The 55,496-nt window shown below is 59.9% G+C and carries 56 protein-coding genes (2 of these 56 running past the window's edge); 25 read left to right on the forward strand and 31 right to left on the reverse strand.

What is annotated here, in order from left to right; translation table 11 throughout:
• Nucleotides 1-61 carry the start of a roadblock/LC7 domain-containing protein gene (locus tag ACJO3M_RS18235; protein WP_407002806.1) on the reverse strand. It extends 299 nt beyond the left edge of the window, so only the first 61 of its 360 coding nucleotides appear in the window; its start codon is at nt 59-61; the stop codon falls past the left edge of the window.
• Between the two features lie 317 nt (nt 62-378).
• Between ACJO3M_RS18235 and ACJO3M_RS18240 the strand changes: the two genes are divergently transcribed.
• Nucleotides 379-1,191: an inositol monophosphatase family protein gene (locus ACJO3M_RS18240; RefSeq protein WP_407002807.1), complete on the forward strand. Its 813-nt coding sequence runs from the start codon at nt 379-381 to the stop codon at nt 1,189-1,191.
• 428 nt (nt 1,192-1,619) lie between these two features.
• Here the strand turns inward: ACJO3M_RS18240 and slmA are convergent, their stop codons facing one another.
• The 9 genes from slmA to ACJO3M_RS18285 all read right to left on the reverse strand — a co-directional run bounded on the left by slmA (nt 1,620) and on the right by ACJO3M_RS18285 (nt 10,130).
• Complete coding sequence (gene slmA / locus ACJO3M_RS18245; protein WP_407002808.1) at nt 1,620-2,207, reverse strand: nucleoid occlusion factor SlmA; 588 nt, start codon at nt 2,205-2,207, stop codon at nt 1,620-1,622.
• A gap of 98 nt (nt 2,208-2,305) precedes the next feature.
• Nucleotides 2,306-3,115, reverse strand: coding sequence for a thiazole synthase (locus ACJO3M_RS18250; protein WP_407002809.1), 810 nt, complete (start codon nt 3,113-3,115; stop codon nt 2,306-2,308).
• A gap of 70 nt (nt 3,116-3,185) precedes the next feature.
• Nucleotides 3,186-3,386 carry a sulfur carrier protein ThiS gene (gene thiS / locus ACJO3M_RS18255; protein WP_407002810.1) on the reverse strand — a complete coding sequence of 67 codons (201 nt, stop codon included), beginning with the start codon at nt 3,384-3,386 and terminating at the stop codon, nt 3,186-3,188.
• A 19-nt stretch (nt 3,387-3,405) separates the two neighbouring features.
• A complete protein-coding gene (locus tag ACJO3M_RS18260) occupies nt 3,406-3,774 on the reverse strand; it encodes a DUF423 domain-containing protein (RefSeq protein ID WP_407002878.1) in 369 nt (122 codons plus the stop codon).
• A 13-nt stretch (nt 3,775-3,787) separates the two neighbouring features.
• Nucleotides 3,788-4,588, reverse strand: a complete 801-nt coding sequence (locus ACJO3M_RS18265) for a symmetrical bis(5'-nucleosyl)-tetraphosphatase (protein WP_407002811.1) — start codon at nt 4,586-4,588, stop codon at nt 3,788-3,790.
• Nucleotides 4,581-5,411 carry a 16S rRNA (adenine(1518)-N(6)/adenine(1519)-N(6))-dimethyltransferase RsmA gene (gene rsmA, locus ACJO3M_RS18270; protein WP_407002812.1) on the reverse strand — a complete coding sequence of 277 codons (831 nt, stop codon included), beginning with the start codon at nt 5,409-5,411 and terminating at the stop codon, nt 4,581-4,583. The genes ACJO3M_RS18265 and rsmA overlap by 8 nt, the downstream gene beginning before the upstream one ends.
• Before the next feature lies 1 nt (nt 5,412).
• A complete protein-coding gene (gene pdxA / locus ACJO3M_RS18275; RefSeq protein ID WP_407002813.1) occupies nt 5,413-6,414 on the reverse strand; it encodes a 4-hydroxythreonine-4-phosphate dehydrogenase PdxA in 1,002 nt (333 codons plus the stop codon).
• Nucleotides 6,411-7,745 (reverse strand): peptidylprolyl isomerase, encoded by a 1,335-nt coding sequence (locus ACJO3M_RS18280; RefSeq protein WP_407002814.1) that lies wholly within the window; start codon nt 7,743-7,745, stop codon nt 6,411-6,413. Before ACJO3M_RS18280 ends, pdxA begins: the two co-directional genes overlap by 4 nt.
• A gap of 54 nt (nt 7,746-7,799) precedes the next feature.
• Nucleotides 7,800-10,130, reverse strand: coding sequence for an LPS-assembly protein LptD (locus ACJO3M_RS18285; RefSeq protein ID WP_407002815.1), 2,331 nt, complete (start codon nt 10,128-10,130; stop codon nt 7,800-7,802).
• A gap of 337 nt (nt 10,131-10,467) precedes the next feature.
• Here ACJO3M_RS18285 and ACJO3M_RS18290 point away from each other — a divergent pair, with 337 nt between their 5' ends.
• The 3 genes from ACJO3M_RS18290 to ACJO3M_RS18300 are packed head-to-tail and all read left to right on the forward strand — an operon-like array spanning nt 10,468 to nt 12,953.
• The gene (locus ACJO3M_RS18290; RefSeq protein ID WP_407002816.1) at nt 10,468-11,517 is read left to right on the forward strand and encodes an aminoglycoside phosphotransferase family protein; all 1,050 of its coding nucleotides are present in this window, start codon (nt 10,468-10,470) and stop codon (nt 11,515-11,517) included.
• The gene (gene murU, locus ACJO3M_RS18295; RefSeq protein WP_407002817.1) at nt 11,514-12,194 is read left to right on the forward strand and encodes an N-acetylmuramate alpha-1-phosphate uridylyltransferase MurU; all 681 of its coding nucleotides are present in this window, start codon (nt 11,514-11,516) and stop codon (nt 12,192-12,194) included. Before ACJO3M_RS18290 ends, murU begins: the two co-directional genes overlap by 4 nt.
• Before the next feature lie 3 nt (nt 12,195-12,197).
• Nucleotides 12,198-12,953, forward strand: coding sequence for a co-chaperone DjlA (locus ACJO3M_RS18300; protein WP_407002818.1), 756 nt, complete (start codon nt 12,198-12,200; stop codon nt 12,951-12,953).
• Nucleotides 12,954-12,966: 13 nt separating this feature from the next.
• Here ACJO3M_RS18300 and ACJO3M_RS18305 read toward each other — a convergent pair whose 3' ends face one another.
• Nucleotides 12,967-13,896, reverse strand: coding sequence for a DUF3530 family protein (locus tag ACJO3M_RS18305; protein ID WP_407002819.1), 930 nt, complete (start codon nt 13,894-13,896; stop codon nt 12,967-12,969).
• Between the two features lie 118 nt (nt 13,897-14,014).
• On the opposite strand from ACJO3M_RS18305, the gene rpe reads away from it, so the two are divergent.
• The 6 genes from rpe to trpC all read left to right on the forward strand — a co-directional run bounded on the left by rpe (nt 14,015) and on the right by trpC (nt 19,752).
• A complete protein-coding gene (gene rpe, locus ACJO3M_RS18310) occupies nt 14,015-14,701 on the forward strand; it encodes a ribulose-phosphate 3-epimerase (protein WP_407002820.1) in 687 nt (228 codons plus the stop codon).
• A complete protein-coding gene (locus ACJO3M_RS18315) occupies nt 14,698-15,387 on the forward strand; it encodes a phosphoglycolate phosphatase (RefSeq protein WP_407002821.1) in 690 nt (229 codons plus the stop codon). Before rpe ends, ACJO3M_RS18315 begins: the two co-directional genes overlap by 4 nt.
• Before the next feature lie 251 nt (nt 15,388-15,638).
• Nucleotides 15,639-17,126, forward strand: a complete 1,488-nt coding sequence (trpE, locus tag ACJO3M_RS18320; protein WP_407002822.1) for an anthranilate synthase component I — start codon at nt 15,639-15,641, stop codon at nt 17,124-17,126.
• Between the two features lie 16 nt (nt 17,127-17,142).
• Nucleotides 17,143-17,724, forward strand: coding sequence for an aminodeoxychorismate/anthranilate synthase component II (locus ACJO3M_RS18325; protein ID WP_407002823.1), 582 nt, complete (start codon nt 17,143-17,145; stop codon nt 17,722-17,724).
• 14 nt (nt 17,725-17,738) lie between these two features.
• Nucleotides 17,739-18,767 carry an anthranilate phosphoribosyltransferase gene (trpD, locus tag ACJO3M_RS18330; protein WP_407002824.1) on the forward strand — a complete coding sequence of 343 codons (1,029 nt, stop codon included), beginning with the start codon at nt 17,739-17,741 and terminating at the stop codon, nt 18,765-18,767.
• Between the two features lie 163 nt (nt 18,768-18,930).
• Entirely contained in the window at nt 18,931-19,752 is an 822-nt protein-coding gene (gene trpC / locus ACJO3M_RS18335; protein ID WP_407002825.1) for an indole-3-glycerol phosphate synthase TrpC, read from the forward strand.
• Between the two features lie 133 nt (nt 19,753-19,885).
• Here the strand turns inward: trpC and ACJO3M_RS18340 are convergent, their stop codons facing one another.
• The 4 genes from ACJO3M_RS18340 to ACJO3M_RS18355 all read right to left on the reverse strand — a co-directional run bounded on the left by ACJO3M_RS18340 (nt 19,886) and on the right by ACJO3M_RS18355 (nt 23,077).
• Nucleotides 19,886-20,500: a DUF4202 domain-containing protein gene (locus ACJO3M_RS18340; RefSeq protein ID WP_407002826.1), complete on the reverse strand. Its 615-nt coding sequence runs from the start codon at nt 20,498-20,500 to the stop codon at nt 19,886-19,888.
• Nucleotides 20,501-20,535: 35 nt separating this feature from the next.
• Entirely contained in the window at nt 20,536-21,153 is a 618-nt protein-coding gene (locus ACJO3M_RS18345; RefSeq protein WP_407002827.1) for a glutathione S-transferase family protein, read from the reverse strand.
• Nucleotides 21,154-21,239: 86 nt separating this feature from the next.
• A complete protein-coding gene (locus ACJO3M_RS18350) occupies nt 21,240-21,974 on the reverse strand; it encodes an alpha/beta fold hydrolase (RefSeq protein ID WP_407002828.1) in 735 nt (244 codons plus the stop codon).
• Between the two features lie 2 nt (nt 21,975-21,976).
• On the reverse strand, nt 21,977-23,077 hold the full coding sequence (locus ACJO3M_RS18355; RefSeq protein WP_407002829.1) for a M14 family zinc carboxypeptidase: 1,101 nt from the start codon (nt 23,075-23,077) through the stop codon (nt 21,977-21,979).
• A gap of 148 nt (nt 23,078-23,225) precedes the next feature.
• On the opposite strand from ACJO3M_RS18355, the gene ACJO3M_RS18360 reads away from it, so the two are divergent.
• A complete protein-coding gene (locus ACJO3M_RS18360; RefSeq protein ID WP_407002830.1) occupies nt 23,226-24,059 on the forward strand; it encodes a substrate-binding periplasmic protein in 834 nt (277 codons plus the stop codon).
• Here ACJO3M_RS18360 and ACJO3M_RS18365 read toward each other — a convergent pair.
• Complete coding sequence (locus ACJO3M_RS18365) at nt 24,038-25,012, reverse strand: META domain-containing protein (protein ID WP_407002831.1); 975 nt, start codon at nt 25,010-25,012, stop codon at nt 24,038-24,040. The genes ACJO3M_RS18360 and ACJO3M_RS18365 overlap by 22 nt on opposite strands.
• Before the next feature lie 173 nt (nt 25,013-25,185).
• Here ACJO3M_RS18365 and ACJO3M_RS18370 point away from each other — a divergent pair, with 173 nt between their 5' ends.
• A complete protein-coding gene (locus tag ACJO3M_RS18370; protein WP_407002832.1) occupies nt 25,186-25,923 on the forward strand; it encodes a glutathione S-transferase family protein in 738 nt (245 codons plus the stop codon).
• On the opposite strand, the gene ACJO3M_RS18375 is transcribed toward ACJO3M_RS18370, so the two are convergent.
• On the reverse strand, nt 25,913-26,911 hold the full coding sequence (locus ACJO3M_RS18375) for a helix-turn-helix domain-containing protein (RefSeq protein WP_407002833.1): 999 nt from the start codon (nt 26,909-26,911) through the stop codon (nt 25,913-25,915). The two genes, ACJO3M_RS18370 and ACJO3M_RS18375, sit on opposite strands and share 11 nt — an antisense overlap.
• A 131-nt stretch (nt 26,912-27,042) precedes the next feature.
• On the opposite strand from ACJO3M_RS18375, the gene ACJO3M_RS18380 reads away from it, so the two are divergent.
• From ACJO3M_RS18380 to ACJO3M_RS18400, 5 genes are all read left to right on the forward strand, one after another.
• On the forward strand, nt 27,043-27,984 hold the full coding sequence (locus tag ACJO3M_RS18380; RefSeq protein WP_407002834.1) for a sterol desaturase family protein: 942 nt from the start codon (nt 27,043-27,045) through the stop codon (nt 27,982-27,984).
• 166 nt (nt 27,985-28,150) lie between these two features.
• Nucleotides 28,151-29,074, forward strand: a complete 924-nt coding sequence (locus ACJO3M_RS18385; protein ID WP_407002835.1) for a PEP-CTERM sorting domain-containing protein — start codon at nt 28,151-28,153, stop codon at nt 29,072-29,074.
• 159 nt (nt 29,075-29,233) lie between these two features.
• Nucleotides 29,234-29,911 (forward strand): molybdate ABC transporter permease subunit, encoded by a 678-nt coding sequence (modB, locus tag ACJO3M_RS18390; RefSeq protein ID WP_407002836.1) that lies wholly within the window; start codon nt 29,234-29,236, stop codon nt 29,909-29,911.
• On the forward strand, nt 29,908-30,990 hold the full coding sequence (modC, locus tag ACJO3M_RS18395; protein WP_407002837.1) for a molybdenum ABC transporter ATP-binding protein: 1,083 nt from the start codon (nt 29,908-29,910) through the stop codon (nt 30,988-30,990). The genes modB and modC overlap by 4 nt, the downstream gene beginning before the upstream one ends.
• Before the next feature lie 115 nt (nt 30,991-31,105).
• Entirely contained in the window at nt 31,106-31,990 is an 885-nt protein-coding gene (locus ACJO3M_RS18400) for an alpha/beta fold hydrolase (RefSeq protein WP_406989373.1), read from the forward strand.
• A gap of 17 nt (nt 31,991-32,007) precedes the next feature.
• On the opposite strand, the gene crp is transcribed toward ACJO3M_RS18400, so the two are convergent.
• Nucleotides 32,008-32,649 carry a cAMP-activated global transcriptional regulator CRP gene (gene crp, locus ACJO3M_RS18405; protein ID WP_007153756.1) on the reverse strand — a complete coding sequence of 214 codons (642 nt, stop codon included), beginning with the start codon at nt 32,647-32,649 and terminating at the stop codon, nt 32,008-32,010.
• Nucleotides 32,650-32,890: 241 nt separating this feature from the next.
• On the opposite strand from crp, the gene ACJO3M_RS18410 reads away from it, so the two are divergent.
• From ACJO3M_RS18410 to ACJO3M_RS18420, 3 genes are all read left to right on the forward strand, one after another.
• A complete protein-coding gene (locus ACJO3M_RS18410; RefSeq protein ID WP_406989374.1) occupies nt 32,891-33,313 on the forward strand; it encodes an OsmC family protein in 423 nt (140 codons plus the stop codon).
• 204 nt (nt 33,314-33,517) lie between these two features.
• Nucleotides 33,518-34,309: an adenosylmethionine decarboxylase gene (gene speD / locus ACJO3M_RS18415; protein ID WP_407002838.1), complete on the forward strand. Its 792-nt coding sequence runs from the start codon at nt 33,518-33,520 to the stop codon at nt 34,307-34,309.
• Between the two features lie 134 nt (nt 34,310-34,443).
• Nucleotides 34,444-35,301, forward strand: coding sequence for a pirin family protein (locus ACJO3M_RS18420; protein ID WP_407002839.1), 858 nt, complete (start codon nt 34,444-34,446; stop codon nt 35,299-35,301).
• A gap of 8 nt (nt 35,302-35,309) precedes the next feature.
• Here the strand turns inward: ACJO3M_RS18420 and ACJO3M_RS18425 are convergent, their stop codons facing one another.
• Together ACJO3M_RS18425 and ACJO3M_RS18430 are read right to left on the reverse strand one after the other, a co-directional pair.
• Nucleotides 35,310-36,176, reverse strand: a complete 867-nt coding sequence (locus tag ACJO3M_RS18425; RefSeq protein ID WP_407002840.1) for a phosphoribulokinase — start codon at nt 36,174-36,176, stop codon at nt 35,310-35,312.
• 19 nt (nt 36,177-36,195) lie between these two features.
• On the reverse strand, nt 36,196-39,957 hold the full coding sequence (locus ACJO3M_RS18430; RefSeq protein WP_407002841.1) for a DUF1631 family protein: 3,762 nt from the start codon (nt 39,955-39,957) through the stop codon (nt 36,196-36,198).
• A gap of 168 nt (nt 39,958-40,125) precedes the next feature.
• On the opposite strand from ACJO3M_RS18430, the gene ACJO3M_RS18435 reads away from it, so the two are divergent.
• Nucleotides 40,126-41,196, forward strand: a complete 1,071-nt coding sequence (locus ACJO3M_RS18435; protein WP_407002842.1) for an aminopeptidase — start codon at nt 40,126-40,128, stop codon at nt 41,194-41,196.
• Here the strand turns inward: ACJO3M_RS18435 and argA are convergent.
• From argA to coaBC, 7 genes are all read right to left on the reverse strand, one after another.
• Nucleotides 41,170-42,477 carry an amino-acid N-acetyltransferase gene (gene argA, locus ACJO3M_RS18440; protein ID WP_407002843.1) on the reverse strand — a complete coding sequence of 436 codons (1,308 nt, stop codon included), beginning with the start codon at nt 42,475-42,477 and terminating at the stop codon, nt 41,170-41,172. The genes ACJO3M_RS18435 and argA overlap by 27 nt on opposite strands.
• 40 nt (nt 42,478-42,517) lie before the next feature.
• Nucleotides 42,518-43,687 carry an acetylornithine deacetylase gene (gene argE / locus ACJO3M_RS18445; RefSeq protein WP_407002844.1) on the reverse strand — a complete coding sequence of 390 codons (1,170 nt, stop codon included), beginning with the start codon at nt 43,685-43,687 and terminating at the stop codon, nt 42,518-42,520.
• A 26-nt stretch (nt 43,688-43,713) separates the two neighbouring features.
• Nucleotides 43,714-44,955: an aq_1923 C-terminal domain gene (locus tag ACJO3M_RS18450; protein WP_407002845.1), complete on the reverse strand. Its 1,242-nt coding sequence runs from the start codon at nt 44,953-44,955 to the stop codon at nt 43,714-43,716.
• Nucleotides 44,956-45,028: 73 nt separating this feature from the next.
• Entirely contained in the window at nt 45,029-45,925 is an 897-nt protein-coding gene (gene argB, locus ACJO3M_RS18455; protein WP_407002846.1) for an acetylglutamate kinase, read from the reverse strand.
• A gap of 24 nt (nt 45,926-45,949) precedes the next feature.
• Nucleotides 45,950-48,577 carry a phosphomannomutase/phosphoglucomutase gene (locus tag ACJO3M_RS18460; protein WP_407002847.1) on the reverse strand — a complete coding sequence of 876 codons (2,628 nt, stop codon included), beginning with the start codon at nt 48,575-48,577 and terminating at the stop codon, nt 45,950-45,952.
• A 96-nt stretch (nt 48,578-48,673) separates the two neighbouring features.
• Nucleotides 48,674-49,135 carry a dUTP diphosphatase gene (dut, locus tag ACJO3M_RS18465; protein ID WP_407002848.1) on the reverse strand — a complete coding sequence of 154 codons (462 nt, stop codon included), beginning with the start codon at nt 49,133-49,135 and terminating at the stop codon, nt 48,674-48,676.
• 23 nt (nt 49,136-49,158) lie between these two features.
• The gene (coaBC, locus tag ACJO3M_RS18470; protein ID WP_407002849.1) at nt 49,159-50,346 is read right to left on the reverse strand and encodes a bifunctional phosphopantothenoylcysteine decarboxylase/phosphopantothenate--cysteine ligase CoaBC; all 1,188 of its coding nucleotides are present in this window, start codon (nt 50,344-50,346) and stop codon (nt 49,159-49,161) included.
• 165 nt (nt 50,347-50,511) lie between these two features.
• Here coaBC and radC point away from each other — a divergent pair, with 165 nt between their 5' ends.
• From radC to rpmG, 3 genes are all read left to right on the forward strand, one after another.
• Complete coding sequence (gene radC, locus ACJO3M_RS18475) at nt 50,512-51,186, forward strand: RadC family protein (RefSeq protein ID WP_407002850.1); 675 nt, start codon at nt 50,512-50,514, stop codon at nt 51,184-51,186.
• Between the two features lie 197 nt (nt 51,187-51,383).
• Nucleotides 51,384-51,620 (forward strand): 50S ribosomal protein L28, encoded by a 237-nt coding sequence (rpmB, locus tag ACJO3M_RS18480; RefSeq protein ID WP_114335425.1) that lies wholly within the window; start codon nt 51,384-51,386, stop codon nt 51,618-51,620.
• 11 nt (nt 51,621-51,631) lie between these two features.
• The gene (gene rpmG / locus ACJO3M_RS18485; protein WP_106764759.1) at nt 51,632-51,787 is read left to right on the forward strand and encodes a 50S ribosomal protein L33; all 156 of its coding nucleotides are present in this window, start codon (nt 51,632-51,634) and stop codon (nt 51,785-51,787) included.
• 63 nt (nt 51,788-51,850) lie between these two features.
• Here rpmG and ACJO3M_RS18490 read toward each other — a convergent pair whose 3' ends face one another.
• From ACJO3M_RS18490 to ACJO3M_RS18500, 3 genes are all read right to left on the reverse strand, one after another.
• On the reverse strand, nt 51,851-52,711 hold the full coding sequence (locus ACJO3M_RS18490) for an endonuclease/exonuclease/phosphatase family protein (protein WP_407002851.1): 861 nt from the start codon (nt 52,709-52,711) through the stop codon (nt 51,851-51,853).
• A gap of 56 nt (nt 52,712-52,767) precedes the next feature.
• Nucleotides 52,768-53,406 (reverse strand): thiol:disulfide interchange protein DsbA/DsbL, encoded by a 639-nt coding sequence (locus ACJO3M_RS18495; RefSeq protein ID WP_407002852.1) that lies wholly within the window; start codon nt 53,404-53,406, stop codon nt 52,768-52,770.
• Between the two features lie 142 nt (nt 53,407-53,548).
• Nucleotides 53,549-54,157, reverse strand: coding sequence for a c-type cytochrome (locus tag ACJO3M_RS18500; RefSeq protein WP_407002853.1), 609 nt, complete (start codon nt 54,155-54,157; stop codon nt 53,549-53,551).
• 175 nt (nt 54,158-54,332) lie between these two features.
• On the opposite strand from ACJO3M_RS18500, the gene yihA reads away from it, so the two are divergent.
• Nucleotides 54,333-54,986, forward strand: coding sequence for a ribosome biogenesis GTP-binding protein YihA/YsxC (yihA, locus tag ACJO3M_RS18505; protein WP_407002854.1), 654 nt, complete (start codon nt 54,333-54,335; stop codon nt 54,984-54,986).
• 11 nt (nt 54,987-54,997) lie between these two features.
• On the opposite strand, the gene ACJO3M_RS18510 is transcribed toward yihA, so the two are convergent.
• Nucleotides 54,998-55,496: the 3' end of a substrate-binding domain-containing protein gene (locus ACJO3M_RS18510; RefSeq protein WP_407002855.1), read on the reverse strand. It continues 500 nt past the right edge of the window; the window shows 499 of its 999 coding nt (coding positions 501-999); its start codon lies beyond the right edge, outside the window — the gene reads right to left on this strand; the stop codon is at nt 54,998-55,000.

The following is a 55,496-nucleotide window of genomic DNA, read 5'->3' on the forward strand; positions in this document are numbered from 1 at the left end:
TGTCCACCAGGCAAGCGCCGATGAAACCATCAATTTCCTTCAAGCCGGACATGTCTGTCATAGCTAACAATCTCCAAAGTTGTTCTCATTGTTGGTAAAGCTACAGGGCCACTCAAATCCATGAGCGCCATACACCGAGGCTAGGAGTCCACAGGGGCATTCACAAGGCGGGGCTTGTTTAGATGTGTTTCAAAGATATAAAGTCATTACATCTTGTAATGAAAGGTTTCCAGGAAGGACGTCTCCGCCACGCATATAGCGACTAAGCCGATGAAGTTGAAGAGTTAAATCGAACACAACTCATCCTGTGACGCACTTCACATATCGATAATATTCACGGGCGCATACAATCATGGATATGACGCACCAAAGAGGATCATGCTTTTGAGAGACTTAACGGACTTTGCCGAACGGATCGCACTTGAAGCTGGTGAACTGATTCGTCGCGAGCGCGAAAAAAAGACCCTGCGCACCGACTACAAGCAGCAGACCGAACTGGTAACCCACGCGGATCTCATGGCCGATGAGTTCATCACTGACGCCATTCGAAAACGCTTCCCGGACCACCGCATCCTCTCAGAGGAATCCATGCCGGACCTGAGCCAGGCGGAGGAACTGGAGACACCGCTGTGGATCGTCGACCCCATCGACGGCACCGTGAACTACGCCTACGGCCACCCCCAGGTCGCGGTATCCATTGCCTACGCCGAGAAAGGCCGCGTCCAGGCCGGCGTGGTTCATGCACCCTTCCCCAACGAAACCTTCCGCGCCACCAAGGGCGAAGGCGCAACCCTCAATGGCGAACCGATCGAACACAGCGGCGCCACGGTTCCCCGTGATTCCCTGTTCGCCACCGGTTTCCCCTACACCAAGGACAACCTGGAACCACTGGTGAAACGCCTCGATGCGATGATCCACAATTGCCGCGACCTGCGCCGCATCGGCTCAGCTGCCCTCGACATCTGCTGGGTCGCCTGCGGCCGCCTGGACATCTACTACGAAAACGTCAGCCCCTGGGACTTCGCCGCCGCCCGCCTCATCGCCCTGGAAGCCGGTGCAACGGCTGGCCATTTCGGCGACGTTCCCGCCGGCTATCCCGCCGACCTCTATGGCCGCGACATCCTGATCTCCGCTCCGGCGATCTGGGAGCCAGTTCGCCAGATCCTGCGTTCTGCTTCCGGGTATGACTGAGGCTCCGAGGTTTATCAAGTAGCCTGCTTGTTCGGGAGTGGGGTCGGCGGTGTGAGGGGCCCTTCCCGGAACCGCTACGAGCACATCCATGTGCGCTTCTCTCAGGCCATCCATGGCCTTCGAAATTCCGGGAAGGGCCCCTCACACCGCCAACCATCTAACTGTGCAGATATATCGCAGGTAATGATCGAGGTGATTTTGAGGTAACAGTGGCTGGTTTCCCACTTCTCTGTCTTGGAGAAACGAGATATCACCTAGAGTGGTATGGTTGAAGGCGGGTATGGCCTCCACAGAATCTTGGAGGCCATGGATGGCCGGAACGAAGCGCACATGGATGTGCTTGTAGCGGTTCTGTGGAGGCCATACCCGCCTTCGACCTCCCCCATTTCTGTCAGGCTACAGTCAGAAACAAACTCCCCGGTATCCGGTCAGCCCCAGACACCTTCAGAAACCAGTCCCCAACTCTCGTCGAAGTCGGTCGAGGGCAACCGCGAGAACGACGACCGGATAAACCGCTGAATGCGGCCTTCGACGAACACCAGCACAAAGTCCGCGCCGCGGTTGGCGCTGGTGCGGGGACGCAGGCCCTGGCGGATCTCGCCTTCCTTGAGGATCTGGCGTACCTGGGTTTCCAGGCGTTCGAAGAACTGGGATGCGCGCTTGCGCAGGGTCTCGTTTTCGCCCATCAGGGCATCGCCGGTCAGCACGCAGCACAGGCCGGGATTGCGCTCGGCGAATACCAGCACCAGGTTGGCCAGCTGTTGCAGGCGGGCGCGTGCGTCCTCCTGCTCCTGCAGGATCACCTGGCAACGGCTGAACACCGCTTCGTCGGCGAAGTCGATCAACGCCTCGAACATCTTGCGCTTACTGGGGAAATGGCGGTACAGCGCCGCCTCGGTGACGCCTACGGATTTGGCCAGGCCGGCGGTGGTAATGCGGGCTCCGGGATCGGTTTCCAGCAGCTCCACCAACGCATGCAGGATCGCCTCCCGACGACTGGGTTTTTGATCGGTCATGACAGGACTTCAGCGCTCTGTAACTGGGTTATTTTCGGGGCCGGTCATTGGCGCCGGCCCTCTGGGTTATTCAGTTTTGTACCGAATTGTTCACTAAATCAGAAGAACGTGCCATCGATGGGCGAGGACGCGCTGGCGTAGAGTTTCTTGGGCATGCGGCCCGCCAGATAGGCTTCGCGGCCTGCTTCAACACCGAGGCGCATGGCGTGGGCCATCTTGATCGGGTCCTGGGCCTGGGCGATGGCGGTGTTCATCAATACGCCGTCGCAACCCAGCTCCATAGCAAGCGTAGCGTCCGAGGCAGTGCCGACACCGGCATCCACCAGCACCGGGACATTGGCGTTTTCGACAATCAGGCGGATGTTGTACCGGTTCTGGATACCCAGGCCGGAACCAATCGGTGCGCCCAGCGGCATGATGGCAATACAGCCCATGTCTTCCAGGCGCTTGGCCAAAAGCGGATCGTCGGAGCAATAGACCATGACCTTGAAACCATCCTTGATCAGCTCTTCGGCAGCCACCAGGGTTTCGGTCATGTTCGGGTACAGGGTTTTCTCCTCGCCCAGCACTTCCAGCTTCACCAGATCGTGGCCGTCCAGCAGTTCGCGGGCCAGTTTGCAGGTGCGCACCGCATCCTTCGCGGTGTAGCAGCCGGCGGTGTTCGGCAGGATGGTGTAGTTGTCCGGGGAAATCACGTCGAGCAGGTTGGGCTCGTCGGGATTCTGCCCCAGGTTGGTCCGGCGTACCGCTACGGTAACGATTTCCGCACCGCTGGCTTCTATGGCATGGCCGGTTTCCATCAGGTCACGATATTTACCGGTCCCGACCAGCAGGCGTGAGTGATAGACCCGGCCTGCAAGTTCAAGGGGTTTGTCTTCTGGGAGCTGTATTGTTGGTTTTTCGCTCATAACCTTCCTGGGGCTGTAGGGATTATCGGGGATGTCATCGGCAGGATGAGCCGCGTCAATGCGGCATTACTCAACCGCCACCGATGGCATGGACGACTTCGATCCGGTCACCGTCGTTCAGGTGGAATTCCGGATGCTGGCTGCGGGGCACGATGTCTTCGTTGACTTCCACCGCCAGCCGTTTGCCCGTCAGGGCCATGTGTTCAATCAGATCCGCAATGGTTGCCTGGGGCGGGAGTTCAATACCATCGCCGTTTACCTGAACCTGCATGCTTACCTCTGTAAAGTCTCTAGCGCCGCAATCCGGCGATCAACAACAAAATCCAGCCCACCATGAAACAGACACCACCGATGGGCGTGATCGGCCCGACCCAGCGGATATCCGTCAGCACCAGTACATAGAGACTGCCGCTGAACAGCAGAATACCCGCCAGAAAAAATCCCGAGGCAACCGCCAACAGGCGGCGGTGAATTCCGATCCCGGTTAACACGGCCACGAGTATCAAGGTTAATGAATGGTATACCTGATAAGTGACGGCAGTCTGGAAAACTTCAAGGCCCCGGGCACTGACTATTGTCCTCAGGCCGTGGGCGCCAAAGGCGCCGGCCATGACCGCCAGCAGCGCCAGCAAGGCACCGAGTACCAGTGGCAGCCGCATGATGTCGGTTTTGCTAGCAGTCACAGTGAATTTTTTCCCCGCTATCGAGGTTCATGATGGTCAGGGCTCCACCCCAGACACACCCGGTGTCCAGGCCGATAAACTGTTCCTTGCCGGTTCTGCCTTCAAGGGCCGCCCAGTGGCCAAAGACCACTTTGACGCTGTCTTGGCGGGGGAACTCGAACCAGGGGGCAAACCCGTCCGGAGCGCTGTCCGCCGACTCCTTGGTGGTCAGTTCCAGGGTGCCGTCCGCCGCAATAAAGCGCATACGCGTAAAATAATTGGTAATCACCCGCCACCGGTCCATGCCGGTCAGGCTGTCGTCCCAGCGCTCAGGCTGGTTGCCGTACATATGGGTGAAGTACTCCTGCGCGCCGTCACCGGCAATCACCGCTTCCACTTCCCGCGCATGCACTGCGGCCTGTTCCGGCGTCCAGATGTGCGGCAGGCCAGCGTGAGCCATGACGAGATTGCGGGCAGAATCGTGGATACAGAGCTTCTGCTGCCGCAACCAGTTCACCAGCCGGGCCTGATCCGGAGCGTCCAGAATACCATCCAGGGTGTCTTTCTTGCGGGGCTGGTGGCCACCCAGGGCCACGGCCAGCAGGTGCAGGTCGTGGTTACCCAGAGCCACCACCGCAGCATCGCCAAGGCTCTCGATGAACCGCAAGGTTTCCAGTGACGCCGGCCCCCGATTGATCAGGTCTCCGGCCACCCAGAGCCGGTCCCGGGACGGCGAAAAATCGACCTTGTCCAGCACATCCCGCAGACGATCGTAACAGCCCTGGATATCGCCGATGGCGTAGTCAGTCATCACTCTCCCCGTTCTGCGCCTGGCTGTCGGCTTTACTGTCCACCAACCTATCTGCAATCGCCACGTAGTCCGCCAGCCCCAGGTTCTCCGGCCGCAGTCCGTCATTGATGCCCAGGCTCTGCAGTTGCTCCACTGTGACCAGTCCCGCCAAGGCCTTGCGCAAGGTCTTGCGGCGGGCATTGAACGCGGTCCGGACCACAGCCTGCAACGTGCCGAGGTCTTTGGCCGGATGCGGCAACGTGGTGTGCGGCACCATGCGTACAATGGCGGAATCCACCTTCGGTGCGGGTCGGAATGCTCCTGCGCCGACTTCAAACAACGGCTGCACCTTGCAGAAATACTGGGTCATGATGCCCAGACGACCGTAGTTGTTATCACCCGGCACGGCGGCCATTCGCTGCACCACTTCTTTCTGCAGCATGAAGTGCATGTCCTGGACAACACCGGAGTAACTGAGCAGGTGAAAAATCAGCGGCGTTGAGATGTTGTACGGCAGATTGCCGATAATCCGCAGCGGCCTGTCACTGACCAGTTGGCTGAAATCGAACTTCAGGGCATCCGCTTCGTGAATCCGGAAATCCGGGTAATTGAAAAATTTGGTCCGCAGAACCGGGATCAGATCACGGTCAAGCTCCACCACCTGCAGTGCCGGGTTCACCGCCAGGATTTCCTCGGTAATAGCACCCAGACCGGGGCCGATTTCCACGATGGCATCATCGGCCTTGGGATGGATGGCGCGGATGATGCGCTCGATCACGCCAGGATCGTGGAGGAAATTCTGACCGAACCGTTTTCTGGCCTGATGGCCGGGTTTGTTGCTCACGCTAGCTCTCTTTTGCCAACTTTCGGTAAATCGCCATCTGTTCACCGACCTTGATGGCGGTCTGCAGGCTGCCTGCGTCCGCTTTGCCGGTACCAGCCAGATCCAGGGCGGTGCCATGGTCAACCGAGGTGCGGACGATCGGCAGCCCCAGGGTAATGTTAACCGCACGGCCAAAGCCCTGGAATTTCAGTACCGGCAACCCCTGGTCGTGGTACATGGCCAGGACCGCATCGGCATTGTCCAGCCAATGAGGGGTGAACAGGGTATCCGCCGGCAACGGGCCGGTCAGGGTGATGCCCTCGGTACGGAGGTTGTCCAGCGTCGGCTCGATCACCTCCAGTTCTTCCCGCCCCAGGTGACCGCCCTCCCCCGCGTGGGGGTTGAGGCCGGCAACCAGGATGCGCGGATGTTCGATACCAAAGAAGGTGCGCAGGTCGTCATTGAGGATCCGGGTCACCTGGGTCAGGCGTTCCGGCGTAATCGCCGCGGCGACGTCTTTCAGGGGCAGATGGGTGGTGACCAGCGCCACCCTGAGCTCTTCGGTGGCCAGCATCATCACCACCCGCTCAACGCCACAGAGTTCCTGCAGGAACTCGGTATGGCCGCTGAAAGCGATACCGGCGTCATTGATCACACCCTTATGGACCGGTGCAGTGACCATACCATCGAAGAGCCCGTCCAGGCAGCCCTGGGCCGCGACCCTCAAAGTGTCGAGCACGTACTGGCTATTGCCAGTGTTCAGTGTGCCGGTGTCTGTACTGGCCAAACCCTCAACATGGTACACCGAGAGGCGCCCCGACTCCCGCGTGGCTGCTTGACCAGGCCGCCACGGTTCCAGAATCACATCCAGGCCCAGTTGTTGCGCCCTTGCCTCTAACAGCGCGCTGCTAGCCACCACAACAATGCCCGGCTGACGGGTTTCCGCCGCCAATTGCAGGCACAGTTCCGGGCCGATACCCGCCGGCTCACCGGCAGTCAGGGCAAGGATGACCGGGTCGCTCATGACTCCTCGGATGCCTCATTTTCGTCAGCGTATTCATCCTTGAATTCAACGAATGCCTCGTCACGAATCTCCCGCAGCCAGTTCTGCAGCTCGGTGTCGAACTTGCGACGGTATATCGCCTGACGGGCTTCCGACTCGCGGACTTCGCCGCTGATGTCCTTCTGGCGGCGCTCCTGCACCTCCAGGATATGCCAGCCGAACTGGGACCGGAATGGCCCCTTCAGTTCACCGACATTCGCATCCATCATGGCTTGCTCAAACTCGGGTACCATCTGACCAGGGCTGACCCAGCCCAGGTTGCCGCCATCGGAACCGGACACCGGGTCGTCCGAATGCTCTCTGGCCAGTACCGCAAAATCGGCGCCGTCACGGATCTGCCGGTACAGGTCACGAATAGCGCTTTCCGCCTGAGCTTCCGAGACCGTCTCGCTGGTTCTGATCAGGATATGACGCACCCGGGATTGCTCGATCACCTGGTCGCCTTCGCCACCGCGCCGATCGCGTACCATCACCAGGTGAAAGCCGTTGTTGTTGCCCAGTACCCGGGACGGCACCCCGGTCTCCAGTTCCGGTACGACGGATTCCAACAGCGATGGCAGCTGACTTCTCCTGCGCCAGCCCATGTCACCACCCTCCAGGGCATTGGCGGCGTCGGATTCGGCCACCGCAACTTCCCGGAAATCACGACCGCCGACAATCTCTGAACGCAGCCGTTCGGCCTTTTCCCGGGCGGCAGCAACGGCCGACTCATCGTTCGGGTTATCCACTTCAACGTAGATGTAGGCCAGTTGATACTCCTCATTGCTCGGCTCACGGGAGGAGAGTGCCTGCAGATAGTTCTGCACCTCGCGATCGGTCACGCGCACGCGGTTGCCGACCTGGCGTTGCTGCACGCGGCTGGTCAGCATCTCGTTGCGGATCTGCTCACGGGCCTCGCGGTAGCTGACCCCTTCCGCCGCCAGTTGCTGCTCGAACTGGGCCATGGTCATGTTGTTGCGCCGGGCGATGCCGGTCATGATTTCGTTCAGTTCGTTGTCACTGATCCGCATACCGCCACGTTCCGCCATCTGCAACTGGATCGACTCGGTGATCAGCTGATCCAGCACCCGCTCCTCAAGGATGTCCCTTGGCGGCAATCCGGTTCCCTGGGCCTGCAGTCTCCCCGCGATGGTATCAATACGGTTATCCAGCTCGCTCTGCAGGATCACACTATCGTCCACAATGGCCACAACCCGATCCAGCGGCTGACGTTCAGCCTGTGCGACCGAGGTCACCATCACCGCCAGGAGGACCAACAATGTCTTTGCGCAATGGCGAAGGTTCGCCTTCATAATCACCTCTGATAAATGAACAGTCTTTCTGCGGAACGCCCGCTACACGCTGATTCAGTCGTACCTTGTGGCCGTGCCGCCAAAGCGACGGCGTTCCCGCTCATCAAATCCGTAGATGGCTTCGGAGATCCGATCGGAAGAACCGCCACTGCCACCCAGCCCCTTGAGCTGGATCTGGAACAGCATGCGGCTTTCCAGCTCCTCATCGTCGGTCAGGTAGTTCTGGTGGACCACCTGAACGCTCCAGCAACAATTATTATATTCAATGCCCGCCAGTGAACCGACGGTGCGATCCAGCTGGGAGTCGTAAACCCAGCGGCCAATCAGACTAACACGGTCTGTGACAGGAAAAACTGCCCCGATATCCGACTGTTCCAGTTCGTTTCTGCTGTAGGTATGGCCAAGTGTCGCCAGGTAACGGTAATCCTCCGAATGGAAGATAAGCTGGCTGCGCCCTTCCTCGGTCTGCTGGGTGTCCGGATCCCACAGACCGGAACTGCGGATATCCAGCGTCTCCAGCGGGCGAAGAAGCACTTCCCCTGCCAGCGGTGAGTCGCTGCGGTCGTCCGCGCCGCGCCCCAGCAATGTCACTTCCCGGTCATCGTAATAGTGCACCTGCCCGATACTGAAGCGGGCCCGCTCGGCGCCGGTGACCAGGTCATTGAAACGACTGGTCAGGGCCACCGTCAACTGATTCGCGTCGCCAACCCGGTCGCCGCCGGTGAAACGGTTACGCCGGAACAGCTGGTCAAAGCTGAACGAGCGGAGCGCGCTATCGAAATCGGGAATCTCGTCCTGGTCGGCATCGGCGTCGGCCCATGCGTAATACAGGCGGGGCTCCAGCGTCTGGTTATAGGGGATATCGAACAGGCTGGACTGGCGATCAAAATACAGCCCCGAGTCCCACTCGAAGACCGGCACGGTGCGATCAAAGCCGGCACGGTTCAGTTCATAGTCTTCCAGTTCATAGCGGGTGTAATCCAGGCTGACCGACGGACGGGTAAAACCCCAGAGTGTCCGCAACGGCAGAGCCACTTCCGGTATCGCCCGCAGCCGCTGACCGTTGGCCCGATCCAGACCAGTCAGCTCAGCGTTGTCCCGGTAAAAATAGGTGTACTGGCTCTCCAGGTTGGTTTCCACCGGCCCAAGGTCCGTAGTCATGCCGTAGATCACTTCCGGCAACTGGGCATAAGGTTTGTTGCGTTCGGCAATGCGATCGGTGACCGTCTGGTAGCCGTTGGCGTAGACCTCGAAATACTGCGAGTCATCCCGATAGCGGGCGCCGCCACGGCGCTGGAGGTGCGTGGTCTGGTTGATTTCCAGGTTCTGGTTCAGGTCGCTCAGGTAATCCTCGTCACTGACCACCGAGTAATCGCCATAGGCATTCCAGCCGCCGCCGAGCCCGGCACGGGTGGTAAAATCCAGCGCCCAGCGCTCGCCATCCTCATCGGGAAATTCGTTCTGGTACTCAAGGTCGTTATTGATGTATCCGAGCTGCAGGACCGATTCGCCCCAGGGGCTCAGGTAACGGCCTTCCACTTCGTTAAACAGGCCCCGGCCATGAATATACTGCGGCGTCAGGGTGGCGTCGTAGTGGGGCGCCAGGTTCAGGTAATAGGGAACCGATAGATAGGCGCCGCTGCCGGCATTGGATGTACCGAACGAGGGGTACAGGAAACCGGTCTTGCGGCGATCATCAATGGGAAAGCTGGCGTAGGGCCAGTAGAAGACCGGCACGTCCTTGATCCGCAAACGCACGTGTTTGGCGGTACCAAAACCTTCCCCCTGATCCAGGTGGATATCAGAGGCAACGATGGACCAGTCGTTCTGGTTGGGCGCGCAAGTAGTCAGCGAGCCCTCACTGATCAGCACCTGATCCTCGGCGATGCGCGACAGGGTTCCCGCCGACCCGCGCATCTCCGCGCCGTGAAGCAGAAACGTGGCGGTATTGATATCAAAATGTCCGGTGTTTACATCGTAGTCCGCCTGTTCACCGGTCAGCAGGAACGCCTCCCCACGACTGACCAGGGGGCCGGCCACGGACACATTACCGTTCACCTGATCATAACGGGCTTCGGACCCAGTCACCGAAAAACGCCCCTGGCGCATCCGCACATCGCCCTGAAGGTATAATTCGGAATCCAGCTCATAGCGGGCGGAGAGGCCGCTGGCATGAAGGGGCTGTTCCGAATCCGGCGCGGTTCCGAACGTACTGCCAGTGCCAGGCGCCGTCATCGAGGCTTCCGAGGGCAGGTAACCACCTTCACAAAAGGCGGGCAGGGTATTGCGCACCGATTCCGGCAACCCGGACCTTGGGCGCCAGTCGATTTCAGCGGCGGACGGTGCATCGTCCCCCAGCACTGGACCCGACCAGGCTAGCGCCATGAATGCGAGACCCGCTCCGCACGCAAGCTGCCTTCCCTTGGGGTGCCTCGACCGCTGGGCCGGTGTTCGCAGATTCCTGGCTGGTACTGGCACGGTGGTCGGGTTCCTTTCAAATGGTTTGAAGGCCAAGGGCTTCACAAATGGCTTGAAGGTTCAGGGATTTCAGGGCGCCTAGTTTACACGGGGCTCCCCGCCTTGTTAACGGAAACCCGACTTTGCTGCAAAACCGTTTTACCCTCTCTATACTGATCTGCTAACTTTCAGCTCTATCAGGGAGCGTCTGAATAACTCCCTGGCCACACGTAACATTCACCTTGCCAGGACAGTTGCCAGCTTCATGGATACCCGCCTGAAAATGCTGACCCAGTGGGTCCGACAGATTCCCGGCCTGGAGCAGGCCGCCCCGACCGCGGTGTCCGGAGACGCCAGTTTCCGCCGTTATTTCCGGGTATTCGGCAACACGGCCACCGGCCAGCGCCCCTATATTGTCATGGACGCACCGCCGGATCATGAAGACTGCCGCCCGTTCGTGGCCATTGCGCGCCACTGGCACGCTCAGGGCGTATCGGTTCCCGATGTGGTGAAAGACGACCTGGAGCAGGGCTTCCTGCTGCTGGAGGATTTCGGCGACCGGCTCATGTTGGGCGAACTGACCCCCGACACGGCAGACCACCTTTACCAGGGCGCGCTGACGGAGCTCCAGCGCATCCAGCAGCTCACCGAAACGCCGGATTACCCCCTTCCGCCCTATGACACCGCCCTGCTTGACCGCGAGATGGCGCTGTTTCCCGACTGGCTGCTGACCCGGAAGCTCGGGCTCAAGCTCTCCAATGTCAAACAGGCCATGCTGGACACCGCCTTTGCCTTTCTGCGGGAATCCGCCCTGGCGCAACCGGAGGTCACGGTGCACCGGGATTATCACTCCCGCAACCTGCTGGTTCGCTCCGATACCGATTGCCCCGGGGTCATCGATTTCCAGGATGCCGTACGCGGCCCGGTGACCTATGATCTGGTTTCCCTGCTCAAGGATTGCTATATCCGCTGGCCGGAGGCGGATATTGTCCGCTGGGTGGAGCAGTACCGGCAATTGAGCGCGGACGCCGGTCTGCACAAGGCGGACCCGGACACCTTCCGCCAGTGGTTTGAACTGATGGGCATGCAGCGGCACCTGAAAGCCGCGGGCATTTTCGCGCGCCTGTCCCTGCGCGACGGCAAGGATGGTTACCTGGACGACATTCCCCGCACCGTCCATTACATCATTGAAGCCAGCGCCAGGCAGGGTGCCCTGAGGCATTTCCATGAATGGCTGTCGGACACCGTGATGCCAAGGATCGAACAGGTGATTGGCCCGGCACCCACGGCCACCGCACAAAAGGCACCACAGTGAAGGCGATGATCCTGGCAGCCGGTAAAGGTGAACGCATGCGCCCGTTGACGCTCACCACCCCCAAACCCTTGCTGGAAGCCGGCGGGAAGCCTCTGATCGTTCATCATCTGGATAACCTTCGGCGTGCAGGCTTTTCCCATGTGGTGATCAACCATGCCTGGCTCGGCGAGCAGATCGAGCATGCCCTGGGAGACGGCGACCGGTTTGGTGTGCGCATTGAATACTCACGCGAGGCCTCGCCCCTGGAAACCGCTGGCGGCATCGTCCAGGCCCTGCCCATGCTGGCGGCCGGCGGTGATGACTGGTTTCTGGTGATCAACGGGGATATCTGGTGCGACTTTGACCTGAGCAGCCTGACACCGCCGGAAGACGCCGATGCCCTGCTGGTGCTCACCACTAACCCCGACCACAACCCGGACGGCGATTTTCACCTGGGCGACGATGGTCGCGTCAGCACCGAGGGCGACGGCAAGCTGACTTTTTCCGGGATCAGCCTGCTCCACCGGCGCCTGTTCGACGGGTTGCCTGCCGGGTCGCGGAAGCTGGCCCCGATCCTGCGGGCGGCGATGGCAAAGGGCCGGGCCCGGGGGGTGTACCACGACGGCGACTGGATGGACATCGGCACGCCCGACCGTTTGCGCCAACTGGACAACCTGCTTCACGTAGGCCAGGGGTAAGCCATGGCAGCGAATGATCGTGACAACATGCTCCCGGCCCGTCTCGATGCAGAGTTTTCCGAACTCCTGAAAGAGCTGTCCTCCTGCGGCCACCAGGCCAGCGAGCTGATCACGCGTACCAGCCTGCCGGGCTGGTGCCGGCGCAGCCTGTTCTTCTTTCTGGGCTACATTGCCAGGTCCGAAGGCCGGGTTACCGAAGCCGATATCGGTTTCGCCGAATCCCTGATGAAAGCGCTGAAATTATCCCGGCGTCAACGGCGCAAGGCCATCAACTGGTTCCAGAAGGGCAAGGATGCCAGTGAGCTACCAGCCCTCCGGGCGATGAGACTGCGAATGGTGCACTATCTGTGGCCATCACCGGCGCTCAGGATTGCCATCTGCCTGTGCCATGCCGCCCAGCTTCAGGGCAAACCCCGGAAGCCACGACGCTATCGTTGCGAGGACGCCATCGACCAGCTCGGGCTACCGGTCAAAGTCAGTGATGACATCCTCGAGAGCTACGCCTGCAAGGTCTGGATCACCCAGCCGGAAAGCCAGCCTCCCCCCACTAGCTACGAACAAGCCTGCCGGTTACTGGGGGTAACCCGCCGCGAACCCCTGGAGGGCATCAAGCGCGCCTACCGCAAGAAAGTGTCGGAATGCCACCCGGACAAGCTCGCCCAACAAACCCTGAATGCCACCGAGCAGGCCCTGGCAAAAGACCGGTTGCTGCGTTACCAGCAGGCGTGGGAGCTCATCAGGAGCCACCACGTCCAGTAGTACAGCAATCCACTCAGTCGGCGTTTAACCAGGCCTGTATGCGGTTGGCCAGAGCCCCGGCATTCCGGACCCCGGGGGGCGTCCTCATGGCGACGGCCTGGGTCTGATAACGGCCAATACCGGCATCCCTGAGGCGGACCGCTCGCTCGGACGGCAGCATCGTGGCGGCATTCGAATCCTGCCGCGCGCTGTGGAGGTGGAGCACTGACAGTCCATCCCTCCCTGCCAGCATCTCGTTCAAGGCCTGGTCGTTACCGGGATAGAACCACGGCGCAATCCAGACCATCTCGCTTTCGCCATCATTACCGCTGGCAAAGCGGGCCATGTGAACCACACCCTGCCCCAGCGCGACCAGCACCACCCGGTCATAGCCCCGCTGCCGGAGATCAGCGGATGCGGCGTCGAGCAGGCTCTGGACCCGGTCATTGTATCGGGTTTCAAGGTCTCCCAGATCGCCGTCTTCCATGACGTTAATCATTACTGATTCTGCGTTTTCATCCCCCGTCACGCTGCCGGCAGCCCTGTCCGAGCGATCACCGCCATGACGCCAGAACTGCTGTACCGCATACGGCGGCGTTTCCAGCCCCACCGTCATCACTGCCCAGCCGGACGATTTAAATGGCTCGCCAAGGGCCGTCAACAGGTTGGTCCCGGCGGGTTGGCCTTCATCCGCCAGCATCAGCACCGCCCCCTTAACCGGCGTCCGAAGCTCCGGCTCGAACAACGCCAGCCCGGTTTCGTCACCTTCCAGATCCAGTCGGACGACATCGTCCGGTCGCTGCACAGCGACCGACTCCGACCCCATACCGGTGGAAACCGTCACCCGCTCGGCCTTCTGTTCGGCCTGGTTGTCGGCATCCTGCGCCAGGACAGGACCAGTCATCGTCAGAGGCAGCACCAGCCCCACCAAAGGCAATACCCATTCGTTGTACCAATTGCTCACAAGCACTCACTCTTTACGCTGCGAAAAACCATTGCTGAACTGGTAGACTAGCACCCTATCGGATTCAAGCGGCAGGACCGCTGACCATGCCAACATCAATCCAATCGAGAGAGCCGTCATGAACCCTTACCAGATTGCCCCATCGATCCTGTCCGCGGATTTTGCACGCCTGGGGGAAGAAGTCGATACCGTTCTCGCAGCCGGAGCGGACATCGTGCACTTCGATGTCATGGACAATCACTACGTGCCCAACCTGACCATCGGCCCGATGGTCTGTGAAGCCCTGCGCAAGCACGGTGTCACCGCCCCCATCGATGTACACCTGATGGTATCGCCGGTGGACGACCTCATCCGCATGTTCATTGACGCCGGGGCCAGCTACATCACCTTCCACCCGGAAGCCTCTGCCCACATTGACCGCTCCCTGCAGCTGATCCGGGACGGTGGCTGCAAGGCCGGCCTGGTGTTCAACCCGGCCACCCCTCTGCACTACCTGGATCACGTGATGGACAAGCTGGACATGATCCTGCTGATGTCGGTGAACCCGGGCTTCGGTGGCCAGAGCTTTATCCCCGGCACCCTCGACAAACTGCGGGAGGCCCGCAAGCGCATTGATGCCAGCGACCACAACATCCGTCTGGAGATCGACGGCGGCGTGAAAGTAAACAATATCCGCGAGATCGCGGAAGCCGGGGCCGACACCTTCGTCGCCGGTTCCGCCATTTTCAACACCGACGATTACAAGGCGACCATCGATCAGATGCGCGCCGAGCTGGAGCTGGCCAGAAAGAGCATAAACCAATGAGCCTGAATGGTCTGTTCAATGCCCGCTGGCCGGGCGTGGCCCTGTTCGATCTTGACGGCACCCTGGTAGACAGCGCGCCGGATCTGGCAGCCGCCGTTGACCAGATGCTGGAACACCTCAGCCGGCCAGCCGCCGGCATCGACAAGGTACGGCAGTGGGTCGGCAACGGCGCAGCAATCCTGGTGCGCCGGGCACTGGCGGATGCCGTTGACTGGGAGCCGGTCGACACCAAAAACGACGCCCTGTTCAACGATGCCCTCGCCATCTTCTCCCAGGCCTATACCCGACTTAACGGCCAGCACTCGGTGGTCTATGCTGGGGTGGAAGACTGCCTGGCGCAACTGGCCGAACAGGGTTGCCGGATGGCGGTGGTCACCAACAAACCGGAACAGTTCGTAGCACCGCTACTGGAACAGATGGGACTGGAACACTGGTTCGACCTGACCATCGGCGGCGACACCCTGGCGGTCAAAAAACCGGACCCGGCCCCACTACTCCACGCCATGGAGACCCTCAACGGAACCCGCGGCACCACGGTCATGGTGGGTGACTCGGCAGCGGACATTAACGCCGCTCTCGCAGCAGGCATTCCATGCGTGGCGGTACGCTATGGCTACAATTATGGCCCACCCGTGGACTCACTGGGTGCGGACACAGTGGTTGATTCACTGGCTGAGCTTTTGTAATCTCACAAGGATAATACGTTGATTACTTCATTTCGGGAGATTCCTGCCGTGCAGGGACTGAATCTGACTGCAGCGCGAGGCATCCTGACAACCCGCGCAACACGATGGTGGCGATGGCGCACTGGCTGAATCAGGCCAGCGGCCGGTTGGGCTGTGCCCCTATGATGGCCGCAACCATCGGCTGGACTGTCAACGGACAAACCGGAAACAGCGCCAGCTAACAAGCAGATCAGATTTCAGGAAACCGTTACATGACACCCGAGCAATTCGCCGAGCTCGCCGAAGCCGGCTTTAATCGCATCCCGGTATACCGCGAAGTCCTGGCCGACCTGGACACCCCACTGAGCACCTATCTCAAGCTGGCCAGCGGTCCCTATTCCTACCTGTTTGAATCCGTTCAGGGCGGCGAGAAATGGGGCCGGTATTCCATCATCGGCCTGCCCTGCCGCGAAGTCCTCAAGGTTCACGACCATCAGGTCACCATCAGCCGTGACAACCAGGTGATCGAGGAGACCGAAGCGGACGATCCCCTGGCCTTTGTCGAGCAGTACCAGGCGAGATTCAATGCACCGGATCTGCCAGAACTGCCCCGCTTCAACGGCGGCCTGGTCGGTTACTTCGGCTACGACACCGTGCGCTACATCGAGAAACGCCTGCGCCAGAGCTGCCCTCCGGACAAGATCGGCACTCCCGACATTCTGCTGATGGTGTCCGATGAAATCGTGGTATTCGACAACCTGCGCGGAAAACTGCACCTGATTGTCCACGCCGATCCCGCAGTGAAGGGAGCGTACGAACAGGCCCAACTGCGCATCGATGAGCTGGAGTCACGACTGCACCGGCAAACCGCGGATGCCCCCCGAACGCCGGACAGCCTGCGCGGCAAGACCGTGGATGAAGGCGATTTCATCTCCGGCTTCAACCAGGAAAAATTCGAAGCCGCGGTGGGCAAGATCAAGGAATACGTGCTCGATGGCGATGTCATGCAAACGGTCATCTCCCAGCGCATGTCAATTCCCTTCGAGGCACCACCGCTGAACCTGTACCGCTCACTGCGGGTGCTCAACCCCTCCCCCTACATGTATTTCCTCGACCTGGGCGACTTCCACATCGTCGGCTCCTCACCGGAGATCCTGGCACGGGTCGAAGACGAAGAAGTGACGGTCCGCCCCATTGCCGGCACCCGCAAACGCGGCGCCACCGAGGCCGAGGACCGGGCGATGGAAGCCGAACTGCTGGCCGACCCCAAGGAGATCGCCGAGCACCTGATGCTGATCGACCTGGGCCGCAACGACGCCGGCCGGGTGTCCGAGACCGGTACCGTGAAACTGACCGACAAGATGATCGTGGAACGTTACTCCCACGTGATGCACATCGTCTCCAACGTCACCGGTCGCCTGAAAGAAAACACCAGCTGCCTGGATGTCCTGCGCGCCACGCTGCCCGCCGGCACCCTGAGCGGCGCCCCCAAGATCCGCGCCATGGAAATCATCGACGAGCTGGAACCGGTAAAACGGGGCGTCTACGGCGGCGCCGTGGGTTACCTGTCATTCAACGGCAACATGGACACCGCCATCGCCATCCGTACGGCGGTGATCAAGGATAACACCCTGCATATCCAGGCCGGGGCCGGCGTGGTGGCCGATTCGGTGCCCCGCCTTGAGTGGAAGGAAACCATGAACAAGGGCCGCGCGATCTTCCGCGCCGTCGCCATGACCTACAACGATTTCGACCACTGAGGCGGAGGAACAGATTATGTTGCTGATGATCGATAACTACGATTCCTTCACCTACAACGTGGTGCAATACCTGGCCGAGTTGGGTGCGGATGTTCATGTGTACCGCAACGATGAGATTACGGTAGAGGAAATCGAGGCGCTGAAACCGGAGCGTCTGGTGATCTCACCGGGGCCCTGCACACCGAATGAGGCCGGGATTTCCATGGCCGCTATTCGCCACTTTGCCGGCAAGCTGCCGATCCTCGGCGTTTGCCTGGGCCACCAGGCCATCGGCCAGGTGTACGGTGGTGAGGTAATCCGGGCCGGGCGGGTGATGCACGGCAAGGTGTCTCCGGTCTATCACAAGGATACCGGCGTCTTCCGGGGCCTGAGCAATCCTCTCCAGGCCACTCGCTACCACAGTCTGGTGATCGATCAGACCACCCTGCCCGACTGCCTGGAAGTCACCGCGTGGACCCGCAACGACGACGGTTCCGTTGAGGAAATCATGGGCGTTCGCCATAAAACCCTGCCCATCGAAGGGGTGCAGTTCCACCCAGAGTCTATTATGACGGAACAGGGTCACGAGCTACTGCGTAATTTTCTGAGAACAACCTGAGAGGCCAGCTATCCATGGACATGAAAGAAGCATTGAACCGCATTGCCTCCAACCTGGATTTGTCCCGGGAGGAAATGAAGGACGTCATGCGTATCGTCATGAAAGGAGAAGCCACCGATGCGCAGATTGGCGCCTTTCTCATGGGGCTGCGCCTGAAGAGCGAAACCATTGACGAAATTACCGGCGCCACGGAAGTCATGCGGGAGCTGGCAACCGGGGTCACGGTCAAGGCGGAGCCGCTGGTGGACATTGTCGGCACTGGCGGCGATGGCGCCAACCTGTTCAACGTGTCGTCGGCCGCGTCTTTCGTGGTGGCCGCTGCCGGCGGCTTTGTCGCCAAGCACGGCAACCGGGGCGTGTCCTCGAAAAGCGGCAGCGCCGATCTGATCGAGAAAGCCGGCATCAACCTGGACATGAAACCGGAGGAGGTGGCTCGCTGCGTCGAACAGATCGGCGTCGGGTTCATGTTTGCACCGGCCCACCACGGCGCCATGAAGCATGCCATCGGCCCCCGCAAGGAACTGGGTTGCCGTACCATCTTCAATATTCTTGGCCCGATGACCAATCCGGCGGGCGTGAAGCGGCAGCTGGTGGGCGTGTTCACCCGTGAACTCTGCCGTCCCATGGCCGAAGTGCTTCATCGCCTGGGCGCCGAACATATCATGGTGGTGTGCTCCAAAGACGGCCTGGACGAAATCAGCCTGGCCAGCCCCACCCATGTGGCGGAACTGAAGAACGGCGAGATCACTGAGTACGACCTCACCCCGGAAGACCTCGGCATCAAGAGCCAGTCCCTGGTCGGTCTGACCGTGGATTCTTCCGAGGAGTCCCTGAAACTGATCCGAGCCGCTTTCGGGCGTGGGCACGACGAAATGGCCGAAAAGGCCCGTGACCTGATCGCCCTGAACGCCGGCGCGGCCATTTACGTGGCCGGCCTGGCCGACACGCCGACAGCCGGTGTCGATATGGCTCTGGACGCCATGGGGTCCGGACTGGCGGCGGGCAAGATGTCTGAGCTGGCTGACTTTTCTCAGTGCTTTTGATCGGTTAGGTAAACATTGGAGCAGGACGAACCGGTGGGGCGGAGCTTCCCAAAACACGCCCGTGAATACATCCCTGTAGGGCTTGGCTGCAGCCATCCATGGCTGCAGACAGTTTTGGGAAGCTCCGCCCCACCGGTTCTCGCAAACTTTTAGCAGGCCCGCAATGAGTGACAGACACCTGGACAAGACTCCCACCATCCTTCGAAAGATCGTCGATCGAAAGTGGGAAGAGATTGACGAGCGGAAGCCGAAGGTTTCGGTTTCCGACCTGAAAGCCATGGCCGGTGACCAACCGCCAGCGCGAGGCTTCGCCAACGCGTTGCGTACCCGCATTGAACAAGCCACACCCGCGGTTATCGCCGAAATCAAAAAAGCCTCGCCCAGCAAAGGCATCCTCCGTGATCCGTTTGAACCGGCAGCGATTGCCGAGAGCTATGAACGGGGCGGCGCTGCGTGTTTGTCTGTACTGACAGACCGGGATTTCTTCCAGGGCCACGAGGATTATCTCGTTGCCGCCCGCAAGGCCTGCAACCTGCCGGTGATCCGCAAGGACTTCATGGTGGCGCCGTACCAGGTCTACGAAAGCCGGGCCATGGGCGCCGACTGCATCCTGCTGATTGCCGCCTGCCTGACCAAAGACCAGATGCAGGAGCTGGAGGGCATCGCCCACGAAATCGGACTGGACGTGCTGGTGGAAGTCCATGATGGCGAGGAAATGAACGACGCGCTGACCCTGAAGACACCGCTGGTGGGCATCAACAATCGAAACCTGCATACCTTCGAGGTGTCCCTGGACACGACTTTCGACCTGCATGAGCGGATTTCAGCAGATCGACTGACCATTACCGAAAGCGGCATTATGTCCCGGGACGACGTCACCGCCATGACCGAGCGAGGTATCTACGGATTCCTGGTAGGCGAATCGTTTATGCGGGCGGAAGAGCCCGGCCAAAAACTGCGAGAATTGTTTTTCCAAGAGGACTGACTCACAAGGCTTAACCAAGTCAGCGGATAAGTCGTGTCAAAATCGTGCGGAGCCATGGATGGCGGAGCCGAGCGTACAGGGAGGTATTCACAGCGTATTTTGACACGACTTATCCGCTGACTTGAGGCACGGTTCAGCCCTCAGGCTCCGCCAGTGCCTCCTGCAACAATGCCAGCAGATGCTCAGGCAGGTCGCTGGCCAGCTTCAGAGCGGCCTCATGCCCCCGTGGCGACATCTTGCCCCAGGTGCGGCGGACAATCCGCAGCCATTTTTCCCGATCGTACTCCGCCTTTTCTTCATAGAAGTCAGCGAAATAACGCTCCAGAAACACCATGCAGGCGACGTCTTCCAGCAACTGCGTATCCGCGTCCTTGCGCAATTCCCGTTTGGTGAGAATCGTCTCGACCCGGTCACACTCCTCCTGCGGGTACCCGCAAGCCGCCATGATCTCCGCCGCCCGCCGGCCATGCATGCGACCGCAGGCCTGACGCCATTCGTAATAGCCCTTTCGCCCTTCGGGGTAATCCTTGCGGGGCATAGTCCAGCGCTCGATGTGCTGGGCCCGGCAAGCGATCTGCATGCGCTCCGTCGGCGCCGGCTCAAGCTCGAACAGCCAGCGGGTCATGTGCTGACTGTAGGCGTATTCCCGCGGGAGGAGGTCGTTTCCCACCTGCTCCCGGTTGGGATCTTCACGGTTAGCGTCGTCGATGGCGCGCAAGGCGCAGTCGAGTTGTTCGGATTGGCTCATTGATTGGGTACCATGGATTGCTCGTTAACCACCTGTCAGACCTGGGCTGAAGGGCGGGCCTTGATGCGGTCAAACCAGGCTTGCAGATGAGTCTGCTCCGGCTTGATGCGAATTTGCACCACCTTGGCAAACGCAACGGTGGTGAAAGCGTTAATGTCAGCAGCGGTAAAGCGGTCGCAACAGATGTACTCTTTGCCTTCCAGATGCTTGTTGAGGAAGTGCATGAACTTTTCAACGCCAACCCCACACTCTTCCCCCCATTCCTTGATGGGGTTCATGCGATCCTTGAAATAACCGCTGGTGTGCTGGAAGCACATACCGGTGGGCACGAAAAAATACAGCTCAATCCAGCGCAGCCATTGTTCGATCATGGTCTTCTCAAGAGCAGTATCACCAAGCAGGGTCGGCGTCTCCGGATAGCTCTCCTCGAAGTAACGGCAAATGGCCATGGTCTCCGCCACGCAGGTTCCGTCGTCGAGCTTCATCACCGGCACTTTTTTCATCGGGTTCATGGCGACGTACTCGGGGGTCAGGTTCTCCCCTTTCTGGATATCGATCTCCACGAACTCGGCTTTGTCCAGCAGCCCCTTTTCCGCCAGAAACATGCGGACTCGGCGGGGATTGGGTGCGGTTTTCGTCTCGAAGATTTTCATTATTCTTGGCTCCGTCAGTGAGTTTGAACGCGTCACAACCATGCAAAAGACTGACGTGAAAGAACGGTTGCGTCAAGCAACTGGTATCAGGCGATCAACCACTGCCGTATTTGCGCTACGACCCACTCCGGATCATCCAGAGGCAAATCGTGCCCTGCCTCCGGGTGCAGTTTCAGGGTCCACTGCCAGCGATGCTCCAGCGCTTCGCTGCACTTCCAGGACACGATGCGATCCCGTTTGCTCGCCAGCAACAGCGCGTCTGGCAACGGTCTCCGGTTCAGCGGCCGGAATGAAGCTGCCGCCCGCAGCTGCTGCCAGGTATTGTGCCGGGACACGGGGCGCTGACGCTGGATGCGATACCAGTGCTTGATGGTTTGCAGTTCCGGCTCCGTGTTGCAGGTCAGCCTCAGAATATCGGCCTCGCGGTCAAACAGTTCCTTTCTGGTCAGCAGCCGCACGATCTTTGCCCAGGAAACCGGTCGCATCCGATGCCAGGGCGGGCTGAAACCAGAACTGGAGTTGATCAGCACCAGATTCTGGATCTCCCCTTCGGAGACGTGCTGTGCCCAGTCCAGGGCGACCATGCCGCCCATGGAAAGCGCCAGGATGCTGTACGGTTTTGGAATATGGCTGACCTGCTGCTGCACTTTCTCGCGGATGGCGGCGATGGAGCCGGGGCTGGGCTCACGGTAATGCACCCCGGTACCGGGTAAGTCCACCGCGTGAAAACGATGTTCGGGAAAGGCCAGCTGAAGCCGTTCGGGGAAGCTTCCCCAATGAGCCTGTTCCCGCGTAAGTCCACGCAGAAGTATCCAGTCCATGTTTACTCGCTATCCTTGTACCAGTGCATGATGGCTGCCTCCCTCAGCATGGACTCGTCGGTGCTATCCGGCAACCAGTTCCCGTGGCTGGCCGTGGCACTGAGCAGGAAGTCCATGAATGCCAGATGACTGCGTAGCACCCGCTGGTGACGATGGGGCACCAGCGGATTGAACAGGCCATCCAGGCGCAGGAGTTGTCGGGGGCGCTTGCGTATCCATCGCCATGAGCCCATCTCCAGGGTCAGCGGCAAGAATGTCCCGGTGCTGTCGCGGTTCACCTTCTTATAGAAATAATCCCACAGATCCCCATGGGTCAGGTAGTGGCGCGACTGGGGTTCGAATTTGTAGTTGTGGTCCGGCCAGGCCTGCTCCCAGATCAGCTTCAGGGCCAGCACCGAGGCAATCTTGCGCATGGGCCGGCGGCGATAGGCATAGGGGAACCAGATCTGGTCCTGCCAGCCGAACCCCGAATGGCAGTCCAGCGCGATACTGAAAGGACGGCCCGGCAACAGGCCGTTGATTACCGATTCCAGGGCCCGGTTTTCCAGTTCCATTCCCTGCTCGGGGTCGCCGATGTACCAGGGCAGACGCGGTGAGAGCCTCTGCCCGCCCAGCAGAAAGGCGCTGCGGTCCTGGGCCGTGATCGGGGCATTTCGCATCAGGTCAACGCCATTGGGATTGCTGCGCTGGTTCAGGTACATGCCTCCGGGATTCAGAATCGGCAGGAGGGTGATGTGCACCCGTTCCAGCAATCCCTTGAGATGATCGTCCCAGGTCAGCCTGGCCAGCAGATTACGCAGCCAGGCCATGACCACCTGGCTACCGATCCGCTCCAGGCCATGAACCCCGCCCACCAGGACCATGACTGGCGCATCTGCGGCCTCACTCCCCAGGTCCACCCGGTAGATCGGCAGCTTCATTGCCCCAACCCGGGTCCGTTCGATCACCCGCGCAGTCACCTGCTCAGGCGCTTCCGCCAGTACCCGTTCAAGGGAGACCAGCTCCGGCAGAAAGGTTCTCAACAGGCGGCGCTGGCGGGCGTCCCGGGTGGCTTGCTCCTGTGGAATCGCGGCATGGGGGGTCAGATCTTTCAGCTCGGTCATGTAGGGCTCCGGTTTCTGGCGACCTTCCAACATGACAGCGATATGCTGCAATTATTTGACAGTGCCGGCTCGCTTCCCATTACAAAGAAACCGGAACAGACTATGATAGAAACAGAGCCGCCGTCTGCGGTGTTTACGGACTGCTATCATGTCCAAGGCTGTTTACTTGCTGACGCTGGCCATGCTGTTAAGCGCCTGCTCTCCTTCCGAAGCCCCCAAGGCTGCCGATACGCTGAATCAGGACACCGACAGCACGGCCATTGCCAGTTCCGATCCCCAACGCCCGGTCATCACCATTGGCGCGGATCCCTGGTGCCCACACAACTGCGCGGCAGGCGATCAACGGGAAGGGTATATGATCGATATTACCCGGGAGGTGTTTGAAGCGTCCGGGTATGAGGTGGAATACCTGAACATCAGTTGGGCAAGGGCGCTGCAGATGACCCGAGAAGGACAGCTGGATGCCGTCGTCGGCGCTTTCTCCACCGACGCTCCGGACCTTGTCTTCCCGGATGAGCCCCAGGGACGCTCACACATCGCCATGTACACACGAGCAAACAGCCAGTGGCTTTATCAGGGGCTGGAGTCGCTGACAGATCAGACTCTGCTGGCCATCAATGGCTACTCCTATTCCACGGAGCTGGATGACTATATCCAGACCCACGCTGACGAACCCTCCAGAGTCTGGGTAATTTCAGGGCCATCCCCCCTGAACAGGGCCATCTACCTGCTGGAGCAACATCGCGCCGATGTCTATCCGGAGGATGTTTACGTCATGACCTGGGCAATGAAAGACCAGATCATGACGCCCCCTCCCCGCGATGCCGGCCTGCTCCAGAAAACCGACACCTATGTGGCGTTTTCACCGGAAAATGAGCGCTCCGGGCAACTCGCCGCCCTGCTGTCCGAAGGAACAGTCAGGCTCCGGGAAAGCGGGCGGATCGGGGAGATAATGGCAACTTACGGTTTGCCGGAAGACTGAAAAGCCCGCAGGGTGTCACCATCTGCCGTGGTCAGTATCAACTCGCCGTTCTGGCCAATCTGGAAGCGCTGAACCTCGGAGAGCATCTCCAGGAAACGGCCTTCCTGTTGCATCAAGGCCGGCGCACAGGCCATCAGCGTGCCGGCCATCTGGCCCATTTCAAGGCCCTCACCGGTAAGATTCCACGGCCCGAAGTAACGATTGCAGGAGGATTGGCCGACGACCCGGTTGTCACCGAGGAAGCGGATGGTCACCCGCGAGCTGTCAATGATTCCGCGCCCGCCAATGTCTTCCACCACCCATTCAGCGCCACGTAACAGTCGTTCCGGATCGCCCCCGCAACCGGCCCAGGTATCGCCATTGACGGAGAGCCGGACCTGGTTCGGATGCGGCATGCCGGACATGGAATCCATGCACAGTTGTGGCGCAACATCCAGAGTTACGCTGAGCCCGTCACGCTCGGCGCGGATGGTCTGGCCATTCTTTCCCTGCTCCACCACTCTGGAATACAGGGTTTCCGTCGCCTCACCCATACGGCTCAGCGTCAATTCCCTGCCTACCAGTGTGGCGTGCCAGAACGGCTCATTCCCCCGGGCAACGAAGGGCGAAGAAAGCGAACCGGCAGCCAGGCACTCGGGCAATTCGTTTCCGTTCAGTGTCAGGGTCGCTGAGTCACCCTTGCTCCAGAACACCGTTTCGTTGTCGTCTCCATCGGTAAAACGTGCCCCGGAGGCGCTTTTGGCAGACTCCAGGGTGTAGCGGGTATCCTCATGTGTCAGCACCAGCTGCCCGGAATCCTCCCGGTAGTCCAGATCAATGGTGGCCTGACCGCAGACCATACGATCCGCCGGGATATCACTGTCACCCCCGGAATCGCTGGTAGACGCACAACCGACCGCCATTAACGATGCGGCGCCCAACAGGCTGATCAGTCCGATGTTTTGCAATGTCATAGCTCCGTCCCTGATATCAGTTTTCAACAACCGTGAATTCTAAAGTGAATTCGCCCACAACCCTCATTACGCTATGGAAATATTTAGCATTAGCGTGATTGGATTCCGAATGGACTTCTTATCCCGGGGCAACCACTTTATTCTTGGATCACCCACATCAGGAGACATTAGCAATGGCCATCAGGCTCTACCAGTTCGCCATTTCCCATTACTGCGAAAAAGTACGCTGGGCGCTGGATTTCAAAGGGCTGCAATACCAGACCCACAGCCTGCTGCCGGGCCAACACGTCCATACCATCCGCAAACTCACCGGGGTGAACTCATCGGTCCCGGTCCTGGATCATGATGGCCACATTGTCCAGGGTTCGTCAGCGATCCTGGACTACCTGGATGACACCTTCCCCGAGCGATCATTGACACCGACTGACCCCGAGGCAAGAGAAGCAGCACTGGCCTGGGAAAAACGCCTGGATGAGGAAGCGGGGCCAGCGGTGCGATGTTATTCCTACCACCATTTCCTGCAGCGTCCCAAGGTGGTTGTGCCATTGCTGGCGTCACAAACTCCGTTCTACAACCGGATCCTGCTGAAACTGGCCTTCAGCCGGGTCGACGAGATCATGCGCAAGTGGATGAAGATCAACGAGAAAACCGCCATGACTTCACGCCAGACCATGGAAGCAGTGTTAACGGAATTGACGGACACTTACCGCCAACAAACCTTCCTGGCGGGCGATACCTTCTCCCGCGCCGACCTCACTGCGGCAAGCCTGTTCGCCCCCATGTTCCAGCCGGAACAGTACCCAGTGCCCTGGCCGCGGGAGAATCGCATCCCCCGCGAGATTCAGGACTGGCTGAGGCAATGGCAACCCCAGCTGCAGGTACTGGAGAAGGTATACCAGGTTAACCGCTGACCCGCCTGCGATCACGCCCGGGAGAGACACCTGTCCAGCGCCGATAGGCCCGGGTAAAGGCGCTTTGCTCCGAAAACCCCAGCAACAGGGCAATGTCCGTCAACGTCAGGGACGCATCCGCGAGATACTGCCGCGCCAACTGCTCACGGCTGCGATCCAGCCATTGCTGCCAGCTGAGCCGATGACTGGCGAGACGACGCTGGAGCGTGCGGGGTGACATGTACATGGCTTTGGCAGCACGTTCGAGGGTTGGCTCGCCATCGGCCAGCAGCTTTAAAAGCACCTGCTGCAGTTGTCGTTCCGTGTCCGAGCTGCCAGGCAACGCCCGAAGCAGGGCCTGGGCCTGCCGGTCCAGCAGTTCCCGTAGCGTGGGATCCCGCCTTGGCATGGAAATATTGAGATATTCCAGCGGGAACCGGACCCGCACGTGACTGTCATTCCAACTGACGGGGCACCCGAAGAACGCTTCATAGGCGCGCTCGGCATCCGCGCCGACGGATTCCATGAACGAGACCGAAGCAGGTGGCGGCGGATTGTCGAGTTGTCGCCGCAGAAAGGTCACCAGGGCCGCAATAGATACGCCGTCCGCCTGCTGGCCCAGTTCATTGTCCGACGGCGGCCAGCGCATTTCCGCCTGGTCACCATCAATCTCGATTTCCGCCAGCGTGGTGCCATAGAACAGGGTCTCGTAACGCTGGTAGGCCAGCATGGCTTCACCCAGCGTGTCCGATGCCAGCACCAGGTACCCCAGCACTCCGACGTGCCCCGGTCGCACACAGCTGCCCACGTCCAGTTCCGGCGCGGCACGCTCCGGACATAGGGCCAGCCCCCGCGCCAGCAGGTCACGCCAGACCGCCACCGGTACATTATCCTGTGCGGACCAGCGCGCCAGTTCCGGGCGCAGGAGGCCCGCATCAAGGTGTTGCTGGTCCAGCCAGTCCGCCAACAGACTGGTCCAGGCCCCGGTTACCCTTACCACTCTCGCCATGGCAAACAACTCCTGACCACTGCCTCAACATTGGCATGAATTATCAATTCAGTGGCGTATATCGTCAATTATGAAAGCCGGCGGCGGGCAAAAATAGATAACACACAATTACGGAAAACCGGACCTTATTTATGGCCATTACCGACATGATGCTGAGCGTTCTGGAAAACAGCGGCCTGTTGCCCCTGTGGAACACTATAGCGCCCTGGCTGGCGCTGGACGAACGGCAACTCATATTCATGATTGCAACACCGGTGTTTATCGCCATCGCCATCTGGGAATACCTGAAGCTTCGACACAACCCGAAACTGATGGACACCCGGGAGGCCATCCGCAATTTCGCCCTGGGTGCGGGATATCAAATCACCGAAGCATTATTTGCCGGCATCATTGCCTTTCCGGTCTACGCGCTCTTCTACCACTATCGACTGCTGGATCTGGACCTGAACTGGGCAACCGGGTTCCTGACCTTCCTGGGCGTCGATTTCTGTTTCTACTGGATGCACCGGGCAAGCCATCGCATACGCTGGTTCTGGGCCGCACACGTGGTTCATCACTCTTCGGAGCGAATGAACTTTTCCACCGCCATGCGCCAGAACGCCACCAATATCTTCAACGGCGGGTGGATGTTCTACCTGCCCCTGGCGTTTATCGGCTTTAACCCGGTCTGGATCGGCGTTGCCTATGCCCTGTCCCTGGTGTATCAGTTCTTTATCCATACCACCCTGATCGGGCAACTGCCGTCCTGGGTGGAACGGGTTTTCAACACACCCAGTCACCACCGCGTGCACCATGGTCGCAATCCGGACTACATCGACCGCAACTACGGCGGCACTCTCATTATCTGGGACCGCCTGTTTGGCACCTTTACCAAAGAAGATGCCCGGAATCCCCCGGAGTACGGCATCACCCGCCCGGTGTACTCCAACAACCTGATTGTGCTGTGGACCCATGAGTACCGGGATATGTTCCGGGACATGACTCGCCCGGGTGCATTGAGATCCCGCCTCCAGCACCTATGGCGCCCGCCGGAGTGGGAACGGCCGGGCCATCGGCGGGATTCGTCGGAATAACAACAACCGATAACCGACTGTCAGACCATTTTACACCTGCCGGAGGAATCGTCAGGCCAACAAACTCTATGTTATTGGTTTTAAAGACTTAAACCAACAAAGGACCGGTACTTGCTCCTTAGGTCCGCGCATGAAATGCACTCAATATGACACGGAGAAGTTACACATGCGCTTAAGTACCAAATCCCACTTTATTCCTCTCACACTGGCTGCCACCGGACTCCTGTTTACCGGTTCGGCGGTCGCCGCCCCGATCGTGATGGAAGGCGACTACGTTCGTACTGCGGTCAGTGACAATGGCACCCTCGGCGCCGGAGGCAGCGCCGATCCCGGCATCATCCACGACCCCAGCGGCACCCGCGACTGGGGGCCAGAGGATTATCTGACACCCGGCACCCCCTGGGAATGGTTTGGCGTCCAGTCAGCCCAGACCGGTCTCGTTGGCAACAATAACGCCTACACCTCCGGTGATATCGGCGCCATATCCGGCCCGACGGACCTGTCAGGCGGCAGCGCCGACAACCATGTTTCCTGGCTTGGTCAATACAGTGACCTGTTTACCATCAGCCACAACTACTCGTTCAATGACGACGACGAGCGCATTGATGTACTGACCACGATCACCGCGCTCCAGGACCTGAGCGATGTGAAGTTCGTCCGTGCCATCGATCCAGACCCGGACGTCAACACCCACGGCTCCTATGACACCACCAACACCCGCGGCACGACCGGTGTTGCAGAGGAAGACTTCGTGAATTCCCAGGGCGGCATGACCGGACTGACCCTCGGCCTTTACACCCAGTCCGACATCACCCATAACTCCGGAATCTCCGCGCCCTGGTCCACCGACCCGGATGCCTACCTTGCCGGCGTCAACGATGGCGATGGGGACTACGCTATTGGCCTGGGGTTCGATATTGGCTCGTTGTTTTCCGGGGAGCTGGTCAACCTGAGCTATTCCTACGTGATGGGTGAGACACTGGATACCGTGGACCTGCCCACCGGCCAGGTACCCGAGCCCGGCACCCTGGCCCTGCTGGGATTAGGCCTGACCGGCGTTTACGTCTCTCGCCGCAGGAAACTCCGCTAACCCCATGTCCGGTCCGCCACCCTGGCGGGCCGGCACCACACTATCCGCAGAATCCCCCCGCCCTCGAAAAAGCCCGGGAAATCATCGGCAAAGACCGTTAGGATAACCGTCAGATCCTGACATCATCCCCCGTAAACCGGTGAATCCAACGGAGCAACTATGGGCCCGGAATGGCAAGCGGTATGGCTCACCCTGAAATTGGCCGGCATCACCACTGTGCTATTGATGGTAATTGGCACACCCATCGCCTGGTGGCTCGCCCGCAGCCAGCACTGGCTACGCCAACCGGTGTTCGCCATCGTCGCGTTGCCGCTGGTACTGCCACCCACCGTACTGGGCTTCTACCTGCTGGTGATACTGAGTCCCGACGGCCTGATTGGCCAACTGACTGAACGACTGGGCATAGGTACCCTGCCATTTACCTTTGAGGGCCTGGTACTGGCCTCCGTCATCTATTCATTACCGTTCACCGTGCAGCCTCTGCATAACGCCTTTGCCAGTCTCAACGAACGAATGCTGGAAGCTGCTGCCACCCTGCGGGCCTCACCCCGGGACCGCTTCTTCACCATTGTCGTGCCACTGGCCCGGCCGGGCTTTCTGACGGCCGCCGTGCTGACCTTCGCCCACACCATTGGTGAGTTCGGCGTGGTACTGATGATCGGCGGCAACATTCCCGGAGAAACCCGGGTTCTGTCCGTCGCGATCTATGACCATGTTGAAGCCCTGCAATACGGTCAGGCGCACTGGCTGGCAGGAGGCATGCTGCTGTTCTCCTTCCTGGTTCTGGTCGGGCTCTACACCATTAATGGCCGACAGGCCGGCGGGGTCGTCAAATGACCCACGGCAACAGCATTCTCGCGCGGCTCCAGTGTGACTTTGAAACGTTTCGCCTTGACGTGAACCTGCAACTTCCCGGCCAGGGAATCACCGCGCTGTTTGGCCACTCCGGGTGCGGCAAGACCACCCTGCTCCGGTGCATCGCCGGATTGCAGAAAGCGGACGGATATCTCTCGGTGAACGGTGACTGCTGGCAGGACGGTCACAATGAAATGCCGGTTCATCGCCGCCCGCTTGCTTATGTGTTCCAGGAAACCAGCCTGTTTCCCCACCTGACCGTCCGCCGCAACCTCACCTATGGCTACCGCCGGATTCCAGCCAGCCAGAGACGGGTTCAGTTCGGGCAGGCGGTGGACTGGCTGGGACTTTCCCACCTGCTGGACCGTATGCCGGAGAAACTGTCCGGCGGTGAGCGTCAACGGGTTGCCATTGCCCGGGCACTGCTGACCAGCCCCCGCCTGCTGCTGATGGACGAACCCCTGTCCGCGCTGGATCGTCATAGCAAGCAGGAAATCCTGCCTTACCTGGAGAACCTGCATCGCACCCTGGACATCCCGGTGCTCTATGTTTCCCACTCGGCGTCCGAGGTGGCCAGGCTGGCCGATCACGTGGTGATGATGGACGGCGGCCAGGTGGTGGCGGAAGGCCCGTTGCAGGAAACCCTGGCGCGCACGGACCAGCCCTTTGCGCTGGAGGAGGATGCCGGCGTCATCGTCAACGCAGTCATTGGCGAGCAGGATAAGCACTGGCACCTGTGCCGCGCCGATTTCCCGGGTGGCAGCCTGTGGGTACGGGACGAGCCGAAACTGGCTACCGGACTCCCCGTGCGGCTGCAGATCCTCGCGCGGGATGTCAGCATCGCCCTCGCCGCCAACCACGATCAGAGTATCCAGAACCTGCTGTCCGCAAGGGTTCTGGAGATCGCCACGGACCAGAGTCCGGGGACCAGCCTGGTGCGGCTGCAATCCGGCGACACATCCTTCCTCGCCAGATTGACCAGCCGCGCGGCCCACCAGTTGCAGCTCACACCGGGTATGGCCGTCTGGTTGCAGATAAAAACCGTCGCCATTGTGGACTGAAGTACTCCAGAGGCGTCCTGATCAACAGTCTGGCCCGCTTGGCACGGGCCAGCACGCTGCCTGACCGTTAACCTGTCACTTCATGACGGTGCCAACCGGCCAACGGGAGCGAGTAATGGCGACACAACACCAGTGGGTGAACAACAACGGCGTCAACCTGTACGTAACCACCGACGGTAACCCCGATGCTCCGCCGCTGGTGCTGGTCCACGGTTACCCGGATAACCATACAGTTTGGGACAGGGTGACCGAGCAGTTGAAAGACCGCTATTTCGTCATCCGTTACGACGTTCGCGGCGCAGGCCGTTCCGACAAGCCCGCCAGAACCCGTGCCTACCGTATGGCCCATCTCGCTGCGGATCTGGCGGCGGTCGTGGACGCAGTCATTCCCGGCCAGGCCTTCCACCTGGCAGCCCACGACTGGGGGTCGATACAAAGCTGGGAATCGGTGACCACCGGCCCCCTGACTGCAAGAATCCGCTCATACACCACCATTTCCGGGCCGTGTCTGGATCACGTTGGCTTCTGGTTACGCAACAACGTTACCCGTGTGAGCGAGGGCGGTACCCGCAAGGTACTCAAGCAGCTCGTCAGCTCCTGGTACGTGGCCATGTTCCAGCTGCCCTTACTGCCGGAGACCGCCTGGCGTGCCGGTCTCGACAAGCTGTGGCCAAGCTACCTGAAGAACAGGGAGCAGGTGTCCGACGCGCAATACAGCCGTTCTCAGCGCAATGACGGCCGCTACGGCGTGAAACTGTACCGGGCCAACTTCATGCCCAAACTGTTACGGCCGGAACCCCGGCAGGCACAATGCCCGGTACAGCTGATCGTGCCCGGTCAGGACAACTACGTGGGGGAACAGCTGTTTGAAGGGTTGGAGAAATGGGCAGGAAAACTGAGCCGACAGGAAATTGATGCGCCCCACTGGGTACTGCTGACCCAGCCCGACGCCATTGCCGGCTGGATTGACGGATTTGCCAGGAAGGCGGCCCGCACCTGAGAAATACGGGGCGGTGGTCAGCGGGTGCCGTACACCACCATGGTCTTGCCCTTGACCCGCACCAGCCCCTGGTCTTCCAGGGTTTTCAGGACGCGGCCAACCATCTCCCGGGAACAGCCGACGATGCGACCGATTTCCTGGCGGGTAATCTTGATCTGCATACCGTCCGGGTGGGTCATGGCATCGGGCTCCTTGCACAGGTCCAGCAGGGTGCGGGCGACTCGACCAGTCACATCCAGGAAGGCCAGATCCCCCACCTTGCGGGTGGTCTGACGCAGGCGGGAGGCCATCTGCTCGCCAATGAAATACAGCACCCGCGGATCCTGCTGGGCAATTTCCCGGAACTTGGTGTAGCTGATTTCAGCCACCTCGCATTCGGTCTTCGCCTTCACCCAGGCGCTGCGGGAATCCATGTTATCGAACAGCCCCATCTCGCCGAAGAAGTCCCCGGCGTTAAGGTAAGCCATGATCATCTCGCGCCCGTCGTCATCCTCGATGATAACGGTGACGGATCCTTTGACGATATAAAACAGCGAATCGCTCTTGTCACCCGCATAGATAATCGTGCTTTTGGCGGGGTAACGCCGGCGGTGACACTGCGACAGGAAATAATCCAGATGCTTGGTTTTCTGCTCAACCGGCTTGACGATAGTGGCCATAGTGCGAGTCGTGCCTCCTCAAAAACTGGCGGGTCCCGATGTTTGTTATGTACCCGGCTTTCCATGCGGGTTTATTCATATTTCATGAAAATCAGCGCAACTTATAACAAGAAGGCCCGGTTTCGGCAACCTGAAACCATGTGTATCTGTGTAACCGGTCTGGGAAGGGTGTTGCTGCCGGGCATCGCTCTATGTGCTAGCATCCGTGCCAGATCCCTGATGTATTGCGGAGTTTACTGACATGAAAGCAACTGTAGACTGGGCGGGAAATGCCAGCTTCAAGACCACCAGTGGCACCGGTCACACCGTTCAGATGGACGGCCCGCCCGACCACGGCGGCGAAAATCTCGGACCGCGCCCGATGGAAATGCTGTTGATGGGGCTTGGCGGTTGCTCATCCTTTGATGTCATGAGCATTCTTAAAAAAAGCCGCCAGGACGTCACTGCCTGTCACGCCGAGTTGGAAGCGGAACGGGCCGACGCCATCCCTGCGGTTTTTACCCGGATTCATCTGCATTTTGTGGTCACCGGTCACAACCTGAAAGAAAACCAGGTCAAACGCGCCGTCAGCCTGTCGGCGGAGAAGTATTGCTCCGCCTCGATCATGTTGGAAAAGGCGGGCGTGGAGATCACCCACAGCCACGAAATCCGGGAAGCGGAATAGGCGCCTGCAGACGCGGGATTTACGGATAATAAAATGTGGTTGCAAAGACTATCCAACCCCATTCGCGGTGTGCATAATACGCACCCTTCACCGCCGGTCTGCGCAAAAGGTGATCAACCCGGTCAGTAGTCGGTGGCGGCCTCAGCAGAACGCCCGAGCAGGCGTTCTGTAGTCATTCATCTCCATTCTCCGGAGGGGCTGAGCATGGAATCGAAACTCCAGCTGCACGGTTTCAATAACCTGACCAAATCCCTGAGCTTCAATATCTACGATATCTGTTATGCGCAGACCGAAGAACAGCGTGAAGCCTACATCGACTACATCGACGAGATGTACAATGCCGAACGGCTGACCCAGATCCTCAGCGATGTGGTCAAGATCATCGGCGCCAACATTCTCAACATTGCCCGCCAGGACTACGAGCCCCATGGCGCCTCGGTGACCATGCTGATCGCCGAGCACGAACTCTCCTCCGGCGAGCCCGATAACGAGGAATCTCCCGGCCCGATGCCCGACACCATCGTCGCGCACCTGGACAAGAGCCACGTGACGGTTCACACCTACCCGGAAAGCCACCCGCACGACGGCGTGAGCACGTTCCGCGCCGATATCGATGTGTCCACCTGCGGGCTGATCTCACCGTTGAAGGTGCTGAACTACCTGATCCACAGCTTCGATTCCGATGTGGTCACCGTGGACTACCGCGTGCGCGGCTTCACCCGCGACGTGGACGGTACCAAGCACTACATTGATCACGATATCAATTCGATCCAGAACTACCTGACCGAGGACACCCAGAACGCCTATCAGATGATCGACGTCAACGTGTACCAGGAAAACCTGTTCCACACCAAGATGATGCTGAAGGAGTTCAACCTCGACAACTACGTGTTTGGCGTCAACGCCAGTGATCTGGACCCGGCAGAAGCAAAGTCCATCGAGGATCGCCTGCGCCGCGAGATGCTGGAGATCTTCTACTCCCGCAACGTGGAGTAACACCCGGCAATGACCGGCGGGACCTGTCTCCGCCGGTCATTCAGTTTTTTTGATGCCCCACCCCGAAAATCTCCGGTTTATTCCCCGCGACCTCCGGCGTTTAATAGTCTTAATTAACGTGCCAGGAGGACACCATGACTTTACGAGCCATCAAACAGATCATTCCCGCACTGGAGACTTCCGACGGCGCCGGCGTGCGCATCAGGCGCTCCATTGGCCAGCACCAGAACATTCGCCTGGATCCGTTCCTGATGCTGGACGAGTTCGGCTCCGATCAGCCCCAGGACTACATCGCCGGCTTTCCGTCCCATCCCCACCGCGGGTTCGAGACGGTGACCTACATGATCGAGGGGCACATGCTCCACGAGGATCATATCGGTAACCGGGGCGACCTCAAGAACGGTGGCGTACAGTGGATGACTGCCGGTCGCGGCATTGTGCATTCCGAGATGCCACAACAGGAAGCCGGTCAGATGCGCGGGTTCCAGCTGTGGCTGAACCTGCCGGCCGCCGAGAAGATGAAACCCGCAGGCTACCGGGACATTCAGCCGGAGGAAATTCCCGATATCCAGCTGGACGGCGCCAGGATCAAACTGATCGCAGGGGAGATCGAGGTGGACGGCACCACCGTCTCCGGCGCGGTTACCGGCGGCAGCACCCGCCCTCTGTACATGGACATCCATCTGGAGGCGGACACGGCCATCACCCTGCCGGTCAGCGAGCAGCTGAATGCCATGCTGTACCTGTATGACGGTGACGCGAAGCTTCAGCACAAGGCCGAACATGAGCCCCTGAGAGCCGCTGCGGCCACCATCCTCGACGACGGCAACCAGGTGCGGGTTGAGTCCGGCGCCCGCGGGGCCCGCCTGCTACTGATTGCCGGCAAGCCGATCAACGAGCCGGTGGTCCAGTACGGCCCCTTTGTGATGAACACCCGGGAGGAAATCGAACAGACCCTGCGGGACTACCGGGACGGGCACCTGACGGCCTGAGCAGGACGCTACGCGAAGGGCTTTTGCGCCATCAGCCTCAGCACCATGGGCCTCAGGATGAGGTCCATGGCCAGTCCGAGCTTGGTGCCCGGGATAACCAGGGTGTCATGCCGCGACACGCTGCTGCCGGAGATCATCTGCAGCAGGTAGGGGAAGTCCACTTCCGATGCGTCCCGGAAGCGGATGACCACCATACTCTCATCCTCAGTTGGCACGTCGCGGACCACAAACGGGTTGGAGGTGTCCACCAGGGGCACCCTCTGGAAGTTGATGTGGGTCTGGGCAAACTGCGGCACGATGTCGTGGACGTAGTCGTCCATGCGGTTGATGATGGTCTCCACCACCGCCTCCTGGGAGTATCCGCGCCTGTTGGTATCGCGGTGGATCTTCTGTATCCATTCCAGGTTCACAATGGGCACCACGCCAATCAGGAGGTCGACGTATTGGGCAATGTTGTACGTGTCGCTGACCACCCCCCCATGTAACCCCTCATAGAACAGCAGGTCGGTATCCGCCGGCAACGGCCCCCATGGGGTAAAGGTGCCGGGCTTGTGCCCCGCCGCCACCAGGGCCCGGTCTTCATCGTGGACATACTGGCGGAACTGGCCATTACCGGTATGGCCGTAGTCATAGAGCAGCGCTTCAAGTTTGTCGATGTGATTGGCTGCCAGGGCAAAATGGTTGCGCTCGCCGAACTGGCCCTTGGCGGCCAGCCGGGCCATCTGTTCCCGGGTGTAGCGGTGAAAACTGTCGCCACTGACTGTGGCGGCCCGCAGCCCTTCCCTGGCAAAGATACGGCTGAATATCTGGCCAGTGGTTGTGGTGCCGGCGCCGGATGACCCGGTAACGGCAATGACAGGGTGACGTTTCGACATGACGGAGCGTGCTCAGGCGTTAATGGAGGCTGTCCAGCAGCCGGGGCCTTTCAATCACAAAGCCCTGGGCATAATCCACGCCCAGAAGCCTCAGCATATCGAGAACTTCACGGGATTCAACCCGGGAAGCAATCACTTCCCGTTTCATATAATGCGCCATATCCACCATGGACTGCACCATTGCCCGGTCGGTTTCACTGGTAACCACCTGCTTGGTGAACGTACTGTCCAGTTTGATCAGGTCAACCGGAAGGCTGCGCATCAGTTGGAACGAAACCGGCCCGCTGCCGAAATTGCCCAGGCAGAAGCGACACCCCAGCTCCTTCATCTCCAGCATGAACTCCTCCAGGCGGTCCAGGTCATTGACCGCGGCTGTTTCCGTCAACTCGAACCACAGCCGCTCTATCGGGGCATCCTTCTGGCTCAGCTTGTCATAGATGAATTCCAGCAATGACTGATCGTTCAGCGAATAGCCGGACAGGTTAATACATACACCTCCCAGATGATCCGGATCCGGTGCGCTGTCCCGCAACCAGTCCAGCATACGACCCACCACCCAGCGATCCACCGCCTGCATACGATCATAACGCTCCGCCATACGGACAAAATCACTGCCGGTGATCAGGTCACCGCCGTCGTCGTACATGCTGATCAACACTTCGTACTGCGCCAGCATCCGGGTATTCGCGTGCAGCGGGATCATCTTCTGGCAACGCAACAGCATGCGTTCTTCATCCAGGTTTCCCAGGCTTGCCACCTTCGCGGCAATTTGCTCCTGCCGCGACTGATCGGTTGCATCCAGGGCGTACTCAACGACCTTGCCATGGCCCTGTTGTTTCGACGCTTGCAGGGCGTGCTCGGATGCCCGCAGCCAGCGCTCGGCGGCGGTCAGCGCGGGCAGTTCAGGCACCAGTCCGGCGCTGGCTGACAACCGGTATTCACGGCCGTCAAAGGCAAATTCCGTGGCCTCGATATCAGCCACGATCGTCCGGGTGGTCGCCAGCGCGGTTTCCGCCGGCAGCAGCCAGGCGAACTCATTCCCGGACAGGCGCGCCAACGGCATGCCATCCCCCACCCGGGCGCGGAGGATATCCGCAATCATGCGGAGGGCGTCATCACCCGCCTGATAGCCGGCGGTGTCATTCAGCAACCGGAACTGGCGCAGGTCCAGCCGCACCAGGGCGCGCTCGTCTTCATGGCGGGCCAGCTGCTGGTCCAGCATGCGTTCGAACTCCCGCCGCCCCAGCAACCCGGTCAATTCGTCGTGGGTCGAAGCCCAGGACAGCTGGTCATACACTTTGCGAACCATGCGGTCGAGGCTCTCATCCACCAACGGGCGCTCATACTGGCTGTCGGGAACCACAACGCCCTTGCGCATCTGGCGTGCCAGACCGTCCAGGTCCAGCTCCACGACCCTCATGCCCTGATGGTTCACAAATACGAAACGGCTGAACCCCCGGGCAACCCATACCAGACGAATGTACTGGGGCTCGTCGGGATTCTCCTGATCCCTCAGCCAGTCACCGGTGCGCAATTGCCGGGCCCGATGCACCCAGCGTTGCAGGCTTTTCTGCTCTCGCTCGGACAAAACCTTCTGCTTGTCTTCCCCGGTCTGGACCGGCGGCATCAACACCATTTCCGGCGGATGGTCGGCACTGCGCACCAGGAACTGCTTGAGCTCATCCCGGATCTGAGAGGATGGCATATGGTTGCTGGAAATGGACGACAGACCATCCTGAATAACCCGCAGCAGGTCAGGCAGGTTAATGCCCGCCCCGGGATCATCCGCGAATGCCAGCAGTGAATCGATCACCGTCAGGTAATCCTGCCATAACTGACTATCCGGTCCCTGACGAATCCAGGTCAACGACAACAGATCTCGCCAACCACCCTCCAGCAGACTCAACAGCGCTCTGGGAACTTTGCGATCCGCCAGCTTCTGGTTGAGCACTTCGTTCACCGCTGCCTTGGAGTCCGATACCTTCTGAGCACCCTCGGCTGCAGCGGTCACCCGCTCCACATTGCGACGATACACCAGGTTCTGGCGATCAATCAGGGCGTCCAGTTCCTGCACCGTGGATTCGAAGACTCCGGTATCCTGTTCAAAATCGGTGGCGATGCGATGAATCAGTTCATCAATCCGGCGCTGCACCACCGGGTTAATGCGACCCCCTTTGACCCCCAGCTGGGCCAGGCGGTTCATCACTCCGCGAACCGGGCTGTCCTTATCATCAAAAAAGGCAGGGTCCCGCATGACCACTTTCAGCACCGGCACTTCCAACTGGCGCATGTGGCTTTGGGCATAATCACTGAGCTTCGGGCTTTCCACCACACTGCGGAAAAAGCGGTCCACCACATCCAGGGTGTCCTGCTGCTCCTCATTGAGGGCGTGCTTGCCACTGTCTTTGACCCTTTCCACCACCCGTTCCCGGAGTGTAGCCGCCTCAGCACTCAACACGGTCGACTCCACCTGCAGCTGCTGCAGTTCCCGGTGCAGTTCCCCCGTGGACAGTGGCCGGGCATTGGGCGCAAAAGCCATGGGTTCCGTATCGCCCCGGGCCAGCCGACTGGCGGCCAGCGTGCCGATCAGGTTACGGACAGTGGCGAAGGCGGTCTGGGCGGCATCGGCGTACCCACGGAACTCCATCGGCGCCCGTTTGCCAGCACTCGCGCTCCGGGCCGGAGCAGATGCCGTCGCCGTGGCTGACGCTGCCTGCTGGCCCTGCCCCGTTTGGACGGGTGCCGGTGAACCGCTGGCCGCTTTGCGGCCGGGTTCATTACCCACGGAGCTCCGTTCAGAGAGGTATTTGCTCAGGTCCAGATCCGGCAGCACGCCGTGGCGAATCAGGATGTTGTTCAGCTCCTGGTAAAGCGGAGCAAGCTGCTGAAGCACCTGCTGCTCGAACACTTTCAGGCAGACCTTTTCCACTTCACGACTGGCTTTCAAATGACTCAGCCCGGCATGAAACGACTCACAGACCAGCGACGGTCCCAGCGGGTTGTGGTGGCCAGTGGAGTTGGCAATGCCCAGCTTGTCCAGCCGCAGTTTGAGCTGGAGCAGATCCCCCCGGTACTGGGTGTCCGCCTTGGTAACCATCACCCGTATGGTCAGCCAGTCTTCAAACTCGCCCTTGTCCACCACCGACAGCTCCGAGCCCGGAAACCCTTTTCTCGCCGGCTTGAGAGGCGATTCCAGGCTCTGTGCCATCTGGTGCCAGATCACCCGCTGCCGCGCTTCAAGCTGGCCCGAGGCGTCCATATACTCGTTTGCCTGCTGGTCACTACTTGCCTTCCGGGCCGCCTGCTTCAGCGCCACAATCATCTGCGCCAGACAGGCATCCATCAGCGGTTCAATAAACTGGACAACGGCGCGGGCAGACTGGTGCAGGACAAACTGCACCCGGTCACTGGGCGCTCGCAATGCAGCCCGTTCCTGGAAGCGGTCGCCACCACACTGTTTGAGCATTGCGCTCACGGCGTCCGGATTGGCACGGACAAAATGCACGCCCATGGCCCTTTCGATACGACGAACGATACTGACGTACAGTTCATGACGACGATTGCCATCCGCCGAGCGGAAACGCACGATAATCTCCTCGGGCACGCCCCGGGCTATCGCTCGCTCAAGTTTGCGGGAGGTGTCGCCCGAGTATCGAATGAACAAGCCTTCGGCACAAAAATCCGCGATCTGGCACGGCCACACCTCACCCGCCCCAAGATCCAGCTGGGCCGCGAGTTTGATGGGCTGTCGGGGACTTGTGCGACGTTCTCTGGGATCCATGAACTACCTGATATTCGGCCAAGGCCAGGGTGGGTCGGAGACCGTTGCCTCACCCTGGTCAGCGTCCCTGAAACGGTGACCCGTGTCACCTGCTACTATATGGGGAACATGTCTGTAATATAGTGGGATATCCCGTTGCGAGACAGCCTCACCTTCACATTGTGAACCATGATACAGCTTAATCAGATCTATCTTCTTTTGCTACTGGTAGCGGTGCTTCCAGGGTGTTCGACCATTGGCTACTACAGCCAGGCAGTTGGCGGCCATGTCTCGCTGATGCTGGCTTCGCAACCGGTCGACAGCCTGCTGACGGATCCCGGTACCGACGACGAACTGAAACGTAAACTGACCATCGCCCGGAACGCTCGCCACTTCGCAGAGAACCGGCTGGCATTGCCCGCCGACGACGCATTCACCGAGTATTCCGAGCTGGAACGCCCCTGGGTGGTGGTCAACCTGGTGGCGGTCCCGGAGTTCTCACTCACCCCCCATCAGTGGTGTTACCCCGTCGTCGGGTGTCAGGCTTACCGGGGCTATTTCAGCCTTGGGGATGCGCAGGAGGAGCAACGCCAGTTCGACAGGCAGGGCTTTGATACCTTTATCGGCGCAGTAACAGCCTACTCGACCCTGGGCTGGTTCGATGACCCGCTGCACAGCGGATTCACCCATTTGTCAGATGATCGCATGGTGGCCCTGATGTTCCACGAACTGGCCCACCAGGTGGTCTATATTGACGAAGACACGGCGTTCAACGAGAGCTTTGCCACAGCCGTGGAACTGGAGGGCCTGAGACTGTGGCTGGAAGAGCGTGGCGAAGGTGACCAGTTTGCCGCAGCACTGCAACGGCTGTCGCAAAGGAATCAGACCCTGGCACTGGTGGAACACGCCTCCAGTGAGCTGGAGGCGCTGTACGGGCGTGAGGGGGAACTGTCCGTTGAGACCATGAGAACCAGAAAAAAGCAGGTATTCGCAGAGCTGATCAATCGCTACAACGAGATGGCCAGCCAGTGGGATCAGCCCGGCCCGTTCGGCAGCGCTATCGAAACACTGAACAACGCCAATATTGCCCTGTTCCGGCAATACAATCAGTACGTGCCCGGTTTCCGACAACTACTGAAAGAGCAGGACTACCAGTTTGACGATTTCTTTGACCGGGTAAGAGCTCTGTCTGAACTGGACCAGGAACAACGGACACTGACCCTGTCGGCCTTGTCACAACGGTTTGACGAACACCTTTGAGTTGCGCTGGGTGTTGTAGGAGGCCAGCTTGGGGCCCGGCAACGCCTGTACTGTCGAGGGCTGGAATCCACGTTCGCGGAACCAGTGCTCGGTCTGGGTGGTCAGCACAAACAACCGCTGGATGCCCTGGCTACGGGCCAGTTTCTCCACCATCGCAAAGATATCGTCACCGCGACCGGCACGGCGGTATTTCGGGTCCACGGCAAAACACGACAGCTCACCCGCGCCCTCGTCCGGGTAACAATGGAGCGCGGCACAGCCGACGATCGTGCCGTCACGTTCGGCAACCACAAACCGGTCGATCTCGGTTTCCAGCATTTCCCGCGAGCGCCGCACCAGAATCCCCTGCTCTTCCAGCGGTTGAATCAGCTCCAGGATGCCACCAATGTCCTCAACCCGCGCCTGGCGGATCTGCTCATAGTTGTCACCGCTGACCAGCGTGCCGGAACCATCCCGGGTAAACAGCTCCTCCAGCAACGCGCCATCCTCCACGTAGCTGATAATGTGGGAGCGGCGCACCCCTTTCACACAGGCATCGCAGGCCGCTTTCAACAAAGCGGCATCGTGGCCGGTTACAGCCCCTTCGGCCAATCGTTGAGTGGCCTGCTTTGCGGACAGCTCCCGAATCAATGCCCCGTCGGGCTCAAGCAGCCCCTGATCGTCAATAAACATGATGAGCTTTTCTGCCTGCAGCGCCGCCGCCACCTGGCTGCCGACATCTTCGTAAGACAGGTTGAAGGCGTCCCCGGTGGGGGAAAACCCCTGGGGTGGCAACAAAACGATGTGGCCCAGTTCCAGCAGCTTTTCTATCCCGGCCACATCCACCCGGCGAACACGACCGGTGTACCCAAAATCGATGCCGTCGAGAACGCCAACCGGGCGCGCCGCCACGAAATTGCCACCACTGACCCGGATACGGGCATTGTGCATGGGGGAATTCACCAGTCCCATGGACAGCTGACTTTCCAGATATGCCCGCAACCCGCCAATCGCCTGCAGCACCAGGGGCAGTTGTTGCTCCCGGGTGACCCGCAAGCCACGATGGAATGACGATTCCAAACCGGCTTCATCCAGTCTTTCCTGAATCTGCGGCCTTGCCCCGAACACCACCACCAGGCGCACACCAAGACTGCTCAGCAGTGCGATATCGTGGATAATATTGATGAAATTATCATGGGCAATCGCATCCCCGCCGATGGTCAGCACCACCGTGCGCCCCCGGTGCGCGTTGATGTAGGGGGAGGAATGGCGGAATCCATGCAGCCAGTCGTTAGATTTCAATCGTTTCTCCTGGTCAATCGTCTTTCCTGATGCCTGAACATTACAGGCAAAACTGTTTGATCAACCCCTTCAGGATCGTCACGGTCGGGTCGAGCTGAGACAACTCCAGGAATTCATCCGGCTGGTGCGCCTGATCAATCGACCCCGGCCCCATGACCAGTGTTTCCAATCCAAGTTTCTGCAGCCACGGCGCCTCGGTGGCAAACGCCACGGCATGGGCGGTATGACCGGTCAGCTTCTCACAGGCACTGACCAGCTGCGCATCCGCCGGGGTTTCAAACGGTGGCACGCCGTCGAACAACGGCTCAAACACCATGGACAGTTCACGGCGCTCGGCCACCGGCTGCAACTTGCCGAGGATGGCCTGGCGCAAGGATGCCATATCCATCCCCGGTAACGGCCGCAAATCGAAATGCAGCTCACAACTGGCACAGATCCGGTTGGGATTGTCACCTCCGTGAATGCACCCCAGGTTCATGGTCGGCACTTCTACCCTGAAATTCGGGTTTCGGTATTTCTCCTGCCAGGCAGAGCGCAGACCCAACAGCTCGCCCAGCGCTTCGTGCATACCTTCCAGGGCATTGCGGCCAAGGGAGGGATCGGAAGAATGGCCTGACTGCCCCTCAAACACCAGCCGCTCCATCATGATGCCCTTGTGCATTCGCACCGGCCTCAGACTGGTGGGCTCGCCGATCACCGCATACCGTGCCTGCGGTCGTCCCGCTTCCGCCAGCGCGCGGGCACCATTCATCGAGCTTTCTTCGTCAGCCGTGGCAAGGATGATCAATGGCTGTTTCAGTTCCTGACCGGCAAACGCTCGGGCGGCCTCTATGGCAAGCGGAAAAAAACCTTTCATATCGCAGGTACCCAATCCATACCAGCGATCATCCCGTTCCGTCAGGGTGAACGGATCACTCTGCCAGCGCTTATCATCAAAGGGCACAGTGTCGGTGTGCCCGGACAGCACCAGCCCACCCGGACCGCTACCAAGCGTGGCAATCATATTGAACTTGCCCGGCATGCCGGGCACTTCCATCAATTCCACCTTGAACCCCAGCGGCTCCAGCCACTCCGCCAGCGTCTGTACAACGGCTTCGTTGCTTTGGTCCCAGTCCGGTGTTGCGCTGCTGATGGATGGCAGGGCAATCAGCCGGGTCAGCATCTCGCGAATACCCGGAACCACATCGGTTTTGTTAGTGGACTCAGACATAAAAGAATTCCTGGCCCGGTCTCGGGTCACCGGGTCTGGCCACGCCGCCAGACCTCAAACTTGTCAATGGCCCGAATCATCATCGGATAGGCAATCTCGCCGCCACCGACAATCCGGGCAACCTCCAGGGTCTGCTCGCCAACACTGGCCAGCCGCCCCTCCACGACATTGTCATTGGACAGGGTAATTCTCACGTTTCGCCCAACCCAACGTTCCGCTTCTGTCAGATCGGCAGGGTACCAGTCCGCCACCAGATCACCTTCGCCTTCCGGTATCACTGGTTGCAGCGCCTGCTCCGGGACAGCCGGCTCTGGCGGCTCGACTTCCCTCAGATAGATATCGGGCACTGACTGCCCATTGTAGTTGACCGCCAGCGTTCCGGCACCGTCCTGGTTCGCGCCCCGCACCGGAACACCGAAGACAGACCGATCGGGATCCAGAGTCAGGGTCAGCTCGCCGCCTTCAGTCAACCATTGCCGGTACAACGCCAGCAACTGGCCACTGGCCTCATAACCCCGGGCACTCAGCCCCTGACGAAAGGCATCCATGACAATACTGGTCCATTCATCCGTCGCCACTGAGGATTCGCGGGCACAATAGGCGGCAACCCGGCGCATTAGACCACCGTCACGAACAGTGACGGTCATCGGCTCGCTCCCGGCCTGCGCCATTCGGTCGGGGTTGAGGATATTCACCCGTGCCCCCGGCCACTGGATTTCCAGACTGCCGGTGCTCGCCGTTGTCAGCTCCAGGTACAGGTGATCAGGGTGCTGCCGGATCAGGGCCTCGCCGGCGATGTTGTTCACCCCCATGCGCACCAGGTCCCCGCTGCCCAGTTGCTGGCGGTGATCGGGCCCACAGACCGGGGCAAACAACGCGGGGTTGGTCTCGCCGGAAGCGGTAACCCAATTGCGGAACATGGTTGCTTCCAGGACCAGACGAAGGTTTTCCACCCGCAGGGACCAGGCCGGCGGCAGGTTACCCGGGTCCACCAGCGCGGTCAGGAGATGCAACGGCGAGCCCGCGTCAAACGCCACGCGGCCAATATCGACTGGCTGCGCCAGACGGAAATCCTGATAACTGGCGCCCGTCAGCAGCAGGCGCCCCTCAATTCCAGAGCTGATCGCGCCCCGTTCAATAACCCCGGCACTCTCAACCGCATCCTGGGCTTCCGCCAGGCGCTGGTCCGCCAGCCACCAGACAGCCGCCTTGAACAGCAACCATCCCAGCAGCACCACCACAACAACAAAGGTCAGCAGGCGTTTCATTCATCCATCCTCTCGTCCGGCCGGAGGTCCACCGACCGGACTGCACCACCAAATGTCAGCCCGGCGGGCTGTTTCAATTGCGGGAGATCAGCGTTCCCACACCTTCGTCCGTGAATATCTCAAGCAGGGTTGCGTGGGCAACCCGACCATCAATAATGTGTGACGTACGCACGCCATTCTCCACCGCATTCAGGGCGCAACGGATTTTCGGCAGCATGCCGCCATGGATGGTGCCATCCTCGATCAGATCGTTGACCTGCTGGGCAGTGAGCCCGGTAAGGACCTTGTCTTCCTTGCTCTTGAGACCAGAAACATTGGTCAGCAGGATCAGCTTCTCGGCCTTCATGGCCTCTGCCACCTTGCCGGCCACCAGATCAGCATTGATGTTATAGGACGCGCCATCAGGCCCCACCCCGATCGGCGCGATGACCGGTATCACGTTACTGCGGGTCAGCATTTCGATAACCTCGACATTCACGCTGTCAACTTCACCGACGTGGCCAATATCGATGATTTCCGGGCGTTCCAGCTCGGCGGAGCGATTGACCACTTCCAGTTTCCGCGCCCGGATCAGGTTGGCATCCTTACCTGTCAGGCCCACGGCGGTACCACCATGGGCATTGATCAGCGAGACGATTTCCTTGTTGACCTGGCCGCCCAGCACCATCTCGACAACGTCCATGGTTTCACTGTCGGTCACCCGCATGCCGTTGACGAAGCGGGACTGGATGTTCAGGCGCTCCAACAAACCGCCAATCTGCGGCCCACCACCGTGAACCACGATCGGATTGATGCCCACCAGCTTCATCAGCACCACATCCCGGGCGAAGCTGCTCTTCAGATCCTCGTTCTCCATGGCGTTGCCGCCGTACTTGATCACCACGGTTTTCCCGGTAAACCGCTGAATATAGGGCAAGCCTTTACTCAGGACGGATGCCACCTGCATTGCTGTTTCACGATCCAGTGCCATGCTTCTGCCTTAATAATCTGTCAATTAAAAATCTGCGACCAGGTCGGGGGCCACTTTCTGTAGCTGGTCACGGAACACGCCCTTGATGCGTTCCAGCGCCTCGTTGGTTTCCGCCTCAAACCGAAGCACCAGAACCGGTGTCGTGTTGGAGGCACGGCACAGACCCCAGCCATCGGCGTAATCCACCCGGATACCGTCAATGGTACTGATGCTCCCATCACCGAAACTGCCCTCGCTGGACAGACGCTCCACCAACTGGAATTTGCTGTCTTCGGTAACCTCGACATTCAGTTCCGGGGTACTGATATCTTCCGGGAAGTCCTCGAACACCTCATCACTGTGGCGATCCTCAACGCCCAGGATCTCGAGCAGGCGCGCGGCTGAATAGAGCCCATCATCAAAGCCGTACCAACGTTCGCCAAAGAATATGTGCCCGCTCATTTCTCCGGCGAGCAGCGCTCCGGTCTCCTTCATCTTGGCCTTCATCAGGGAGTGGCCTGTTTTCCACATGATGGGGCGACCGCCCGCATCCGAGATCACTCCGGCCAGGCGACGGCTGCACTTTACATCGTACAACACATCAGCGCCGGGATTCCGGGAAACAACATCCCTGGCAAACAGCATTAGCAGACGGTCCGGCCAGATAATCTTGCCACTGTTGGTCACCACGCCAAGGCGATCCCCGTCACCGTCGAAGGCCAGGCCGATATCCGCACTCTCCGCCTTCACCCGGGCAATCAGATCCACCAGGTTGTCGGGTTTGCCCGGATCCGGGTGGTGGTTGGGGAAGTCACCATCCACGTCGCAATAGAGGGGGATCACCTCGCAGCCCAGCTCTTCCACCAGCATCGGCGCCAGTTCACCGGCTATGCCGTTGCCCGCGTCCAGCACCACCTTCAGGGGCGCCGCCACAGCGATATCCCCGACGATGCGATCCAGGTAAGCCCGACGCACGTCCTCCGATGATTGCGCACCCTGGCCGCTGTTCAGGTCTCCGGTCTGGATACGCTGAAGCAGCTTCTGGATACCATCGCCGGACAGGGTTTCACCGCCAAGCATGATCTTCAGGCCGTTGTAGTTAGCCGGGTTGTGGCTACCGGTCACCATGACGCCCGACCCGGTCTTCAGGTGATGGGTGGCGAAGTACAGAACCGGCGTAGGCACGGCGCCAACGTGTATCACGTCGCAGCCGGTGGCCATAATACCCCGGGCGAGGGCATCCGCCAGATCCGGGCTGGAATGCCGGCCATCATAGCCGATACAGAGAGTGTCGATGCCGCGCTCGGCCGCCTCGCTGCCGATGGCCCGGCCAATGACATTCACGATCTCCGGAGACAGTGTCTCGCCTACAATGCCGCGGATATCGTAAGCCCGGAAGATGCCCGCCGGCACATCCACCTGTGGCAACGCCACTTCCTCAACCGACGGAGCGTTTTCAGAGTCTGCCTCACTTTCATCCATCGCTCCGCCGCCGAAGCCCAGGACGTCCTCATCGCCATCCAGCATGTCGATATCCAGCATGTCCTTTTCCTGGAACAGCGGTTCCTCTGCAGCGGCCGCTTTACCTGCCGGAGCCTTCGGGCGCGCAGACTCGGCGGCCTTGAGAACGCGCCTGTCCACGACCTGGGACAGGCGGTGAAGGACCTCACCGGTGGACGCCACCAGATCCCATTTTAACACCGGCAACTTCACCCGCTCGCCACCAAACACCTTGTGGGCCCACTGGGTCAGTACGGACACATCCTGGCGAATGCTGCGCTGGGCGCCGCCCAGTATGACCCAAACCACAATCGCGGCCACCAAAGTCGGCGCCAGAATCAGAATGATGGCGAGAACCGTATTCAACACCGGCGTGGGCGTCGATGCCGGCTGATAACGGAGAGACCAGTCCGGAGCGGACAGCGCCCGCTCCTCTGCATCGCCATTGCCAGTGCCGTTACTGGCCACGACCCGGGCGGAACCATTGACACTCTGCACCAACGCCAGTTGACCGCCCAACTCACGGTTGTTCACCGCCAACAACGGCTGCAGGCTGGAGGCGTCAAAGACCACCAGCATACTGCCCGCCATGGCGCGGCTGGCCGGATTGCGGACAGAGGCCGCCATCTGGAAATACCACTGACCATTCCGCGGGAAGGCGTTGGGGTGCAAAGAACGTCCGGATTCGGCCTGTCGTGCCAGGTCCAGGCCGGCAAACCCGAGGGTTTCATCGCCTCCGGCACTGCGGGGAATGTCACCATAGGGGAACAGGTGCACGGCCTGAACGCCGGGCAGAACATTACCAAGTTCCGCAGCCACGGATTCCAGGCCGGAGCCGGTCGCCAGGGCCTCACGGACATGACGCTGCGCCACAATGCCATCAACCGCCGACTGCAAAGTGGCCAGGTGCTGATTCAGGCGATTGGTCGCGGCATCAACTTCAAGATTTGCCTGCAGGTCGGCGCGACGGGATTCAGTCGGTTCAAACACCAGCAGGTAAACCAGGGCAACCGCCAGCATCCCGGCCAGCGCCACAACCGCTGCCTGGGTACCGGCCACGGCACTCAGGCGCTTCAGCCGGTGCCCCCTGGATCCCCCACGCTTCCGCTCCGGCTTGCCGTCCTGTGCCTCCGCAACGGTCTCGTCCGGCTGTTTCTTCTTACCCAGCTTCATAGTCCATCCTGTACCTATAGTTTTTTCGCCCGGGGCAATGAGTTACCCAAGTATAGACCTCCGGCAATGTCTCCGCGTTTACAGACTGTTATCGGCTCAGCGGGTACCGGTCGAACCAAAGCCACCGGCGCCACGAGCACTGGCATCGAACGATTCCACCACTTCAAAATCCGCCTGCACGACCGGCACCAGCACCAGCTGGGCCAGGCGTTCTCCCACATCAACGGTAAACTCGTCCTGCCCCCGGTTCCAGCAGGACACCATCAGCTCTCCCTGGTAGTCGGAGTCAATCAGCCCCACCAGGTTACCCAGCACAATGCCGTGCTTATGCCCCAGACCACTGCGGGGCAGGATCATTGCCGCCAGGGACGGGTCCGCTATATGAATGGACAACCCGGTCCGGATCAATTGGGTGTCTCCCGGCTTCAGTGTCAACGGCTCGTCCAGGCAAGCCCTCAGGTCAAGACCGGCCGATCCCGAGGTGGCGTATTCCGGGAATGCAATGGTATCGCCGATGCGAGGGTCCAGAATCCGGACCTGGAAAGTTTGTCGCGTCATGGAGTGTCCTGTGAGAAGTTCTGTCAATGGATCTGGTCGGCAATCAGCCCTACCAGCTGGCGGGCGATACCGGTTTTGCTTTCCGGCCCGATGGCCTGCTGACCGGCAGGCCAGAATACGGTCACGGCGTTGCTGTCGCTGTTAAACCCGAGCCCGGGCACTGACACATCGTTGGCCACGATCATATCCAGTTTCTTGCGCTGCATTTTGTCCCTGGCATAACGCTCAACATCACTGGTTTCCGCCGCAAAGCCAACGGTGAACGGGGCATCGGCACGGGCCGCAATGGTAGCCAGGGTATCGGGATTGCGCACCAGCGCCAGCGACATGTCCTCGCGGGTTTTCTTGATCTTGTCACTGGCGCAGGTATCCGGCCGGTAATCCGCCACCGCGGCGGTGGCGATAAACACATCACAGCCTTCGTCCACCGCCTGTGCGGAGGCGGCCAGCATATCATCCGCCGTGATCACCGGGCGCACTTCCACACCTGCGGGTGCGGCGATGGATACCGGACCACTGACCAGCACCACCTGAGCACCGGCGTCCCTGGCTGCGGCGGCGAGGGCATAGCCCATTTTCCCGGAACTGTGGTTACTGATGTAGCGGATCGGATCGATGGGCTCTCGGGTCGGACCTGCGGTAATAACGACCCGTTTACCCGACAGTGGCCCGCTGCAGACCGCGGTAATGCGCTCAAATAAATCCAGGGGCTCCAGCATACGACCGGGCCCGGTATCCCCGCAGGCCTGGGATCCCTGGTCCGGCCCCCAGAGGGTGACTTGCGGATCCGATTCCAGCAAGCCAATGTTGCGCTGGGTCCGGTGATTATTCCACATAGCCTGATTCATCGCAGGCGCCACGACGATTGGCGCTTCGGTGGCGCAGCACAGCGTGGTCAGCAGATCATCCGCCATACCCTGGGCCAGGCGGGCGATAAAGTCGGCGGTCGCCGGGGCAATGACCACCTGATCCGCCCATTTGGCCAGCTCAATGTGCCCCATCCCCTGCTCCGCCTCCGGGTCCAGCAGAGACGTACGCACTGGCTCGCCGCTGAGCGCCTGGAAGGTCATCGGCGTGACAAACGCCTCTGCGCCCCGGGTCATCACCACACGCACCTGATGCCCTTCCTTTTTCAACAACCGCACCAGCTCTGCACTCTTGTAGGCGGCAATACCACCGGTGATCCCCAGCAGAATTCGTTTCGCGGCCATACTTGCTCCGTATCCGGCAAAAATAAAAGGCCTATAAGATAGCACGGCAGACGCCTCCCGGCAGCCTGCATCCCGTGCTAGACTTCCGGTCGGATTTCAGTGGCCTGCGCAGGGAGCGCCGCCGCGGGTTTCAAGCCATCATTTATAAACAGCAAGGACGCAATCATGACAACTCACCCCTGGCCGGCGGACGAACGCCCGCGGGAACGACTGCTGGCCCATGGGCCCGACAGCCTCTCCGATGCCGAACTACTGGCCATATTTCTTCGCACCGGCACCGCCGGCATGCCAGTCATGGAATTGGCGCGGCACCTCATTGACACCTTTGGCGGTCTCCGCGGCCTGATGACAGCCTCCCGGCGCCAGTTTTGCGAGGTCAGGGGGCTGGGCACGGCCAAATACGCCCAGGTGCAGGCGGCCATGGAAATGGCGCAAAGAGTGATGGATGAACCTCTAAGGCAGGGAGACCCCCTGCGCTCTCCTGCGGACACCCGGCGGTTCCTGTGCAGTCGCCTGGGCACCTATCCCCATGAGGTGTTTGCCGGCCTGTTTCTGGATAACCGGCACCGAGTAATCCAATACCGGGAACTGTTTCGCGGCACCATTGACGGTGCCGCGGTTTATCCCAGGGAGGTAGTCCGGCAGGCTTTGGAGTATAATGCTGCGGCAGTCATTTTTGCTCACAATCATCCATCCGGTGTTGCCGAGCCCAGTCAGGCAGACATTGCCCTGACCGGACGCCTCAAAGAGGCCCTTGGCCTGGTGGATATCAGGGTTCTTGACCATATGGTTGTGGGCCACGGTGAGGTAATATCCCTGGCTGAACGGGGACTGATGTAAGCCAGCCCGGGCCAGATACAAAAAACTGGCCAAATTCCCAACAATTTTTTGCGTTGGGGGGCCAGTTCTGGTATAAAAGCGTCCCTTTCTGGCGGCGTCTGGCGAGCAGCTTGCTATTCGTGGCGCAAGCAGCGACAACCAGAAGCGCGATTAAACGAATTCGTATATTAAGACCATTGCTCAGGTCGGAGGCAAGTATGTCCAGAGTTTGTCAGGTTACCGGTAAGCGTCCGGTCACCGGTAACAACGTATCCCACGCGATGAACCACACTCGTCGTCGTTTTCTGCCGAATCTGCAGAACCACCGCTTCTGGGTTGAATCAGAGAAGCGTTTCGTGAAGCTGCGCGTTTCCACCAAGGGCATGCGCATCATCGACAAAAAAGGCATTGACGCTGTGCTGGCCGATCTTCGTGCCCGCGGCGAGAAATTTTAAGGAGCCGCATCATGCGCGAGAAAATCAAGCTGGTTTCATCAGCAGGTACTGGTCATTTCTATACGACCAACAAGAACAAGCGTAACACTCCGGAAAAGATCGCGATCAAGAAGTACGATCCGGTTGTCCGCAAGCACGTTGAGTACAAGGAAGCCAAGATCAAGTAATTGATCTGGTGACCGACAAAAAACCCGGCCACGCGCCGGGTTTTTTATTGCCTGAAGATTGCCTCAGAAGGTTTCCAGATAGCCTTTCGGCAACGCCACATCCATGGCAATTGGCAGGTGATCCGACATCGGATAGCTGACCACCTCGGAACGACGGATTTCCAGGCTGGGGCTCACCAGAATATGATCCAGAGCCTTTTCCGGTCGCCAGCTCGGGAAACTGTGGGCGGTATCCGGCAATGGAATCAGGTCAGTTTCTTTAAGCGGCGTCTGGGTCAGTAACTCCTCCGCATGATTGTTCATATCCCCCATCAAGACCACATGTTGATAATCACCGATCAACTCGCGAATGTACCCCAACTGCCGCTGCTGACCCGCCCGGCTCAGTGACAGGTGCATCATTACCAGTACCAGCGGATCGTCTTCGGACCCGTAGCGGGCAATAATAGCGCCGCGACCGGGAATCAGACCAGGCAACTTGTGCTCCGTCACATCCAGCGGCCGGTACCGGCTGAGCAGGCCGTTACTATGCTGGGCTATCTGCCCCAGATTCCGGTTGAGCTGCTGATACCAATAGGGGATTCCGGCCGCTTCCGCCAGGTACTGAACCTGATTGATGTAGGCACTCCTCAGACTGCCTCCATCGCATTCCTGTAGCGCAATCACGTCGTAATTACGCAGCAGGCTGGCAATGCGGTCCAGGTTTTCGATGCGGTTGCGATGAGGCAGGAAATGCTGCCAGCTGCGAGTGAGATAGTGCCGGTAAGAGGAGGTGTTGATCCCCACCTGGATATTGAAGGTCAGCAGCCGGATGTGCCGGTGTGGTTCAAACTCCGGCACGTGCTCACTGCCGGAACAACTGCCCCGGGGCTCCCCGCTTGACCGAAGCAGCCCGCCCAGCTGCCTGCGAAAATGTCTGTACATGCTACGAGCTCACCCGACTGTGGCACATTCTCCCAAAGCCCCGAGATAGGTTCTGCTTAGTCTGCGGAGCCGCCGCGCTCTTTTGCGATCAGGTAGTTCACAACCTCAAGAACCGCCTCATGACCACCGGCCATGGACGCGCTGACCGTATACTTGCCATTTACAAGCATAGTCGGTGTGCCGGTGATGCGTGCACCACGGATTTTTGACTGGGCTTTCTGCATTCTCGCATTCACCCCGAAGCTGTTGTAATTCTTGAGGAACTGCTCACCGTCCACGTCGTATCGGCTAACAAATTCCGCCAAAGCCTCACCAGAGTTCAGAGGGCGCCGCTCCCCTGCCAGCGCGTCGAACAGGGCATCATGCACTTTATCCAGCTCACCCATCGCTTCCAGAGCGTAAAAAGCCTTGGCATGGGGCACCCAGGATTTGCCCAGAGCAGCCGGAAGCTGAACATAGTCGACGTCATCCGGACGATTTTCCGCCCACCTTTCTACCAACGGCTTGAAGGCGTAGCAATGGGGGCAGCCGTACCAGAACACTTCCGCCACTTCGATGCTCTCGCTACTGTCAGTACGGACCGGAGAACTCAGCTCCCGATAGTGGGTGCCCTCCCGCCACTCAGCCGCGTTAACCGGGCCCGCAATGGCAAAGGCCGCAAGAAAGGTGACTGCAGTACTCAGACTTCTCAACATCGACTGTCTCCGGTTCTGTAGATTCATTCAGGAACTGATTATGACCCAGCGTGCGCGAAAAGTTCCACCGCCGGGGAATTAAAGACAGGAAAGGCACAAAAAACCCCGCACCAGGCGGGGTTTTTTGTGCCAGGAACGCAGATCAGTTCAGGCCGGAAATATAGTTGGCTACGGCCTCGATCTCGGAATCGGTCAGCTTGGCGGCAACGTCCATCATGATGGACGCATTTGAAGTACCGTTACGCTCCCCATCCCGGTAGGCTTTCAGCTGCTTTTCAACGTAAGCCGCCGTCTGGCCGCCCAGGCGTGGAAAGCCCGCAGGCTCGTTGCCCTTGCCCTGGGGGTTGTGGCAACCGGAACAGGCCGGAACGCCAGACGCCAGGTTACCTCCACGATACAGCGACTGCCCCTGCTCAATGAGCTCCGGATCGGCCTGATTAACCACCATGTCCTGGGCGTTGAAGTAGGCGGCCAGATCCTGCAGATCCTCGTCGGACATATTGTCCAGCAGCCCGGTCATTTCTGCGATCTGACGGTCGCCACTCTTGATGGCCGACAGCTGCTGGTACAGGTATTTTTCACCCAACCCGGACAGTTTCGGGTACACAGCCATCACCGGCTTGGCGCCACCTTCCCCGTGACAACCGGCACAGACGGCTGCGTTTTCCTTGCCTGCTTCAGGATCTCCAGCCCCGTGTGCCATCGCTGTGAGGCCAACACCGAGAACAACTCCTGCGATCAGTTTTTTCATGCTCGCTCCGCTTCTCTCATCCAAAGTATTCTTCGTTATGCAGCCGGCAGGCACTGGCCCAGACAGGCACAAAACCGGGGCTGTTCAGCAGCAACGCTCAGCGTGCTGCCCGGAATTGGTGTAGCATTATACATTAATCCCTGATAACTGAAATCCAATAGGAAACCCAACCACCGTGTCATCTGATCTGACTCAAAAATCGATCTCATTCAACAGCGCCCGATTCCTGATCAGCGCCTCGCGGCTGGAAGAGTGCCCACTGGACTCCGGTGCGGAGGTCGCGTTCGCGGGACGCTCCAACGCCGGCAAATCCAGCGCCATTAACTCCATCACCGCCAATGGCAAGCTGGCGCGCACCAGCAAGACACCCGGCCGCACCCGCCTGATCAACTTTTTCACGCTGAATCGCGAAAACTGCCGCCTGGTGGATCTGCCAGGTTATGGTTATGCCAAGGTCTCCCGGGACATGAAGGACGACTGGCAAAAACACCTCGGGCACTATCTTAATGATCGACGCTGCCTGCGGGGCCTGATCCTGGTCATGGACATTCGTCATCCGCTGACCGATTTCGACCAGATGATGGTGGAATGGTGTGAACATAACAACCTTCCACTGATGATTCTTGCCACCAAGGCGGACAAGCTGAAGTTCGGCCAGGCCAAGACGGCAATGCTGGACATCGCCCGCCGGCTGAAGACATTCCAGTGCGTGGAGCACCTGATTATGTTTTCGGCAACATCAAAGCGCGGAGTGGATGAGTGCCGCGACGCCCTGACGGCCTGGCTGGAAGCAGCCAGTGACGACCTCGCGGATGAAATCGAGAGCTGAACGACTCGCTGTCAGAGGGTCCCTCCCCGCTCGATCCGGTACCCCAGGTCGATACGCCGGTCGCTGATTGCCGCGCCACCGAGGCGGGCAACCAGCTCTTCGGCCGCCCTCTGCCCGACCGCCTCCCGGGGAGTGATCACACTTGCCAGAGGCGGCTCCATGACGCGGCCAACATCATGACCATGGAACCCGGCAATAGCGATCTGGCCCGGCACGGCAATGCCACGCCGCTGGCATTCGAAGAACGCACCAATGGCAACGTCGTCGTTGGTGCAGAAGATGCCGTCGGTGTGCGGATTCTCCGCCAGTATCCGCGCCATCAGCGTAGCCCCGACACTGTATGATGACCGCTGCTCACTGCGCAGCGTTACCGGCATCAGCCCCTCTTCCTCCATCGCCCGATTGTATCCCTCCTGGCGCTGGAGAGTCCGGGCATCCAGCCGGACCGCCAGATAGACCACCCGCTTGCAGCCCAGCCGGATCATTTCCCGCACCATGTCATAGGCGGCA

Origin of the sequence: Marinobacter alkalisoli, assembly GCF_045449795.1 — a bacterium.
Taxonomy (GTDB): domain Bacteria; phylum Pseudomonadota; class Gammaproteobacteria; order Pseudomonadales; family Oleiphilaceae; genus Marinobacter.

What these genes read in the sequence shown, in the direction of transcription:
- ACJO3M_RS18280 (WP_407002814.1), bottom strand. Translation starts at nt 7,745, where the DNA reads ATGAAGGCGAACCTTCGCCATTGCGCAAAGACATTGTTGGTCCTCCTG.
- ACJO3M_RS18250 (WP_407002809.1), bottom strand. Translation starts at nt 3,115, where the DNA reads ATGAGCGAAAAACCAACAATACAGCTCCCAGAAGACAAACCCCTTGAA.
- slmA (WP_407002808.1), bottom strand. Translation starts at nt 2,207, where the DNA reads ATGACCGATCAAAAACCCAGTCGTCGGGAGGCGATCCTGCATGCGTTG.
- ACJO3M_RS18290 (WP_407002816.1), top strand. Translation starts at nt 10,468, where the DNA reads ATGGATACCCGCCTGAAAATGCTGACCCAGTGGGTCCGACAGATTCCC.
- ACJO3M_RS18435 (WP_407002842.1), top strand. Translation starts at nt 40,126, where the DNA reads ATGATACAGCTTAATCAGATCTATCTTCTTTTGCTACTGGTAGCGGTG.
- rpmB (WP_114335425.1), top strand. Translation starts at nt 51,384, where the DNA reads ATGTCCAGAGTTTGTCAGGTTACCGGTAAGCGTCCGGTCACCGGTAAC.
- pdxA (WP_407002813.1), bottom strand. Translation starts at nt 6,414, where the DNA reads ATGAGCGACCCGGTCATCCTTGCCCTGACTGCCGGTGAGCCGGCGGGT.
- coaBC (WP_407002849.1), bottom strand. Translation starts at nt 50,346, where the DNA reads ATGGCCGCGAAACGAATTCTGCTGGGGATCACCGGTGGTATTGCCGCC.
- ACJO3M_RS18500 (WP_407002853.1), bottom strand. Translation starts at nt 54,157, where the DNA reads ATGAAAAAACTGATCGCAGGAGTTGTTCTCGGTGTTGGCCTCACAGCG.
- ACJO3M_RS18425 (WP_407002840.1), bottom strand. Translation starts at nt 36,176, where the DNA reads ATGTCGAAACGTCACCCTGTCATTGCCGTTACCGGGTCATCCGGCGCC.
- ACJO3M_RS18370 (WP_407002832.1), top strand. Translation starts at nt 25,186, where the DNA reads ATGGCCATCAGGCTCTACCAGTTCGCCATTTCCCATTACTGCGAAAAA.
- trpD (WP_407002824.1), top strand. Translation starts at nt 17,739, where the DNA reads ATGGACATGAAAGAAGCATTGAACCGCATTGCCTCCAACCTGGATTTG.
- rpmG (WP_106764759.1), top strand. Translation starts at nt 51,632, where the DNA reads ATGCGCGAGAAAATCAAGCTGGTTTCATCAGCAGGTACTGGTCATTTC.
- ACJO3M_RS18355 (WP_407002829.1), bottom strand. Translation starts at nt 23,077, where the DNA reads ATGACCGAGCTGAAAGATCTGACCCCCCATGCCGCGATTCCACAGGAG.
- modB (WP_407002836.1), top strand. Translation starts at nt 29,234, where the DNA reads ATGGGCCCGGAATGGCAAGCGGTATGGCTCACCCTGAAATTGGCCGGC.
- dut (WP_407002848.1), bottom strand. Translation starts at nt 49,135, where the DNA reads ATGACGCGACAAACTTTCCAGGTCCGGATTCTGGACCCTCGCATCGGC.
- trpE (WP_407002822.1), top strand. Translation starts at nt 15,639, where the DNA reads ATGACACCCGAGCAATTCGCCGAGCTCGCCGAAGCCGGCTTTAATCGC.
- ACJO3M_RS18350 (WP_407002828.1), bottom strand. Translation starts at nt 21,974, where the DNA reads ATGGACTGGATACTTCTGCGTGGACTTACGCGGGAACAGGCTCATTGG.
- ACJO3M_RS18340 (WP_407002826.1), bottom strand. Translation starts at nt 20,500, where the DNA reads ATGAGCCAATCCGAACAACTCGACTGCGCCTTGCGCGCCATCGACGAC.
- ACJO3M_RS18345 (WP_407002827.1), bottom strand. Translation starts at nt 21,153, where the DNA reads ATGAAAATCTTCGAGACGAAAACCGCACCCAATCCCCGCCGAGTCCGC.
- ACJO3M_RS18410 (WP_406989374.1), top strand. Translation starts at nt 32,891, where the DNA reads ATGAAAGCAACTGTAGACTGGGCGGGAAATGCCAGCTTCAAGACCACC.
- ACJO3M_RS18285 (WP_407002815.1), bottom strand. Translation starts at nt 10,130, where the DNA reads ATGGCGCTAGCCTGGTCGGGTCCAGTGCTGGGGGACGATGCACCGTCC.
- crp (WP_007153756.1), bottom strand. Translation starts at nt 32,649, where the DNA reads ATGGCCACTATCGTCAAGCCGGTTGAGCAGAAAACCAAGCATCTGGAT.
- ACJO3M_RS18360 (WP_407002830.1), top strand. Translation starts at nt 23,226, where the DNA reads ATGTCCAAGGCTGTTTACTTGCTGACGCTGGCCATGCTGTTAAGCGCC.
- ACJO3M_RS18450 (WP_407002845.1), bottom strand. Translation starts at nt 44,955, where the DNA reads ATGAAACGCCTGCTGACCTTTGTTGTTGTGGTGGTGCTGCTGGGATGG.
- ACJO3M_RS18460 (WP_407002847.1), bottom strand. Translation starts at nt 48,577, where the DNA reads ATGAAGCTGGGTAAGAAGAAACAGCCGGACGAGACCGTTGCGGAGGCA.
- modC (WP_407002837.1), top strand. Translation starts at nt 29,908, where the DNA reads ATGACCCACGGCAACAGCATTCTCGCGCGGCTCCAGTGTGACTTTGAA.
- thiS (WP_407002810.1), bottom strand. Translation starts at nt 3,386, where the DNA reads ATGCAGGTTCAGGTAAACGGCGATGGTATTGAACTCCCGCCCCAGGCA.
- ACJO3M_RS18420 (WP_407002839.1), top strand. Translation starts at nt 34,444, where the DNA reads ATGACTTTACGAGCCATCAAACAGATCATTCCCGCACTGGAGACTTCC.
- ACJO3M_RS18400 (WP_406989373.1), top strand. Translation starts at nt 31,106, where the DNA reads ATGGCGACACAACACCAGTGGGTGAACAACAACGGCGTCAACCTGTAC.
- ACJO3M_RS18325 (WP_407002823.1), top strand. Translation starts at nt 17,143, where the DNA reads ATGTTGCTGATGATCGATAACTACGATTCCTTCACCTACAACGTGGTG.
- speD (WP_407002838.1), top strand. Translation starts at nt 33,518, where the DNA reads ATGGAATCGAAACTCCAGCTGCACGGTTTCAATAACCTGACCAAATCC.
- ACJO3M_RS18240 (WP_407002807.1), top strand. Translation starts at nt 379, where the DNA reads ATGCTTTTGAGAGACTTAACGGACTTTGCCGAACGGATCGCACTTGAA.
- ACJO3M_RS18260 (WP_407002878.1), bottom strand. Translation starts at nt 3,774, where the DNA reads ATGCGGCTGCCACTGGTACTCGGTGCCTTGCTGGCGCTGCTGGCGGTC.
- radC (WP_407002850.1), top strand. Translation starts at nt 50,512, where the DNA reads ATGACAACTCACCCCTGGCCGGCGGACGAACGCCCGCGGGAACGACTG.
- ACJO3M_RS18380 (WP_407002834.1), top strand. Translation starts at nt 27,043, where the DNA reads ATGGCCATTACCGACATGATGCTGAGCGTTCTGGAAAACAGCGGCCTG.
- ACJO3M_RS18300 (WP_407002818.1), top strand. Translation starts at nt 12,198, where the DNA reads ATGGCAGCGAATGATCGTGACAACATGCTCCCGGCCCGTCTCGATGCA.
- rpe (WP_407002820.1), top strand. Translation starts at nt 14,015, where the DNA reads ATGAACCCTTACCAGATTGCCCCATCGATCCTGTCCGCGGATTTTGCA.
- ACJO3M_RS18365 (WP_407002831.1), bottom strand. Translation starts at nt 25,012, where the DNA reads ATGACATTGCAAAACATCGGACTGATCAGCCTGTTGGGCGCCGCATCG.
- ACJO3M_RS18385 (WP_407002835.1), top strand. Translation starts at nt 28,151, where the DNA reads ATGCGCTTAAGTACCAAATCCCACTTTATTCCTCTCACACTGGCTGCC.
- ACJO3M_RS18430 (WP_407002841.1), bottom strand. Translation starts at nt 39,957, where the DNA reads ATGGATCCCAGAGAACGTCGCACAAGTCCCCGACAGCCCATCAAACTC.
- ACJO3M_RS18495 (WP_407002852.1), bottom strand. Translation starts at nt 53,406, where the DNA reads ATGTTGAGAAGTCTGAGTACTGCAGTCACCTTTCTTGCGGCCTTTGCC.
- ACJO3M_RS18265 (WP_407002811.1), bottom strand. Translation starts at nt 4,588, where the DNA reads ATGACTGACTACGCCATCGGCGATATCCAGGGCTGTTACGATCGTCTG.
- ACJO3M_RS18490 (WP_407002851.1), bottom strand. Translation starts at nt 52,711, where the DNA reads ATGTACAGACATTTTCGCAGGCAGCTGGGCGGGCTGCTTCGGTCAAGC.
- ACJO3M_RS18375 (WP_407002833.1), bottom strand. Translation starts at nt 26,911, where the DNA reads ATGGCGAGAGTGGTAAGGGTAACCGGGGCCTGGACCAGTCTGTTGGCG.
- ACJO3M_RS18315 (WP_407002821.1), top strand. Translation starts at nt 14,698, where the DNA reads ATGAGCCTGAATGGTCTGTTCAATGCCCGCTGGCCGGGCGTGGCCCTG.
- argB (WP_407002846.1), bottom strand. Translation starts at nt 45,925, where the DNA reads ATGGCACTGGATCGTGAAACAGCAATGCAGGTGGCATCCGTCCTGAGT.
- trpC (WP_407002825.1), top strand. Translation starts at nt 18,931, where the DNA reads ATGAGTGACAGACACCTGGACAAGACTCCCACCATCCTTCGAAAGATC.
- argE (WP_407002844.1), bottom strand. Translation starts at nt 43,687, where the DNA reads ATGTCTGAGTCCACTAACAAAACCGATGTGGTTCCGGGTATTCGCGAG.